The 57671-nt window shown below is 58.7% G+C and carries 32 protein-coding genes and 1 other RNA gene (1 of these 33 running past the window's edge); 22 read left to right on the top strand and 11 right to left on the bottom strand.

Annotated features, from left to right (window positions below):
• Positions 1–556 precede the first annotated feature (556 nt).
• Together ffs and F7D09_RS05895 are read right to left on the bottom strand one after the other, a co-directional pair.
• Positions 557–651, bottom strand: an RNA gene (ffs, locus tag F7D09_RS05890) — signal recognition particle sRNA small type.
• Positions 652–698: 47 nt separating this feature from the next.
• Positions 699–2264, bottom strand: coding sequence for an amino acid permease (locus tag F7D09_RS05895; protein ID WP_152234513.1), 1566 nt, complete (start codon positions 2262–2264; stop codon positions 699–701).
• A gap of 280 nt (positions 2265–2544) precedes the next feature.
• Between F7D09_RS05895 and F7D09_RS05900 the strand changes: the two genes are divergently transcribed.
• From F7D09_RS05900 to F7D09_RS05955, 12 genes are all read left to right on the top strand, one after another.
• Positions 2545–3600 carry a glycosyltransferase family 2 protein gene (locus F7D09_RS05900; protein ID WP_152234484.1) on the top strand — a complete coding sequence of 352 codons (1056 nt, stop codon included), beginning with the start codon at positions 2545–2547 and terminating at the stop codon, positions 3598–3600.
• A 71-nt stretch (positions 3601–3671) separates the two neighbouring features.
• Positions 3672–3824 carry a type II toxin-antitoxin system RelE/ParE family toxin gene (locus tag F7D09_RS05905; RefSeq protein ID WP_152234485.1) on the top strand — a complete coding sequence of 51 codons (153 nt, stop codon included), beginning with the start codon at positions 3672–3674 and terminating at the stop codon, positions 3822–3824.
• Complete coding sequence (locus F7D09_RS05910; protein ID WP_226836004.1) at positions 3796–4137, top strand: HigA family addiction module antitoxin; 342 nt, start codon at positions 3796–3798, stop codon at positions 4135–4137. The genes F7D09_RS05905 and F7D09_RS05910 overlap by 29 nt, the downstream gene beginning before the upstream one ends.
• A gap of 233 nt (positions 4138–4370) precedes the next feature.
• Complete coding sequence (locus tag F7D09_RS05915; RefSeq protein ID WP_152234486.1) at positions 4371–5630, top strand: UDP binding domain-containing protein; 1260 nt, start codon at positions 4371–4373, stop codon at positions 5628–5630.
• Between the two features lie 538 nt (positions 5631–6168).
• Positions 6169–7059 (top strand): glucose-1-phosphate thymidylyltransferase RfbA, encoded by an 891-nt coding sequence (gene rfbA, locus F7D09_RS05920; protein WP_152234487.1) that lies wholly within the window; start codon positions 6169–6171, stop codon positions 7057–7059.
• A 150-nt stretch (positions 7060–7209) separates the two neighbouring features.
• On the top strand, positions 7210–9180 hold the full coding sequence (locus F7D09_RS05925) for a rhamnan synthesis F family protein (RefSeq protein WP_152234488.1): 1971 nt from the start codon (positions 7210–7212) through the stop codon (positions 9178–9180).
• A 75-nt stretch (positions 9181–9255) separates the two neighbouring features.
• Positions 9256–10092 carry an ABC transporter permease gene (locus F7D09_RS05930; protein WP_152234489.1) on the top strand — a complete coding sequence of 279 codons (837 nt, stop codon included), beginning with the start codon at positions 9256–9258 and terminating at the stop codon, positions 10090–10092.
• Positions 10092–11357 (top strand): ABC transporter ATP-binding protein, encoded by a 1266-nt coding sequence (locus tag F7D09_RS05935; RefSeq protein ID WP_152234490.1) that lies wholly within the window; start codon positions 10092–10094, stop codon positions 11355–11357. Before F7D09_RS05930 ends, F7D09_RS05935 begins: the two co-directional genes overlap by 1 nt.
• A gap of 54 nt (positions 11358–11411) precedes the next feature.
• The gene (locus tag F7D09_RS05940; protein ID WP_152234491.1) at positions 11412–14717 is read left to right on the top strand and encodes a DUF4422 domain-containing protein; all 3306 of its coding nucleotides are present in this window, start codon (positions 11412–11414) and stop codon (positions 14715–14717) included.
• Between the two features lie 6 nt (positions 14718–14723).
• On the top strand, positions 14724–15932 hold the full coding sequence (locus F7D09_RS05945; RefSeq protein WP_152234492.1) for a hypothetical protein: 1209 nt from the start codon (positions 14724–14726) through the stop codon (positions 15930–15932).
• 48 nt (positions 15933–15980) lie between these two features.
• Positions 15981–17027 carry a glycosyltransferase gene (locus F7D09_RS05950; RefSeq protein ID WP_152234493.1) on the top strand — a complete coding sequence of 349 codons (1047 nt, stop codon included), beginning with the start codon at positions 15981–15983 and terminating at the stop codon, positions 17025–17027.
• A gap of 56 nt (positions 17028–17083) precedes the next feature.
• The gene (locus F7D09_RS05955) at positions 17084–18520 is read left to right on the top strand and encodes an oligosaccharide flippase family protein (protein ID WP_152234494.1); all 1437 of its coding nucleotides are present in this window, start codon (positions 17084–17086) and stop codon (positions 18518–18520) included.
• A gap of 7 nt (positions 18521–18527) precedes the next feature.
• Here F7D09_RS05955 and F7D09_RS05960 read toward each other — a convergent pair whose 3' ends face one another.
• The 5 genes from F7D09_RS05960 to F7D09_RS05980 form a co-directional block, all read right to left on the bottom strand.
• The gene (locus F7D09_RS05960; RefSeq protein ID WP_226836006.1) at positions 18528–20729 is read right to left on the bottom strand and encodes a DUF7657 domain-containing protein; all 2202 of its coding nucleotides are present in this window, start codon (positions 20727–20729) and stop codon (positions 18528–18530) included.
• A gap of 174 nt (positions 20730–20903) precedes the next feature.
• On the bottom strand, positions 20904–21938 hold the full coding sequence (locus F7D09_RS05965) for a C40 family peptidase (RefSeq protein ID WP_152234495.1): 1035 nt from the start codon (positions 21936–21938) through the stop codon (positions 20904–20906).
• Positions 21939–21984: 46 nt separating this feature from the next.
• Complete coding sequence (locus tag F7D09_RS05970) at positions 21985–22521, bottom strand: hypothetical protein (protein WP_152234496.1); 537 nt, start codon at positions 22519–22521, stop codon at positions 21985–21987.
• A gap of 16 nt (positions 22522–22537) precedes the next feature.
• Positions 22538–23989, bottom strand: coding sequence for a hypothetical protein (locus tag F7D09_RS05975; RefSeq protein WP_152234497.1), 1452 nt, complete (start codon positions 23987–23989; stop codon positions 22538–22540).
• Between the two features lie 435 nt (positions 23990–24424).
• Complete coding sequence (locus F7D09_RS05980; RefSeq protein ID WP_152234498.1) at positions 24425–25570, bottom strand: glycosyltransferase; 1146 nt, start codon at positions 25568–25570, stop codon at positions 24425–24427.
• Positions 25571–25876: 306 nt separating this feature from the next.
• On the opposite strand from F7D09_RS05980, the gene F7D09_RS05985 reads away from it, so the two are divergent.
• Entirely contained in the window at positions 25877–26668 is a 792-nt protein-coding gene (locus tag F7D09_RS05985) for a hypothetical protein (protein ID WP_152234499.1), read from the top strand.
• The gene (locus tag F7D09_RS05990) at positions 26665–27207 is read left to right on the top strand and encodes a type II toxin-antitoxin system VapC family toxin (RefSeq protein WP_152234500.1); all 543 of its coding nucleotides are present in this window, start codon (positions 26665–26667) and stop codon (positions 27205–27207) included. Before F7D09_RS05985 ends, F7D09_RS05990 begins: the two co-directional genes overlap by 4 nt.
• Positions 27208–27391: 184 nt before the next feature.
• On the opposite strand, the gene F7D09_RS05995 is transcribed toward F7D09_RS05990, so the two are convergent.
• Entirely contained in the window at positions 27392–28420 is a 1029-nt protein-coding gene (locus tag F7D09_RS05995; protein ID WP_152234501.1) for a glycosyltransferase family 2 protein, read from the bottom strand.
• 242 nt (positions 28421–28662) lie between these two features.
• On the opposite strand from F7D09_RS05995, the gene F7D09_RS06000 reads away from it, so the two are divergent.
• The 7 genes from F7D09_RS06000 (at position 28663) to F7D09_RS06030 (ending at position 42195) form a co-directional block, all read left to right on the top strand.
• Positions 28663–31086 (top strand): hypothetical protein, encoded by a 2424-nt coding sequence (locus F7D09_RS06000; protein ID WP_152234502.1) that lies wholly within the window; start codon positions 28663–28665, stop codon positions 31084–31086.
• Between the two features lie 526 nt (positions 31087–31612).
• Positions 31613–33544: a glycoside hydrolase family 25 protein gene (locus tag F7D09_RS06005; protein ID WP_152234503.1), complete on the top strand. Its 1932-nt coding sequence runs from the start codon at positions 31613–31615 to the stop codon at positions 33542–33544.
• A gap of 116 nt (positions 33545–33660) precedes the next feature.
• The gene (locus F7D09_RS06010; protein ID WP_152234504.1) at positions 33661–35340 is read left to right on the top strand and encodes an immunoglobulin-like domain-containing protein; all 1680 of its coding nucleotides are present in this window, start codon (positions 33661–33663) and stop codon (positions 35338–35340) included.
• Between the two features lie 124 nt (positions 35341–35464).
• Complete coding sequence (locus tag F7D09_RS06015; RefSeq protein WP_152234505.1) at positions 35465–38323, top strand: YfhO family protein; 2859 nt, start codon at positions 35465–35467, stop codon at positions 38321–38323.
• A gap of 33 nt (positions 38324–38356) precedes the next feature.
• Entirely contained in the window at positions 38357–39517 is a 1161-nt protein-coding gene (locus tag F7D09_RS06020; protein ID WP_152234506.1) for an acyltransferase family protein, read from the top strand.
• A 44-nt stretch (positions 39518–39561) separates the two neighbouring features.
• On the top strand, positions 39562–40545 hold the full coding sequence (locus F7D09_RS06025) for a glycosyltransferase family 2 protein (RefSeq protein WP_152234507.1): 984 nt from the start codon (positions 39562–39564) through the stop codon (positions 40543–40545).
• Positions 40546–40944: 399 nt separating this feature from the next.
• Positions 40945–42195 carry a ribokinase gene (locus tag F7D09_RS06030; RefSeq protein ID WP_193312355.1) on the top strand — a complete coding sequence of 417 codons (1251 nt, stop codon included), beginning with the start codon at positions 40945–40947 and terminating at the stop codon, positions 42193–42195.
• Positions 42196–42544: 349 nt separating this feature from the next.
• Here the strand turns inward: F7D09_RS06030 and F7D09_RS06035 are convergent, their stop codons facing one another.
• The 3 genes from F7D09_RS06035 to F7D09_RS06045 form a co-directional block, all read right to left on the bottom strand.
• Positions 42545–47221, bottom strand: a complete 4677-nt coding sequence (locus tag F7D09_RS06035) for an immunoglobulin-like domain-containing protein (RefSeq protein WP_193312356.1) — start codon at positions 47219–47221, stop codon at positions 42545–42547.
• Between the two features lie 718 nt (positions 47222–47939).
• Entirely contained in the window at positions 47940–48701 is a 762-nt protein-coding gene (locus F7D09_RS06040) for an HAD family hydrolase (protein WP_152234510.1), read from the bottom strand.
• 927 nt (positions 48702–49628) lie between these two features.
• On the bottom strand, positions 49629–56369 hold the full coding sequence (locus tag F7D09_RS06045; RefSeq protein WP_152234511.1) for a family 43 glycosylhydrolase: 6741 nt from the start codon (positions 56367–56369) through the stop codon (positions 49629–49631).
• Between the two features lie 355 nt (positions 56370–56724).
• Between F7D09_RS06045 and F7D09_RS06050 the strand changes: the two genes are divergently transcribed.
• Positions 56725–57671, top strand: partial view of a LacI family DNA-binding transcriptional regulator gene (locus F7D09_RS06050; protein ID WP_152234512.1) — the 5' portion only. It continues 115 nt past the right edge of the window; the window shows 947 of its 1062 coding nt (coding positions 1–947); it begins with the start codon at positions 56725–56727; its stop codon lies off the right edge, out of view.

Raw genomic sequence — 57671 nt, forward strand, 5'->3', positions numbered from 1 at the left:
CCCCGGCAAAAGGCCGGACCGGGGGACGGGTGAGACGCAGGCACATGACGCATGTGTCAACCATGCCCCAGGACATACCGTCAACCATGCCCCGACACATGCGTCATTCATGCCCCGAGACATTACAGTCAAATTATTTCAACGGACCGTACTCGTAGCACCTCCTCCGAGTACGGTCCGTCAATATTTCAAGACGAACCGTACCCATACAGCCGTTCGGAGTACGTTCCGTTAGGAATTCCCGACCGACCGTACCCGTACGCCCGGTTCAAGTACGTTCAGTCGATTATCAGATGACGGAACGTACTCATAAACCCCTCCCCCAGTACGGTCCGTCACAGATTCCTGACCGAACGTACTCGTAGGCCACTGTTCGGGTACGGTCGGTCATGAAACGTAAACCGAACGTACTCGTAAGCCCCGTCCCCGGTACGGTCGGTCGAGAAACGCAAACGGAACGTACTCGTAGACCGACGAGCGAGTACGGTCCGTCGTGATGGGGGTAATAATGGTAGGCGGCGCATCGGCACATGTCGGCGCCAACGCCGACGTGAAAAAGAAAAACCTTCACGCACCCACCAGAGGCCACTTACCCTTGCTGCATTCCTGCCCTGGGGGAGTTGGGTGACATAGCGCCGCGTGAAGGCTGTATCAGTATACACCACCCGTGGATATCTCACGGGCGCGCGTCGCGACGGCTACTCGCGCAACGCCTCGCGCAGGCCGCGCGTACGCCAGCGGTCACGCAGCAGGCAGTAGCCGCCGAAGACCGCGAGCCACACGACGCCGGCGATCGCCGAGCCGCGCGTATCGTCGGCCAGGAACAGCGTGCAGTAGACGAACACGAAGAACGCGATGGCCAGCGTGTTCGTGACCTTCCATGCGGGCATGACGAAGCCGTCGGCGATGAAGTCGGCGGAACGACGGTACTTGCGGTGCGCGATCATCGTGAGCACGTAGATGAAGATGATGACCGCGGACGAGGCGGACGCGAACAGCACGAACGCGCTCGACATGCCAGGGATCGCGTTGACGGCCGGGGAGAGCAGGATCAGCGCGGCGGAGAACAGGATCGCGCGAGCGGGGACGTGCCGGCTGGAGACCTGCCCGACCTTCTGGAACGTGGGCGATTCGGACTCGCGCGCCAGCTGGTAGAGGTGGCGTCCGGCCGAGTAGAGCAGCGAGTTGAGTGCGGACGAGGCGGCCGTGATGACCACGAAGAACACGAGCGCCGCCGCCCACTTGAGTCCGGCGTACTGGAACACCATGATGAACGGGGATGCGAACGAGCCGTCCTTGTTCGGCGTGAACGAGGTCCACGGCACGATGACCATAATCGCCACGAGCGCGCCCACGTAGAAGATGAGCACGCGCACGATGATTTCGTTGACCGCCTTCGGCAGCACCTTGCGCGGGTTCTGCGTTTCGGAGACAGTGACGCCGACGAATTCGATCATCTCGTAGGCGTAGAAGACCATCTGGAAGCTCATGAGGAACGCGAGCCAGCCGTTGGGTGCGATGGAGAAGTTGTTGGTGATGTTGTCAAATCCGGCGTGGCCGGCCGGCGAGACGGCGTCCTGGCCGGTCACCTGCACGGCGTCGTAATGGTAGCCGATGACGACCATGACCACGGCGGTCGCAATCATCGCGCAGATGAGCGTGATCTTGATCATCGAGAACCAGAATTCGGCCTCGCCGAACGCTTTGACGGCGATGAGGTTGATGGTGACGAGCGCGGCGAGGAAGCATAGTTCGATCAGCCATTTGAAACCTGACAGGTCGATGCCGAACGTGTCGAAGAACGTGATGAAGTACGTGGAGACGGCGGTGATCTCGCTCATGCCGATGAGCACGAGCACGATCCAGTACGACCATCCGGCGAAGTGCCCCCAGCCGTTGCCGAGGTAGCGCGTGATGAAGTTGATGAACGTGTGCTGGCTCGGGTCGCGGTACATGAGTTCGCCGATGGCGCGCATGAGCAGGAACATGATGACGCCGACCGCGATGTACACGAACACGATGCTCGGACCGGTCAGCGCGATCGACTTGCCGGATCCGAGGAACAGGCCGGTGCCGATGGTGCCGCCGATGGCGATGAACTGCACGTGACGGTTGTTGAGGCCGCGGGCCATCTCGTTGCTCTTGTCGAGGCTTTCGACCGACTTCAGCGTGGAGGCGGCCGTCTGGCTTGCGGACGTAGCGGACGTGGTTTCGGAGCCGGTCGTTGCAGCCGCGGCGGTCGCGGTCGTTCCGCTCGCGGACATGGCCGGGCTGGCGCTGTTCTTCTTCTCGTTCGTCATAACCGGCTATGGTACCGCGAACGCTGACGTGCATGCCCGTAACATTTCAGCGCGCACTCGCCGGCGCGCTCACGGAGCGCATTCGCGCGAATCGCGACGCCCAACGCACCCACTGCGTCACGCGGATCGCCCGACCCACGTGACACGACAACGAGAACCGTTGCAATATCAAGGGTTTCGCAACTTGCGTCACATGGCCCGGGCGGCCCGTGTGACGTGAGGGGAGCCGCTACAATGGACAGTCATGACTGCAATTTCCGCAACCGAGCCGCTTGTCTCCGTAATCGTGCCGGTGTACAACGCCGAGCAGTACCTGCGTCACTGCGTGGATTCGATTCTTGCGCAAAGCCACCGCAATCTCGAGGTAATCCTCGTGGACGACGGCGCGACCGACTCCAGTCCGGCGATCTGCGACGAGTACGCCGCAGCCGACCCGCGCGTCACGGTGATCCACCAGACGAACGGCGGCATCTCGAAGGCGCAGAACGCCGGTCTTGACGCCGCACACGGCGAGTTCATCGCCTTCTCGGACAACGACGACATCCTGGACCGCCGCAACATCGAGCTGCTGCTGCACGCGCTGCTCGCCACCGGCGCCGACATGAGCAAGGCCCGCTGGCGTCAGTTCGGCGTCTCCCAGATCGACGAGGTGGTCGCCGAAGCCGCGCAGGGCGCCGACGAGCCTGAGTCCGTGACCGTGTTCCGCAATCCGCTCGCCGCCTACCAGACGGTATTCTGCAAGAGTCTTCGCCTGCTCGGCTCAGCACTCGGGAGGCGCACGGAGACGCGGTATTTCAACGAAGCGAACTGGTGCCGCCTGTACCGGCGCGAACTGTGGGACGGCCTGCGGTTCCCCCTGGGCCGGTATGCGCAGGACATCACGATGGCCGGAAAGCTGTATTCGCGCATGACCAAAGTCGTAGATGTGAATCGAATACTGTATTTCTGGCTCCAAGAGCCGGATTCGGTCACACATTCCAAGCGAACCGCGGCCTTTTGGCATGACAACGCACTTGCCGCCGCCGAAAACTTCGCGCTGGCGATGCAGCATGGCGTCAATCCGTATCGCAGTTATTTTGAGCTTGTCAACAGCGTGCGAGAAGAAGACAAAATGTTGAGAGGAACTGCCGACGCGGAAGACCACGATCAGGACATGGACAACCTGCATCACGACGCCGCACGGATGCACGAGCTGTTGGCGACTCTTTCTCCGCAGCAAAAAATGCGCTGCGCAACGATGTCTCGAATCCGCTCGTGCGAGAACATCGTGTACGATCGCAAGATCCATGGCATGAAATAACAACGCCACATACAGCACACCAACCAATACTCTCATTTGACGATAGTATCATGACGTGATAGTATCGTCAAATGAGAGTACATGGCAACTGGCTGGAGCCGCCGCACGGCGATCTGGCTGGATACTGGAGCATACGGGTCAATCAGCAGTATCGTCTTGTATTTCGTTGGGACGACGACGCACAGGAGGCAATCGATGTCCGATTCGACGACGACCACCACTGACACGCCCATCACCGGCATGCCCATCACCACCGACCGGCAGTGGTACAGCTCCCCCGGGCAGATTCTCAAGGAGGAGTACCTCGAACCGCTCGGTATCAGCAATTACCGGCTCGCCAAGGCCATCAACGTGTCGGAGACGGCGGTGGGTGAGGTCATACGCGGCAAGCGGCGAATCAGCACGGCGATGGCGGTCCGCCTTGCCCGGGCGCTCGACACGACGCCGCAGTACTGGCTCAATCTGCAAAACGACTACGACCTACTGACGTTCGACACGGCGTCCGTAGGAGACATCAGGCCACTGGTTTCGGCTTGACCAGCTGTGCGCGCACAGCTTCCGGCACCGCCAATCCGCCGCCGGCGAACATGCGGTGAATTCTTCGGCGGAAAACAGGCGGTTTGCGGCGACCGCCCGGTTGGAACGTTAGAATATGGTCTCAGCGATTGCGCCGGACCGCCGGCACAACGCGATATCGCAAGCATTACGGTCACGACCGTCGGAATCATCCGGCCGATGCGACCTGTACGGATAGATATAAAGGAGTTGCCGTGAAGATTGCGGTTGCCGGTACTGGTTATGTGGGACTGTCGGTGGCGCTGCTGCTGTCGCAGCACAACGAGGTTCACGCGCTCGACATCGTGCCCGAGAAGGTGGAGCTGCTGAACGCGGGCAAGAGCCCGATCGTGGACAAGGAGATCACGGCGTTCCTGGACGGCAACGCGAACGGCAGCCGTCCGCTGAACTTCCAGGCGACGCTCGACGCGCAGCAGGCGTACACGGGCGCCGACTACGCGATCGTGGCCACGCCGACCAACTACGACGCGCAAAAGAACTACTTCGACACGTCGAGCGTGGAGGCGGCCATCGCCGCGATCCGCCAGTACGACCCGTCCGCATGGATCGTCATCAAGTCGACGATTCCGGTCGGCTACACGGCGCAGCTGCGCGAGAAGCTGGGCGACAAGCGCATCCTGTTCTCCCCCGAGTTCCTGCGTGAAGGCCACGCGCTGTACGACAACCTGCACCCGAGCCGCATCGTGGCCGGCGCCCCGCAGGACGACGCGGAAGCCGTGGCGGCGGCGCACACGTTCGTGCAGCTGCTGGCCAACGGCGCGGATCCGGCCGAAGCGCGGCGCGTGAACCCGGACGGCAGCACCGGCATCCCGCAGCTGGTGGTCGGCACGACCGAGGCGGAGGCAATCAAGCTGTTCGCCAACACGTATCTGGCGCTGCGCGTCGCATACTTCAACGAGCTGGACACGTACGCGGAAAGCCGCGACCTGAACACGCAGGAGATCATCAAGGGCGTGTGCCTGGACCCGCGCATCCGCGACGACTACAACAACCCGAGCTTCGGCTACGGTGGCTACTGCCTGCCTAAGGACACGAAGCAGCTGCTGGCAAACTACAGCCAGGTGCCGCAGAACCTGATCGGCGCGATCGTCGAGTCGAACCGCACGCGCAAGGACTTCATCGCCTCCGAGATCGAGGAGCGCGTGGAGGAGGCCCGCGCGAAGGGCGTCGCGAAGCCGGTGGTGGGCGTGTACCGCCTGACCATGAAGTCCGGTTCCGACAACTTCCGCCAGTCCGCCATCCAGGGCGTGATGAAGCGCATCAAGGCGCGCGGCATCGAAGTGGTCGTCTACGAGCCGACGCTGAACAAGCCGGACTTCTTCGGCAGCGAGGTCACGCACGACCTGGCCGCGTTCAAGAGCCGCTGCGACGTTATCATCGCGAACCGCTGGAACTCCGACCTCGCCGACGCCGCGGACAAGGTCTACACCCGCGACCTCTTCAAGCGCGACTGAGCGCCGGTTGCGTGCGGCTTACGGCCGCGCAGCCGCACACCGCACGCAACCCCGCGGTTTCATGGTGCGAGATGCCCGCTTTCCCCACCCGAAAGCGGGCATTTCGCACCATCAACCCGGCGATGGCGGCCTGCGGTCCCGGCAACAGTGGCGGAAAAGTGGCGGAAAAGTGGCGGATTCAAATATTACACAATTCCTGTGCGATGACCATTTGACGGAATCCGACATTGCAGTTCTTCATGAAAACAACCGCATAGAGGCAAAGAAGGCAACAGACACACTGCCCGCCACACGTTACGAAATCGTGTAGCCGCCTCTCCGGCTCGTGTAACGCTACTGTGCTCGTGAACAACTTGCTCACGAGCACAGTAACCACAACCATGACCCCAGCCCGGCGCCCGCATGCTCACGGGCTCTCCACAGCTGAAGTGTTATACTGAACATCGCTTTTGTTCGTCGCCGACGCGGCGTAAGGGACGCACTCGGCGGCGCTACGCGACGCGCGACGACACGCGACATACCGGAAGGAACGGCTGATATGAAGGGCATCATTCTCGCGGGAGGTTCGGGCACCCGACTGTACCCGCTGACCACTGTCACGTCGAAGCAGCTGCTTCCCGTGTACGACAAGCCGATGATCTACTATCCGCTGAGCGTGCTGATGATGGCCGGCATCCGCGACATCCTCATCATCTCCACGCCGCACGACCTGCCGAACTTCGAGCGTCTGCTCGGCGACGGCGAACAGTACGGTGTGCGGTTCAGCTACAAGGTGCAGCCGAGCCCGGACGGTCTGGCACAGGCGTTCATTCTGGGTGAGGAGTTCATCGACGGCGAGCCGTGCGCGCTGGTGCTCGGCGACAACATCTTCTACGGCAACGGTTTGGGTCGCACGCTGCGCAAGGCCGCGGCGGTCGAGCACGGCGCGACCGTGTTCGGCTACTACGTGGACGATCCGGAACGGTACGGCGTGGTCGAGTTCGACAAGAACAAGAAGGCCGTGTCGATCGTGGAGAAGCCAGCGCACCCGGCGTCCAACTATGCGGTGACCGGACTGTATTTCTATGACGAGCGCGTCACCGAGTTCGCCAAGCAGGTCAAGCCGTCGGCGCGCGGCGAACTGGAGATCACCGACCTCAACAAGATGTACCTGGAAGACGGCTCGCTCAACGTGATGACGCTCGGCCGCGGCTACGCCTGGCTGGATACGGGCACGATGGACAGCCTGTACGAGGCCGGCGAGTTCGTGCGCACCGTGCAGCGCGCGCAGGGCCTGCCGATCGCCGTCGCCGAGGAGATCGCCTACGAGAACGGCTGGATCACCCGCGACGAGCTGCTCGTCGCCGCCGAAAAGTACGGCAAGTCCCCCTACGGCAAGCACCTCAAGGACGTCGCGGACGACAAGATCATCGCCCGCCCGGCGGACTGAGTGTGGCGGGACTGTCGGAGATATATTCTCCTGCTACCGCTTCTTCGCATTTTTCATGCCTTCATAGAATAAATCAGACGGTTCCCACTAATTAGTCTCCGCCGCATACCGCCTGACACACCAGCACAGCACCAGTAAAGGCACACATCCATGGAGAACAACGAACCGATGAGACGTCTTGGCATCTACTGTTTCTATGACCGCAACGGCCATGCCGCATCGTTCATCGACACGTTTCTGAAAGGGCTTACGCCATATCTCGCCGATTTGGTCGTGGTGGTGAATGGCAAACTTGATCAGGAATCCCGCGAACTGTTTGAGCGTTATACAAACCACATCATCGTGCGAGATAACACCGGGCTTGATGCCGCCGCGTATCGCGAAGCGATGCTGCATATCGGGTGGAAGACGCTGGAGTCCTATGATGAGGTCATCTGTCTCAACGATACGATTCTCGGCCCTGTATATCCGTTTAGCGAGATGTTCGCGGTAATGGACGCCAAGCCCGTCGACTTTTGGGGTATCACCGCATATCCGGAAGAGACCGTCAACAACGAGCACATCCCCACGCATCTGCAGGCATACTGGCATGCATATCGGCGTTCGCTGGTTTCATCGCAGCAGTTCCAACAGTATTGGCAGGATCTGCCATCATTCAAAAGCTATGCGGCGGTCACACGCAAGCACGAAATGACCTTCACCCCGCATTTCGCCAATCTTGGTTTCACGTGGGCGTCATACATTGACTACGAGAAGTATCGTACGCGTTCCACTTATCCGCTGCTGTACATGCCCACCGATCTGGTTCGGGATGACCGTTGCCCGGTCTTCAAGCGGCGCTCTTTCTTCTTGGAGTATCAGTATTACTTCGACCAGACAGCCGGTCAGCCGGGACTGGACTTGTACGAGTATCTTCGTGACCACACGGATTACGATGTCAATCTGATTTGGGATGCGCTGCTGCAGTCATACAACCTGCTGGACATCCATCAGGCGATGCACCTCAGCTATGTACTGCCGAAGGCCACTGAAAATCCGCTACGCGAAGATGCCCAGCACGTCAAGGCCGCGTTCATCCACCACATCTACTTCCTTGACCTACTCGACACCACGCTGCGGTATATCGCCAATATCCCCGATTCCGTCGACCTGTACATCACCACCACGCAGGATAAGATCGAACCGATTCGAGAAGCCATGCAGAAGGCCGGGCTATTGGAGAATCGCCAGGTCGCCTTCATCCCTGTACAGAACCGGGGACGCGATGTCTCCGCGCTGCTGGTCGGCGCCCGAGACGTGGTGCTGAACGGCAAATACGACGTCATCGGCTTCGCCCATGACAAGAAATCAAGTCAGAATCAGGACAACGGCCATCATGGCACCGAGACAGAAGGATTCTCTTACAAGCTGTTCGAGAACACGATGGGATCGCGCGACTATGTGACCAACATTCTCGCCCTGTTCGCCAATAACCCTCGTCTCGGCATGGCTTGCCCGCCTCCGCCGTATCATGCGCTGTATTTCGCGCATACGCTCCCCAGCGACTGGGGCCCGAATTTCACCATCACCAAGGACCTGCTGGAGAAACGGCTTCGCATCCATGTGCCGTTGGACAGCACCAAGCCGTCCATGTCGGCAATGGGCTCCTGCTATTGGTTCCGCACCGAAGCGCTGCGCCCACTGTTCGAATATCATTGGCGGTATGAAAGCTTTCTGCCCGAAGGCCAGATGGGCCCTGATGGCACGATTTCCCACGCGATCGAGCGTTCTCTCGGCTATATCGCGCAATCACAGGGCTACTACCCCGCATGGGTGTTGAGCGACCATTATGCGCGTATCGAAGTAGATTCCCTGTTCTATACCACGAACACGTTGCTCACTTCGTTGGGTAACACCCGCCGCGGTGAGACGCTGCTGGCAAATGCCGGCCAACTCAGGTATGTACTCACCACGCTGGGCATGATTCGACATCTCGCCCATAAGCCGCTGCGGCTGATTGCGAAGGTTTTTGTCAGGCCGCTACCCGAGCCTGCCCGCAATGTGATCTATCGGGTAGGCTGGGCACCATTGTCGTTCGCCTATAAGGTACGTTACTGGGTACGTCGCAAGCGTCTGAAGTGATACGGAACGGGCTCCGTCCGCTCCGTATCACTCATGTGTGAGATGCGCGGCTGCTGGTAGAATAAGGATTTTGTGATGAAAACGACTCGCAAGACTGCGGATAAGCTTCGATACTCCCGTGTGATTCTCAAGGAGCTGGTGAAGACCGACTTCCAGCTTCGCTATCAGGGATCCTTCCTGGGAGTGGCTTGGTCTGTACTCAAGCCGCTCATGCTGTTCTGCGTGATGTACGTGGTGTTCGTCCGGTTCCTTAAGTTCTCCGATGGCACCCCGACCTTCCCGATGGTGCTGCTGCTGGGTATCGGCCTGTGGAACTTCTTCTCCGAGGCCACGACCATGGGTCTGAACGGCATCACCGGTCGTGGTGATGTACTGCGCAAGGTCGATTTCCCGAAGTACATCATCGTCGTCTCCGCTACGGTCGGTTCTCTGATCAGCCTCGCCATCAACATGGGTGTGGTGCTGGTGTTCTGCATATTCACCCACGTCCAGTTCACCTGGAATGTGCTGTGGCTGCCATTGAACTTCTTGCAGCTGTATATTCTGGCGTTGGGCATGGCACTGTTGCTCGCCACGATGAATGTGTTCTTCCGTGACATCCAGCATATCTGGGAAGTCGTCATGCAGGCGCTCTTCTATGCGACGCCTATCATCTACCCGTTGTCCCTGGTCGTTACGCAGCTCGGCCCGAAGGGCGTCATCATCCAGAAGCTGATGCTGCTCAACCCGACGGCTCAGATCATTCAGGATATCCGTCACAACCTGATCGCCCCGGATACCACACCAACCGTCTGGACGATGTGGAACGGGTCTCCATTGCAATTCATTCCCCTACTGCTGACGCTGCTCATACTGTGGTTGGGCGCGTACGTGTTCCACAAGCATAGTGCCAAGTTTGCGGAGGTGCTCTGATGGCCGAACAGCTTCCTATGAATTCAGCCAACGCCGGTTCCGATGTCGTGCTGAAGGTCGACCATGTCGCCAAGTCCTTCCGTCTGCCGACGGAGCAGGCGTCCGGGCTGAAACAGGCCATCATCAATTGGACCAAGGGCATCAAGGGATACAAGACCCAGCAGGTGCTGCGCGACATCAATTTCGAGGTCCACCGTGGCGACTTCTTCGGCATCGTGGGGCGCAATGGTTCCGGCAAGTCCACGCTGCTGAAGCTCATCTCTAAAATCTACGTTCCGGATTCAGGTTCGATTACCGTCAACGGCAAACTTGTCCCGTTCATCGAGCTCGGCGTAGGTTTCAATCCCGAGTTGACCGGACGCGAAAACGTGTATCTGAACGGAGCGCTCCTCGGCTTCACCCATGAAGAAATCGACGCGATGTACGACGATATCGTCGAGTTTGCGGAGCTGGAAGATTTCATGGACCAGAAACTCAAGAACTATTCCTCGGGCATGCAGGTCCGTCTCGCATTCTCGGTGGCGATCAAGGCGCAGGGCGATGTTCTGGTGCTCGATGAGGTGTTGGCCGTCGGCGATGAGGCGTTCCAGCGCAAGTGCGACAACTTCTTCACCCAGATCAAGAAGGACCCGACCAAGACTGTCATTCTGGTCACCCACGATATGGGAGCGGTCAAGAAGTACTGCAACAAGGCCATCCTCATCAAGGACGGCGAGATTATCGTGAGCGGCGATAAGGAAGAGGTCGCCAACCAATACACGCTGGAAAACACGAAAGTCAATCTAGTTCAATCTGGTGAGAGGCAGGGACTTAGCGAGCAGGTTCCTTATATCAAAATCATCCCGCACTCTCCCATGATCGTAACCCCTGAAGATTCATTTGAATTTACAGTAGAATTTGAAACAACTAAGGTAGACGACTACTACCTTTCTGTTTCCTTAACGGATACACGCCATGGCGTTATCGTCTATGAAACTTCCGATCGCGCCTACCCTATGGAGAGCAAATCCGGGAAGCAAAGCCTCACGCTAAGACTTCCTCTAAACCTGTTCAACAACTGTGATTTTCGAGTGCGTGCTGCTGTCCACGTACCCGATCCGGATAATCCAGAGCGCACCATCATGATCGCATTCACGAACGATGAAAATGCATATGTGTTCTATACACGTGATCCGCAATATGGTGATGGTCCTCTGATCAACGATGTTTCTTTCCCGATTGTTACCGTGACGAGCAGCAATGCGGAAAACATTGATGCCGACTAGCAATCGACGTAAACGATAATCAGCGCAAAACCACTGGAAGGATTGTTTTCTATAATGTCCACCAACATCAAGCTGTTTGTATCGTGTCACAAGCCGGGAATTCACATCCCGGACAACCCATTGCTCCAGCCGATCCATGTCGGTGCCGCCATCTCAAATGTCACGCTCCCGGGAATGCTGCGCGATGACGGCTCCGACAACATCTCGGCGAAGAACCGATCCTATTGCGAGCTGACCGCACAGTATTGGGCTTGGAAGAACGTCGACGCGGATTATTATGGCTTCCTGCACTATCGCCGGTACTTCAACTTCTCCGGTAAGGAGCTGCCCATTCATCATGAGCCGTTCATTTTCGGCGACGTGGTGGAAGAGCGCAATGACGATGCCACGTTGAAGCTGCTTGGCAATGATGAGGCGACCATGCGGCGGGTCATCGAGTCGCACGACTTCATCGCGCCGACCATGGCGTATGCGCCTGATGTCAAGACCGTGTACGAGCACTATCAGTACTCGGCCGGCCATCATATCGAAGACCTCGATACGGTGCTGGACATCATCAAGCTCAAGTATCCGGAAATCTGGCCAAGCGCGGAACGTTACATCAATCAAAAGGGCATCTACGCCTGCAACATGTTCGTGATGAACCGCGAACTGTTCCACGAGTATTCGGCGTTTCTGTTTGACGTACTCGCCGAGCATGAAAAGCTTACCGACATCTCGCATTACACTGCGGTGGCGCGACGAGTCTCCGGGTACCTTGGCGAGCGCCTGTGCGGCATGTACCTGACGTACCTGTATGACAAGGGCCTGAACGGCATCGATTTGCAGCGCGTGTACTTCAAGAACCCAAACGAGCCCGGCACCACTGTCTCCGACGACACCGTCGAAACCACGAAATCCCGCAAGAAGGAATTCATCCACATCGAAAACGTCACGCGCGGCCGTGGCAAAATCTACGCCACGCTGTCCGCGGATCAGAACGTCAACGCAGCCAAGTTCACTGCAACGTCGAAGACCGAGCAGGACTGGCCGCTGCCGGTCAAGGTGATGGATACGAGCGCATTCGGCCCCTTGATGGTGCTACCGTTGACCGGCGTCAGCCAGACGGTCACCGTTCAGGCGCTGGACAAATCCGGCACTGTGCAGAACACGCTGGTCAAGGAAATCACGCACAAGGAAGCCAAACGCCTTTCGCAGATGCATACGCTGCTGCGCAATGAGACCGCGACGCGCATCCGCAACTACGACAAGCAACCGTTACTGGGAGACACTCGCGTCAAGGTCATCGATGTCATGGCCGATGCCGACGGCTCCGACATCGTACAGGGACAGATCGTCGTTCCCGGCGTGAAGGCGAATGAGGAGCGCACGTTCATTGAAGTGAAGGTGCTCGATTCGGATGGCCATCCGCTGACCGCCGGAGAATGGACCTGCTTCAGCGACGAGACCGAAGAGATGGAGAATCTTCCCGGTTTCAAGGTGCGTCGCATCAGCTATTCCGTGCATATCCCGCATTCCACGTCATTCATGATCTGGGTGCGGTTCCCGGATTGCGCGACATTGCCGGACGCGTTCGAGCATTTCGACACCGTAGAGGTGGCGGAACACCGTCAGGGATGGCAGTCTATTCGCGAGACCGCGAACGCGACGCATGACTATGATGAGTGGTTCCGTGCCAATCATCGCGCGACGACCGTCGAGCTGAAACTTCAGCAGCAGGTCAAGTTCGACGAACAACCGAAGTACTCGATTATCGTGCCGCTGTATAAGACGCCGATTCCGTTCCTGCGAGACATGGTGAAGTCAGTCCAGCTGCAGACGTACCGCAACTGGGAGCTGTTGCTGGTCAACGCCTCTCCTGACGAAGTGGAACTGGCTGCAGCAGTGGATGGCTACTGCAAGGCGGATTCGCGTATCAAGCACCTCCATGTGACGGAGAACAAAGGCATCACGTTGAACACGAACGTGGGCATTCAGGCCGCAACCGGCGACTTCCTGTGCTTCCTCGACCATGATGACGTGCTGGAGCCGGACGCACTGTACTGCTACACGAAGGCCGTCAACGAGCATCCCGACACGGACATGCTGTACTGCGACGAAGACAAGCTTGTGGACGGCAAGTACCGTGAGCCGTTCTTCAAGACCGAGTGGAACCCCGACCTGCTACTCGGCATGAACTACGTGTGTCACTTCCTGACCGTGCGTAAGTCCATCATGGATACGCTCGACCTGCCTGGCAGCGAGTACGACGGATCGCAGGATTACCATATGACGTTCCGCATCGGCGAGAAGGCCCGGTACGTACATCACGAGCCGCGTGTACTCTACCACTGGCGAGTGCATGAGCATTCGACGGCGAAGCGCGCCGATCAGAAGGATTACGCGCTGGAGACGAGCCGTCTGGCGATTGAGACACATCTGGAACGCATCGGCGTGAAAGGCAGAGTGGTGGATTCGCCGCTGTCGCCGCGGCGCTTCGTGGTGGAATACGATCTCGGCGACCATCCGCTGGTCTCGATCATCATCCCGAACAAAGATGCGCTGCCCGTGCTGCATCAGTGCCTCTCGGCTATCCGCAAGTACACGACGTATGACAACTATGAGATTGTCATCGTGGAAAACAACAGCGAAAAGCCCGAGACGTTCGCGTACTATGACGCGGTTCAGAAACTTGATCCGCGTATCCATGTGGCGACGCTGACCGGCATGGATTCGTTCAACTTCTCGCGCATCATCAACTTCGGCGCCGCACACTCGCAAGGCGAGTATCTGCTGATGCTCAACAACGATACGAAGGTGATTACGCCGAACTGGATCGAGGAACTGCTTGGACCGTGCACACGAGAGGACGTCGGCTGCACCGGTGCGAAACTGCTGTTCCCGGACGGCACGATCCAACACGTGGGCATCGGCTTCGGCCCGTCAGGCCCAGGCCACATGTACCACGCCTATCCGGCGAATCTGGGCGGAAACTTCGAGGCGACGCTGCTCGCTCGAGACATGGGCGCAGTGACGGCCGCCTGCCTGATGGTTTCGCGCAAGGTGTTCGAGGCCGTCGGCGGCATGGACGAGGAGCTCGCCGTCAACTATAACGACGTGGACTTCTGCCTGAGCGTGCTGAAGTCCGGCAAACGCGTGGTCATGTGCCCCACCGCCCAGCTGTACCACTTCGAGTCCATGTCACGCGGAGCCGAAGTCAGCGGCGCCAAGGCATTGCGTTTCCAAAGCGAACGCGGCCTCTTCATGCGTAAGTGGCCCGAGGTCTTCCGCGCCGAGACCGCGCCTTTCACCAACCCGAATCTGGCGTTCGGCGACATGTTCGAAGAAATCAATCACGGTCAGCGTGAAAGTATTTGGTGATGAACAATGACTTCAGCGGAACAGACAGATGTTTTTTTAAGAGACCTTAATCAAAGTGCGCCTGTAACGCTAGTTTATGATGAGCTCAACCGTCTGAATATCCGTGGTCATCAGGTTCAAAGGGTAAACCAGAAAATATGGATAAAAAAGTGTAGACATAAGCAGTCCTCAAACAAGCGCAATTATCGAATAACCGTACGACACGTAATTGTCGATTTTGTGTTTGTGGTGTCATTATTTGGACTGCTTTTGTCGCTTGCTTTGATGCAACCACCTTGTAGCTACATTCTTTTTGTTCTTTCACTGATTGGGTATTCTGCGACCTTGATATCCTTGAGCTGCGCTCCTCATGACAGTTTCGAATACCTTCTTCTGGAACGCATATCAGCATTTATTGCGCGATGGTCTCCCGCCACGTTTGCCACGCTCCTATATGTAATAGTAATTGTTCTGTTATACACAATCCACCAAGTAACCGCATCTAATAAAAATGCAACACTAGGATTGATAATCCTGTGGTTATTATCGCAGATTCTATTGCTTGTAGCCCAATGGTTTACTTATGATGCATGGCTGATTCCGCCTGTCATTCCTTTTTCAAAATATGTGAAACCTAAAACTACATTCTCTTCAATACTCTTTATTACATCAATCACAATTGGCACATATATTGCAAGCCGCGATGATGCACTTTCAAAAGAGATTGCATTCATCGCAGGAATCGTGCTTGCTCAAGTTTTCGCAAATCTTTACAGCAATCACGATAAATCAACAGACATGATCAGAAATCTTATTCAGACAATTGACGATGGGATATCGTATCTCACAAATTCTGATTCTTCGATTTCCGCAATGATGTGTTTTGTCCGCCTCGATAATATACTCGGCACAGATGTAATGGAAAGAAAAGTGGCACGCAATATTTTCGCGCCACCACTCCTGCAATTATGCCTTCTCGATTATATAGGCAAACTGATGTTTAACGATAATCCAACATATAGCGTTTCACGAAACGAAGCTACATACCAGTTCTTTAGTGAATACAAGAGCACGCTTATTATTTCAGCTAAAGGCAAGACGCAACAAAAGCAACTGAGAGACGCAGAAAAAATGATTAAGCAAAAAATAGAGCGCAAAGATATTTCCTTGCTGAAAAAGGAATTATTAAACTATCTTTTCTCACTGCGAGCACATCTGCAGCTCGAGCAGCATTAATAATCAATTAATACATCAATGATGCATTCTCGATAAAAGGAAACCACCATGCAGCACCCATTCGTATCATTTCTTATTCCGGTATACAACGCGGAGAACGATCTGCCGGCGACGCTGGACAGCATCGTGAGTCAGGATGATGGCTCGATTGAGATCATTTGCGTCAACGACGGGTCGAAAGACAGTAGCGCCGCAATACTCGAGGAATATGCCAAGCGGTATCCGTTCATCCATGTCTTTGCGCAGGAGAACCAAGGCATTACCTGCGCTCGCAACGCTGCTCTCGCTCATGCGCAAGGCGAGTGGCTGTGCTTCGTCGACAATGATGACATTGTTGCCGAAGACGCAGTAAAGGTCTTCCATAAAACCGCTGCGCCTGATCTGGATATCGTGTACTACGATTACGAAAAGTTCACCACTCCGATGCCGGACCAGTCCGCCAATCACATCGGCGCATCCACAGTTTTCCAAGGTCCTGACATCAGCAAGCTGCAGAGTGACTGCATCAATCGATTTCGGAGCAACACCCCGTTAGTCTCTCATAAGAGCATGCCAACGCCTTGGGCGAAGATATACCGTCATGCTTTCCTCGCAGCACACGGCCTTCATTTCAATCCTGAAGTGAAACACGAAGAGGATATCGTCTTTAATTTCGAGTTGCTTTCTTATTGTCAGAAGGCCAAGAAAGTTGATTACATCTCGTACTACTATCGCTGGTCAGTCAATTCGGAAAGCCATCGATACCGTCCTCACATCTTTGAGAACATTCACCATACGTTGAAAGCATATCAGGATATCGTCAATACACGATACTCAGACCGTGCTGACATCGCTGAACTGTACCGGTATCGCGTGCTGTGGGAATTGCTGTACTGCGTCGTCCTTGGGCCTATCCATCCGTTGAACCCGCAGTCGTATGGCGAACGCCGAAAAGAATTCCATGACCTGCTCAATGATCCGCTGTTCAAGAATGTGTTCCGTCATGCCAAGACCACCAAGTTCGAATTCAAGCAATCGGTTTTGGCCACGCTGATCAAATGGCATTGCTTCTGGCTGCTGAACCAGATGGGCCGGGTCATGACCAAAGCCCGATAAGCCACCGGTAGCATTATACTTGCCTCGTCACGTCACGAATCAAGAAAGTACATGGTATGCGCCGAGGATTGATCTACTCCTTATCCAGTAATGTCATCTTCTTCATCAGTGGATACGTACTTCACTTCTTCCTCGGCAATACCATGCCTGCGGCTAGTTACGGTGTTGTCGGCACCATTATCACCGTGCTGGACTTCGAGTACATGTTCCTAAGTAATGGGGCGCGGCAATCGTTGGCCAAGGAAATCTCGATGAAGCGGTTCAGCGCATTGAGCGTCATCGGCAAAACCATTGCGTTTCAGCTAATCGTGATTGCGTTCTTCTTCTGTGTGAATTTCTTTGGCGCCCCGGCATTCGGATATGTACTCAATGACGCTTCACTTGACTTCTATTTCAAAGTAGCCGCTTTTCTTATCCCGGCAAACGGATTCTTCGTTATTCTTCTCGGCATCAATGATGGCTTACAGCAGTTCGGCATCAGCGCACTGCTCGGCGTTATCTACCCTCTGGCCAAGCTATCAGCCATTCCGCTGGTACTAATCCCGTTCAAGGACAATCCGGTTGTAGGTGTAGAGCTTGGCTTCCTGTTCGCTCTGCTGGCATCCATCATTATCGGACTGATATTGCTCACTGCTTCTAGGAACCGACTGAAGCAAACTGACGGACCTGCCATCGCATTCCCAACCGTCGCCAAAAACACGCTGAGCTTCTCCCTGTTCTTCATCGTCGTCTCGTTGGTGCTTAGCGTCGATACTTTGGTAGTGAAGTCCGTTGTTCGGCCCGCGCAGATGTCCGGATACTATACTGGAGCCGTCAACTTCGGCAAGATTTCCTATTATTTGTTGTCCGCTTTCGTAACGGTGATTCTTCCCGTCATCTCAAACCTAGTAGGTGCGGGGAAGAAAGAACAGGCGATTGTCAAAGCACGTGAAATCATTGTCATCTCACTGTCGTTCATCCTACCTATTGCTGTAATCGTATCCTCCTCAAGCAATTTGCTGCTGACCGCGTTCTATGGAAGCGACTATCGTGCTTCAGCCGGTGCCCTGACCTGTCTATCATTGTCTAACTTCTTCATGGGCATGACCGTCTTGCTGAATATGATTCTGAATTCTCATAACAGTTCACGATTCTCAGACGTATTGTCCATCGCTTCCTTGCTGACTATCATCCCTCTGTTCATCTTTACAGCGAAGCACGGTGGAATCACTGCAATTGCTGCTACGAGCATGACCTGTACTGCTCTTTTGATGCTCGTGTCGTTCATCCGAGTGCGTCAGATCATTGCCAGCGTGATGAGTCCATCAGCATGGAAGGCCATTGGCGGAGCGGTCATCCTTGGCGTAATCACCTACGGAATTGATCTGATTGTTCCGCATATGAATCTTCTGTTGGTAGGCGCTTTGTATATCCTGCTTTACGCTGTGTACATCGGAGCGCTTTCCCTTGCAAAGGTAATCACGCCCACGCTGATAAAGTCACTGGCACAATAGCACCTCATCACCTTCCACCGGCAACCAGCCTGTATGGCGTCCTCCCATTGATCGTTCGACCGATGCGCACGAATGAATACCCATCCGGGAAGTGCATCGAGTCAAGCGGCTCAGTGGCGAGGACGTTTTTGACTCCTAGATCATCCAGCTGACGTGGCGTGGGGTGGAAAATGAAATCATCAGGTGAAACAAGCTCAAATGGTCCCATTCGACGAGCGGAAGGCATCTCCACAGCTGAGTCATCAATCGACATGCCTACATATGCGAAACGGTTATAGGCGGTTTTCCATTGTCCAGTCGGATCGATGCGTTTCCAGCTGACCATATCAGGCACGACCTGCAATGAATTGAATGTCTTCACACCATTGGCCACCATCAGATTCGCAATCCATGGGCTCCGCTCGCCCGACGCCGCCCACATGCCGTCATACTTTGACTGCAGTGCCTGCACTTGTTCAATCACCGGCTGCTTCGTTATCGGATCGGTTGAATACTGTACGGGATTGACCGACATACCGCTGATGAACAATACCACACCCGCAATTAAACCAGCTGAGAGCCGAATCGCCTTGTGCTCTGCAAGGAACGAGCATACAAACAATATCGACATCACACAGCATCCGCCGATAGTCAACGCTCCGATGTATGCAGGGTAGGCTTGACGAGTTGCAACAGCGGATATCCCCGCATAAATCACAGCAATGACAATGATCTGCCACATGCGCGGATTCCACGCGCGATATGCAGCGGCGCGCATCAGCAACAGGATATTGCAAATCGCGAACGCGACCATGATGCGATTGGGAGTAACCGGCGTGAGCAGCATGATCTTGGAAAGCCACAACGGAAAACCAATGCACGCGAAGCAGCCCAGCATTGTCACGACCGCAATCAGCGCCACACTGAATACATCAATCTTCTTGCGTTTCACCATATTGGCAAGAGACAACGCAATTCCCATTGGGAAGAGATCAATGAACAATGCCGCTTCTGTCGCGTTGTGAACCGCACTGTTCGCGACGAATTCCCTAAACGGAAGCATCAGCGTACCGATGGCGGAAAAGAAGAACACCGGCCTGTATCCGCCTCCAGTCGACTGCCGAGATCCGGGATACTCTGTGTGCAACGTTGCCATAATCGTTTCCATGGAAGGAATCAGGGATACCGTCATAATGACGGCAAATGCTACGACCAGAGCTGCAGCAATCGCAATGTCAGCCTTCGTGATGTGGATGGCTCCCCAGTGCTTGGCGACGACACCAACAATCAATGCAAGAAGGACATAAGCCAGAGGAATCTGCCAAGCCGGGTATAGCGACAGTATGAACATGCCGGCACAAGCCAGAATTGCCGCGGCATACAACGCCCTCGCCTTTATCCTGGTATCGGCAAGATAACGGTCAAAGCAACATACCGAAGTGAATACGGCAATCAACATCTCCGGGAGCGAGTTCACCGCAAACCACCACTGAATCAGTGGCGCAAACGCTATCATCGAAGCGCCCAAGCAGCAGAGTCCATGATGCTGCGCGCCTGTCTCCTTTTCATTATTGGTCAGCATCAGCAGAACCTGATAGGACGCAAGAAACAGCGCAACAAGTCTGGCACTCCAGTAGAAGGCAAGTCCTCGAGCACTGCCCAAAAGAAGATATCCCCAATGGAATGGCCGGAACAACTCGGCAAGGACCCAAACCGGCGCATCCTTGATGATGAACATGTCGGTCGACTTATTGCCGAACAACGGGTTGAAGTATCCGTAATGGTTATACCCCTGAGAAAACGCGAAAGGCGTGCCGACAATATACTCGTCTGTTCTAATCGGCCGAGGAGTCCCCCATACCACCCCTTGTGACATGTCACCGCCAAGCCAGTAGTTCCACATGCCCATCGAAGATCCGCTGATGTTAAGCGCTACCGAGAGCGCTACAATTCCTGCGCCAATAATGAAGCGATACTTATGGAGCGCCATGCCCGTACGCCGGATTCCAAAGGCAATCGCGCAGACAGGCACGGCGAGAACCAAAGTGAATACAATGAAGCGAATGCCATGTATATACCATGGGGTGAGACTACCGTACTGAGTCAGCCGGAAGAAATGCCTGATCACAGCTGGGCATAAGAACGTCGCTACTCCGCCGGCCAACAGACTGATTGCCGCCGCAACGCAGGTTCGCCCAACATCAGTGAATTTGATTGCTCTGCTGTCCATGCTCTTTGCTTCCTCCTCATTCCTATATCTGCTGCTACCCAATCATATGCGGGTGGTGGCATATAGGGGAGTAACGGCAATCAAGACAACAAGACAGGCTTATGTAGCAGTAGAGGTCTGCTCCGGCAAACCGGAGCAGACCTCTACTGTCCTCCCATCACAGCTATCGACACATCACAGGAACGGGCGAGCGACCTTGGTCGGGATACGTCCGTCATCGAAGATGTTGGCAATACGGACCCTTGGAGGATAGGCTTCGATCACCTGATTGTTGCCCAAGTAGATTGCTACATGGCCAACATAGAAGATCAGGTCGCCACGCTTACGCTGGTTCAACGCCACGGCACGGTAGAAGCGGGAGTCGGCCTGCATGTTGTTTGCGTCATGGCTATGGTACGGATCATACCAGTGCTTGTATGGGTTGTAATCGCCCAGATTCATACCTGTCGCGTACAACGATTGCATTACCAGTCCGGCACAGTCAACGCCTTTGCTTGGCGACAGCGCGTAATCCCAGACATAGCGCGAGCCCAGGTACTCATGTGCCCGCCGAATCATTTGTTCAATGGCTTGGTTGCGGTCGGCGTTCACCTGAAGACGCGAAGGCGTCGCATAGTTCCACGGTGATGGATAGTTGAACTTGACTGAACGGTTGCTCACCTGGAAGTACTGAGGCGGGTTCTGCCAGCCGTACTTGTCGGTTGCGCCGGTCTTGGAATCAAACCAGAACCGGTATCCCTTGTACATGTGCGTACCAGACAGACGAGCACCGGTTCGCTCATCGTACAGCTTGTAGATCTGGTTCCCCAGTTTCGCCCAACCGCCGTGGCGGTAGCCTGTCTTAGGTTCAAGATAGAACCACGAGCCGCCGATCTTATGCTCACCGTACAGCTTACGACCGTCCGGAGCATAGTACACATATTTGCCGTTGCTGAGCTTGCGCCATCCGGTGTACATCACACCAGTGTCCTCGGTGAAATAATACGAATTCCCCTGAATGGTCTGATCGCCTTTCAGCGGTACGCCCTGATCAAGGTAGAAAGAGTCGCCACCGACCTTCTGCCAACCGGTGACGCCGACGCTCGAGCCGCTGCCGACCTCGACTCCACCAGCAGCATAGGCAGGCGTCATGATGGACGCGGCAGTGATGACAGCGGCCACGGCAGCGACGACTCTGACGGCCTTGTGCCACATGCGTTGCTTCAACATATTGTGTTCCTTACTGTTCAAAGTTCTGTTGTCGGTTGATTGCTGGCTATTGAGCGGAATTAGCGGCGGGCTCGCTGCCGACTGCTTCGACAGTAAGCTGCAGGCCGGAGTTGTCGTTGTAAATCCACGTCACGTCCATGCCTTTCCAGCGTTCGGTTTTCAGCCCGTCGTCCATCTTGGCGTTCAGGATTCGGCTTCTTAGATCATCAGGCATGCCGAAGTTCTTCAGTACGCATTCAACGGCCTTTTTGTCTGAGTCCTTGCCGGACAGCAGGGTCAGCGATTTCCCGCCGTCCTCGGTGACCATGATCTCCTTGTTGATGGCGGTCTCGCTGAATGCTTCCTTCGTGTCGCAGGCAGTGTCCACCTTGGTGATCTTCGCTGGTGCGGCCTTGATGTCGGCAGCTTCTTGGGCTGCCTGTTCGGCGCGTTTGGAAGCGGGAATGACCCAGAGAGACACGACGGCGACGGCCACCACCAGTACCACGACAATGGCGGATACCACGAGGCAAAGCCAAACCGTCTTTTTGCGACGCTTCGACTTCTCACCACTCTGCAGCGAGTGCTCCGCGTTGTCGGCCATATCGGAGGAATCCTTCTCAGAGCGCATTCCAGCCGATTCCTTCCTGGCGCCATCCGAAAGTCACGCGGCCAACGGCTCTCCATTCACTGTACGTAGAGAACAGACGATCACCGGTATACGGGTTATACAGACGATACACATCTCTCAAACCATCTTCATGCACATGGAATGCCACACCTTCATACCGCCATCCGACCTTCATTGCCGCATTTCGCTCAGCCGCCGACTTGGTGAAGAAATGAGCGCCATTCTTTGGATAGTACAACCGGTATACGTTCGTGCCCTTTTTCGCCGCATAGAACGGAATTCCCTCACTCTGCCACTGGCCTCCCCTAATAAGTGTCAGATACTCATTCCTGCTAGCAGTGAAATGATGGAACCTCGTCTTCTTGTTGATGACACGATAGACCGGCGTCTTATCGCCATTGTCGAACACGGCATATGAAACCTGCAGTCGTGCAGCAGATTTCGTCGAATCGGTTCCCTGCGCAGTTAACACGACGAAGACCGTAATGGGCTGTGCTGTAGTGTTATTGAAATACAGCCAATTTCCTTCTGCACCACTACCAGACGTGCAGAAACTTGTCCCGCACAAAGAAGCCGTCCGCAGGCCAAGGAACTGGTCACCTTGCACAGATCCGTTAGACGATTTGTTCAGCCATGATGAAAAATCACCGGATGACGAGAATCGCAGACCGTTGCGCTGATCGCCGATATAACCGGCATATACATAGCTCCCGCCATTCTGGGTATCGAAAGGACCATGCGCGGCCATGATAAACGATGGACGGGTACCGCTCAGAGCAGCGTTATTTCGGATAGAGAACTTACCAGTCGTGTTTCGCGGAACCGTAAACTGGTATGTTGTAGCGCTCTGAACACTTGTGTCTTGAGCATTGGTGATGATACCACCTGACGCGTCAGCGGTATATGAACCTTTATATCCGTCAGAAATCTTTACCAAACCGTTATCTTTAAGCTTGCTGACCGCACAGCCGTTTGACTTGCATAAAGTAGCGAGTCTCTTTTGCGCGTCGGATTCGTATCGCTGGTAAGCGCTGGCAAAAGACGGAACAACAGACCACGAAGCCTCGCTGGCAGCAATGTTGGATGCTGATTGCGAAGAATCTTCAGGTTTTTCTTCGCTTCCGGTATCATCGCCATCGGAATTGGCCTCTGCATTATTGCTCACGACATCATCACCACTGTTGGATTGATCCACAGACAAACTGGATCCATCGCCGCCGTCGTTACCAGCTGCCGCATCGCCCTCGGCAGGAGCGGGGTCATCAACCGCATTATTACCATTATCGGCCCCGACGCCATCCTTATTAATAGCATCTGAGGTATTGCCCGGTGTGGCCTGCGAAGAATCCTGACCCGTAGATGAATCATCGGCGGCTGCATACTCAAGTTGAATCATGCCCATCGACAGCATCAATGTCGATGCAGCGAAAACAGCAGCCATACGGTGAAATACACGCGCGGAAACCATCTTGGCCCTTTCTTTCTGCTTCTCTTCTGCCTGCTCATGGCAAGGATACAAGTACAGTCACGACATTCTAACCAACATTTCGACTGAATGACACATCAGCAAAATTCGATTTCTTACATCAGTGTGTCAGCTGAGCTATAACCATTTTGGACTCCTCGTTCCAATGCGGACGCAGTCACCAGGTATGACCAAGATACTAGATATTATTGAACGTACTGTCGATTTAATCGTCAATACGGCGGACTTAGTGTCAGGAAATTCCATTGCCGCCATGACATGCATTGTCGATATGATTGTCATCGCATGGCAGACTTGGGGCCTCATCCGCTCAAAACAAGAACTATGCCAGATCTTAAGGCAGCACCCGCGTCATGCGCGGTCCTCGACAATTTGGCATTCCTCACAAAATCATCGGTAATGCCGCACATGCCCACGCACCCACTGCGCCAGCGGTTTGGCGACCTCCTGCGGGGTGAACGAGACCGCGGTCGCGGAGGCGGCCTGCTGGGCGCGGCGCAGCTCGGCCGGGTCTGCGAGCAGTCGTTCGATCGCGTCGGCCAGGTCGGCCGCGTCACCGGGCTGCACGTAGGTCACACCGTCGCCGAGGACGCGGCGCTGGGGTGCGGTGTCGCTGGTGATGACGGCACAGCCGGCGGCCATCGACTGGTAAACCTTGTTCGGCACCACGTGCAGGCCTTTCGGCGTAGTGGAAAAAATGCCGAGCGAAATCGCGTGGCCTGCCACAAGCGCCGGCAGCTGCTCCGGCTCCACCCATTCGCGGAAGTCCACGTTGGTCACGCCATCGAGAATCCGCCGTACTTCGGCATAATCCTGACCTTTGCCGATCAACGTCACACGCGGCGTCACGCCACGTTCGGCAAGCAGACGGACCGCCTCGGCGATCACCGGAACGCCTTGCAGCGGCGTGTACAGACCGTAGAAGACGACGTCATGCGAGCGAACATCACCGTTGCCGTCGCGCTCGGCTTCACGCTCGCGCTCGCCGGCCGCATACCATTCGTCGGGAGCGCCGACGGGGAGCACCATGCTCGCATGGCCGGCCGGCATCATAGCCTCATGCTCCTTGGTGTCCAGCACCACCAGATCGGCTGCGTTGATGGCCTTACGGTCCAGGCCGTTGAGCAGACGGACCTTCAGGCCCTGCGCGCCGCGGTCCTTGGCGGTGTCGCCGGCGAAGATCAGATGGTCCAGAATGATCGGCACATGCTTGAAGACACGTCGTGCGAGCAGCACGTCGAAATGACCCATGTAGCCGACCAGCACCGCGTCCGGTTTGCCGTTGCGGCGCATCCATGCACGCGCATCCTTGCGCAGCGCACGCCACAGGCCGAGCAGGTCCCACGCGAAGCCGAACAGCTTCCATGGTTTTTTGAGGATCTCCACGCGCTGCGCGGTCGACAGTTCCAGCGGATGGTTGATTTCTTCGACCGTGCAGCCGTTGCGGCGCAGACCGTCGATGAGAATGCCGACGCGGGGATGCTTGCGCACGTTGTAGGTGCCGAACGCGAGCACACGAGGACGCCTGTCAGTCATCTCAGCCTTCCGATTCAGTCGATACGCGAACTACGTAATTCCTATGAGAGCCTATCTATGATAGCGGAAAGCGTCTACATGGGACAGTGGCAAGAAAGGCGACTCGTCATCGAAGGGCACTGCCGATTAGCCAAAAGCTTCCGTTGTTTTGGAGCCTTCGCCAATTTATGTGGACGAGGAGTGTAGTTCACTTTTTGTGATACACGGTGTTTCTCGTACACTGGTATGCAGCAATAGCACGAGAATGACTTGCGACGGTATGCACCACCGCAATGCCATCTGTTTCGGACAGGAAGGAGGTGTGTCATGAGTGATGAGGGTTTTAGTTTCAAGCTGGATTGCGCACCGGATGTCGTAACCCCGAAGGCATTGGGGCAGGCTGTGTCCGCATTCAACAAAATGCTAGCTGTGGCGAATGCGTCCGATTGGCGCATCTCCCGTATGGAATTGCATAGCATTGATCTTGCGGCGGAACCTGCGGTGGTGGACGAGGCCGCGGAACGGTCATTCGCCACTCTGGGCGTAATCGTGCGTCTTGCCGCAAATGATACCGTAAGCCGGGAGGAGATATCCCGATTCTCCGGAGTATTGTCGCCCCTGAATGATCTGGTCAAAGAGACCAAAGCGGACGTCACGGTTGCTTCGCGTGGAGTAGAGGGAACATTCACGCCAGCAACGCTTACGAGTCTCACTCGGCTATTGATTCGCGGCGCTCGTCGTTCGTTCGGTCATGTGCGCGGCAATGTGGATAAGATTATCCTGCAGTCCAAGCATCGTACTCTTGGACTTATCGACCGAGTCACCCAAAGTCGCATCGATGTCAGGTTCGGACCGGAACTGGACTCGATTGTGAAACAGATTCAGATGGGCATGGAGATTGATGTGCGCGGTTTTATCCGGGCCAATGACGGTGAACTGCTGTCGATGGATGCGGAGGAACTGATAATCATCAGTACGGAACATCATCCTTTGGTTACAGCCGAAGACTTGGAAGGGACGATTGGCTTGGATTGCACCGCTGGGCTTGGATCCGTTGATTTCGTATCCGCGCTGCGGGATAACGCTATCGGCAACACCGCGGATGGAGGTAAACGGTGAACGACAACGAAGTTCCGCAGAACTATCCCAAGCGAGCCGTGGTGGACACGAACGTAATCGTCAATGTGGCGCTCGGCCCGGAGGATACGACCGACCCGTCGTATCTGCTTCGATCCAAACGCCTGCTCAATGACGGCATCGCCGGCAAATTGGAACTACTGCTGCCTTCGATAGTGATGATTGAGCTATCCAGTAATCTCATCGTGCGTTCTGGTAAGTCCGGACAATCCCGCAGTCAGGAACATCGCCACAAGAAGCAACTATTGGCTTGGTGCCGTGACAGCGAACTACTTATGGTCGATCTGACGGCGGATGCCGCCAGTTGGTTCAGTGAAACGCCTGCATTACAGGATCTCCGGCCAGGTGATGCTGCGGTCCTCGCCAGCGCGAAATACGCGCATGCGAGCCATGTCTACACATGGGATAAGGGACTTATTAATACGGTGCGCAAGGCACGAGAGCAGGGGCAGACTGACATTATCGCATGCAACCCGCCTGAACTGCCTCCGGAGCAAGGCGAGCTGGAACTCACCGAGTGAATGGTGCATCATGACAGCTCTGGCATGTCACAGGTACTCGATTAAGACTCAGTAAAATCCGATTTTTCAACTGTGGACTTGTAGGAAACGTTGATTTTTCAACGTTTCCTACAAAATAAGCTTGGTTTAGATTATCCGATTTACATCAGTGTTATCCGACTATCATCGGATAGCTGCTTTTCCCTCACCGCTCCTCGTGGATCACCGGGCCGCCGGTCGGGCGTCCGTTGTAGCCGCCCCACTCGTCCTGTTCGGCCCAGACGCGCTGCATGGGGGCCGCGTATTCGATCTCCTTGGTGCGTTCCAGCTGGTCTTCGACGAGCTTGCGCTGGATGCGCTGCACTTCGGAGATGATCTGCAGCGCTACGCAGATAGCGGCGATCATGAGCAGCGCCACGCCGGCGAGCAGGGACTGCAGGTGGCCGGCCGAATGACCTTGGAAGTAGAACACGAGGAACCGCACGAACGGGATCAGGCCGAGCACGCCGAACACGATCGCGCCCCACTTGAAGATCACGTTCGACTTGAACATGAGGAAGCTGCGGATGATCGCGCCGCCCGACTTCGCCATGTGCTCGAAGATGTTGTGGAACAGGCGCGACTCGCGCGTCTTCGGGTTCGTGGTGATCGCATACGAGGTGATGGCGATGCGCTTGTTGCCCGCCTGGATGATCGTCTCCATGCAGTAGCTGAATTCGGTGACGATGTTGAGCTTGATGAGCGACGACTTCGAGTACGCGCGGAAGCCGCTGGCCGCGTCCGGGATGTGCGTGCCGGCCGCCTTGTTCACCACCCAGGAGCCGAAGTGCTGCATGCGCTTCTTGAACCAGCTGAATTCCTTGATCTTCGCGGTCTGGCGGTCGCCGACCACGATATCGGCCTCGTGGCGCACGATCGGCTGGACGAGTTCGGCGATGGCCTCGCTCGGGTACTGGTTGTCGCCATCCGTGTTCACCACGATGTCGGCGCCGTGCTTGAGCGCATAGTCCACGCCGTCGCGGAACGCGCGCGCCAGACCCATCGGCTTCGCATGGTGCACCACATGCTGCACGCCGAGGCTGCGCGCCACGTCCACCGTGCCGTCCGAGCAGCCGTCGTCGATGATGAGCAGCTGGATGTCGTCAATGCCGGGAATCTCCTTCGGCATGTTCTCCAGCACCAGCGGCAGGGTCTTCTCCTCGTTAAGGCACGGGATTTGAATGAACAGACGCATGACGGCACAGGCCTTTTCTCTTAAAGCCGCTTTACAACGGACGTTCCGTAAGGGTTTCCAACAGCGCCATTGTAATCCGCGGGGGTGATATGGCTGCCGGCTTGCGCGTGACGTGCACGTCACGCACACCGCGACGTGCACGTCACGCACGTTCGCCGCACGCCGCGCCGACCGCGCGCCACGCTCCCGCCCAGCCTCTAGACTGGAGGCAGTTCACCTGTCCTCCCGAGAAAGGCCTCGTCATGGCGCAGCAATCACAGCAGCCGTCCCAGTCGGACCAGCCAGCCAAGCCGTTCATGAACTATTCGATCGTGGCGACATACTTCGCCCGCAACAACCCCAATCTGGCGGCCGACGCCATGGCCGAGTTCGACGATCTTATCGGCTACGACGGCAGCTACCTGCCGCAGGACGAGATGGACCGGCTCGACGGCTTTTCGATGGAATGGTTCATCTTCGACTACCGCTTCCCCAACGGGCAGACGGCCATCGAGCAGTACCTGTCGCTGGCCGGCTCGAAGCTGAGCAAGAAGCGTGCAAAGGACCTGCGCGAGGCGGTCGCGACCCAGTTCGTGAGTGGATTCTGGCTGGTTTCGGCCAGTGCGGCCGACCATACCGTCGTCCTCGAGGACGCGCGCACCGGCGAACGGTACGACGTGCTGGATTACACGCTCAGCCAGTCGCTTGACGGCAGTGACGGCGGCGTGCTGAACGCCCGTCTGGCGAAGATCCGCGGCACTTGGTACTTCCCCGGCGAGATCGTGAGTTTCCGCCCGATCAAGCCGACCGAACGGATGAAGACGATGCTGCGCGGGGAGTCTGCCAACGGAGAGCGCCTGACGTTCGCCGAGTGCGTGGCCATGGAGATGGGGTTCAGGAGGGACGTCGCCGACCAGTACGGATCACCGGACGGCGGTCCGGTCGGCGGCGGTGCCGCGAGCCAGCCGTATCTGCCCCCGTCGTCGGAAGACCTGCGCAACATGACCCCGCAGGAGCGGCAGGCGGAGGTCGACCTGCTGCACAGCACCTACGACGAGCTGCATGACCGGCTGGGACTGCGGTATGACTGGGATGAGCTGTGCGAGGCGATCCGCAAGGAAGGCGGCGACGAGTCGAAGGCCGCCGCGCAGGCCGCCGGATTCACCGAGCCGGAGGATGCCAACGTGGCGACGGACATGCTGCGCGTGCTCACGGCGCTGCTGCCCGCGGAGGATTCGCCGACGATGACCATGGACGCCCTCAACGAGGTGCTCGCCGTGGTCGCGCCGTGCTGGAACATGCTGCCGCACGACAGTCTCGGCGGCAAGGCACCGTACGAGATCGATGCCAGCGACGCCTATGACGGCCTGTTCGACGAGGAGCGTTTCTTTGACGACGAGACGGCCGCCAGGCATGGTCAGGCGGCGGACGGCGGCGAACGTTCCGGTGCGGAACGGTCTGGCGACAGCAACAACTGGCTCAAGACGCCGCTGCAATGGTGGAACGCCGACGTCGCGCGCGCAATCGCCGAGCGGAGCGCCGAACCGCAGTCCGACGTGGACCTGCCGCTGCCGTGCGGGGATTCCCGCAACGGCTTCCTGGTTGACGTCGACATGATCCTCGACCACTTTTTGGACGGCATCGGCGATGACGAGCTGGCGGCCGCGTACGAGGATTTCCACGAGATGACCGGCGCACTCGAGCCGGAAAGCCGCGTGGACGTCGAGACGGACGCCTACGAAACCGCCGCGGACGAGTGGGTGGCGTTCGACTGGCGGCCGCACACCGGCGAGGCAGCCAAACGCGCGGTCGCCGGGCCGGATGACGTCATCGGAGCCGGCACAGCGCTCGAAGAGTTCGCGTTCGAACGCAACGACCACGGCGACACCCACCTGACGCCGTTGGAATACTTCGTCGCGCACCCGCCGGCAGGCTTCGCCGCCGACGAGCTCGCCCGGCTGCGCGACATCGCGCGCACGCAGATCACGTCACTGTACTGGGTGCGCGGTGTGGACGAGGACCGCCGGCAGGTGACGCTGGAGGACGTGCTGACCGGCACGCGATACCCCGTGCGCGACGAACGATTGGCTGTATTCCTCGCGCCGACCGGCTCGAACGTGGGGCTGATCGGCGTGCGCATCGCGCAGGTCGACGGCGTGTGGATGATGCCGACCGAACCTGTGCTGAGCCTGCCGATAGCGTCGGACGACAGTTGGCGGCGCATCCATCGTGACCGGTTCCAGGATGTGGAAGCGGCCGGTCCTTGGACGTTCGAGAACCTGTGCTGCAGCCAGTTCGACGACATCACCGAGGAGCGGACGCTCAAGCAGTATCATCGGATGCCGTTCCTGAAGGCCGACGCCGCGACCTCTGCGGCGGAGCGGGAGCGGCTTGACGCGATGGTGATGGCGCTGCTGCCGATCCGGCAGGAGTACGACGCCCTCTGCCTGATCGCCGACCTCCTGACCACATGGGAGGACCTTGCCGTGGCGATCTGGCGAGCGCCGTTGCGCGAACATCCGGAGGACCTGTTCGAGGATCTGTATGACACTGTTGGCGACATCCATGTCTTGGATTGCGACAGTGCGTGCGACAAGCTGCACGAGATCTTCATGCGCGCGTGGAACGCCCTGCCTCATCGCGCCTACGGCAACCAGACGCCCGCCGAAGCCGGCATGACGGCGTGAGCCGTGGCGGCACGGCGTGATTCACAGGAGCCGCGAGATGCGGATGCTTGTTGCGGCCGTTTCCCCCTGAGAAAACGGCCGCAACAGCAGTGTTACCAGGACTTTCTCCCTGCGCACTCGGCTATGTGCAGTTTTAGCTGAATCATATATGGTCTCATTTATCGGTCCAGCAATGCCATTTACCTGCTCATTCAGGTCATTTAACGGGTCATGCGGGTCATTTAACGGGCCACTCAGGTCTTTTAACGGGCCAGCGCTCCCATGTATAGTCTCATTTATCGGTCCATCAATGCTATTTATAGTCTCATCACCCTCATTTACCTGTTCATATTGTCTCTTTTTGCAGACCAGCAATTGTAGGAGGTTGCGCCGGGAGCGTAGGGGTTGGCCCGGCGTTCGGGTAAAGTTGTGGCTGTATGTGCTGGGGTTGTGCGGCTTGATTTCGGACGTTGGCGGAGGCCATGCGTTCGGCGAGATCAGGCCGTTTCGGGTTCGGCGAGCGGAGCCGGTGTAAGGAGTTTGACGCATGGGCGCAGGGAAGAGAGTCGTATCGGCTGCGGCGATTGCGGCAGCCGCGGTGCTGCTGGGGTCCGTCGGCATCGCGCCGGCGTCCGCGCTGAGCGACGTCGTGCTGGATTCGGCAACGTCATCGGCAACGTCATCATGGAACCAGACGATCGCCGACGAGTCGGACGGCAACGCGACGATGCCGGACAATCCGGCCGTCGACCTGCCGCAGACCGTGAACGAGACGATTCCCGACGACGCGACAGTCGTCGCCGAAAACCTGGCCGTCACGCCAGAAGGCGAGCTGAAGAACCTCGAAACCGGGCAGGCCGTCACCGATCCCGAACTCGTCGGCACCGCGGACACGCAGCCCGATCCGCTCGCCAAGACGAACGGACAGTCGTTCATCCCCGTCGAGGTCGGCGAAGTCCGGCAGGCGGTGACGCAGGAGCAGACCGCGAACGTGCAGCCGCAGAACAGCGCCGCGGGCGAAGCCGACGCGGCGGACGGCAGTGCGGCAAGCGGGACCGCAAGCGTGGCGCCGGCGGCGTTCGGCACCAGCCAGTACGGAGCCTACTGGGGCACGTACAACGGCTCGAAGGCGTTCTTCGACAACACGAAGAAACTGTTCGTGCAGCAGGCGAAAGGCGTGGTCGACGTCTCCGAATGGCAGGAGGACATCGACTGGGCGAAGGCGAAGGCGGACGGCGTTGAAGGCGCGATCATCCGGCTCGGGTTCGGCTCTGGCAACCGCATCGACGAGGAAGCGCTCTACAACATCAAGGAATGCAAGCGGCTCGGCATCCCGTTCGGCGTGTACTGGTACTCGTACGCGGACACGACGAAGTTCGCCGCCGAAGAAGGCACGGATGTGGTCGCCAAACTCAAGCAGGCCGGCGTGAAACCGGGCGACCTGAGCTATCCGGTGTACTACGACCTCGAACAGTGGACGTGGACCGGCCACACGCCACCGACCACGCCCGCCGCGTACGAGCCGATCGTGAACGCGTGGTACAAGAAGCTACAGGCCGCCGGCTACACCAACCTCGCCATCTACTCGTACACAGCGTTCCTCAACAGCCAGCTCAACTCGACCGCGCTGCGCTCCAAGGCCAGCTGGGTCGCCCAGTACGCGGGCCAAAACCGTTTCACCGGCTACGCCACCAACTTCCGCGGCTGGCAGTACACCTCCCGCGGGCAGATCAACGGCATTCAAGGGTACGTGGACATGAATGCGTTCGGGGTGGCGAAAGCCGATGCAGTCTTCCCGAAGGGCGCTGGGTATTTCGGGATGAATTCTCTGAAAGGCGGAGCGGCGGATTTTTCCTTTGGATACGGGAAAGCCAGCGACCAAGTTCTGGTGGGCGACTGGAACGGAGACGGCAAAGACACACTGACCTTGCGACGTCAGAATCTCTACTACGTCAAAAACTCTCTGTCCGGAGGCGCCGCAGATGTCACACTCGCTTACGGCAAGCCTGATGATGTAGTGCTGGTTGGCGACTGGAACGGAGACGGCAAAGACACACTCGCGGTTCGCCGAGGTAACATCTACTACTTCAAGAATTCCATCACCGGAGGCGCCGCAGACCGCGTCATCGCATACGGACGGCCCGACGACATCGTCCTTGTCGGCGACTGGAACGGAGACGGCAAAGACACACTCGCCGTACGACGCGGCAATATGTACTATGTAAAGAATTCCATCACTAGCGGCATTGCTGATAAAGTCGTAGGGTACGGGAAGCCAGACGACAGCGTATTGGTCGGTGATTGGAACGGAGACCGTCGTGATACTTTCGCGGTACGACGCAGCAACACGTATTACATCAAAAACACCATCTCGGATGGAGCCGCGGATATGACCTTCTCCTATGGGAAACCGAATGATACCGTACTGGTCGGCGATTGGGACGGAGACGGTAACGACACCTTTATGGTTCGGCGCTAATGAAGTAAGTGATTTCTGAGTCTATTCATCGGCTTGTAAATATCTTCTGCTCAAATTCGGCTAGCATAGGGTATAAGGCATAAACAAGTGCCTGTGCTATCAAAGGAGAAGCAGAGATGAAGATCAAAAGGAAGGTTATTGCTCTACTGACCGCAATAGCCGCTGCATGCACCTTTGGCATCGTTCCGACCACTGCCACGGCCGCCGTCGGGACGAATGCCAACGCCACTGACAACGTCAAGCAGTCGTTGCAATATCTGAAGCAACTGAATGCCCTTCGCGCAAAGCAGCGCAAGTCGCTGTCATCAGCCCAAATCGCCAAGGCCATGACCGAAGACATGGGTTCGTACATCTCCCCAAGCATGATTGCTTCCAACACGGCAACCGGCAAGCCCGTCCCGGCGCTGAAGGTCAACTCAGACATGATGAAGTGGGCTCAGACCCGAGCCAACGAACTCGCAGCGCACGCCGCCAACAATCCGTATAACCCAATCAATCACAATAACGTGGATAACGGCCGCCCATCCTGGTGCGATTCGTACAATCTCACGAAATCCAAGCTGTATCAGGGCGGAACATACTTCTTCGGTCCGGAGGCGCTCGCCATTGGTTACCCGGAATCGAACAGCGCCCACAACCCAATCAATCAGTGGTACAGCGAACTGACCGCTACCTCGAACCTTGCAGTCAACCGGCAGGGATATGGGCATTATCTCACCGAAGTGAGCCCTCTGGCCGATATCGCAGGTTTCGGCGTCGCCAAGGTAGCCAAGGGACAGTGGAAGGGCGCAACCATTGCCGTGCTGGAAATAGCGAACAGCTCCGGCAGCAAAGGCACCACGCAAACCGTGGAACAGGCGCTGAACAACATCGACAAAGACGTCACCAAGCCCGTGCTCTACGGCGTCGGCAATGTTTGGATCAGAGTCGGCGGAAAATTCGACCCCCGAGCTGGAGTCACCGCAACGGACAATCGCGACGGAGACTTGACATCTAAAATCAAAATCTCCGGGACCGTCAACACTTCTGTAGCCGGCACATACCGAGTGACGTACACAGTCTCCGACAAGGCCGGAAACACAGCGACGGCTATTCGAACGGTTACCATAAAAAACGGTAAAGCCCCCAAGGATGTGCTTGCCGTCCGTCGCGGTAATCTGTACTACTTCAAATACTCCATCTCTGGTGGAGCCGCTAATCGGACAATCGCCTATGGAAAGCCATCCGACACCGTGTTAGTGGGCGACTGGAACGGAGACGGCAAAGACACACTGGTGGTTCGCCGGGGTAACATCTACTATTTCAAAGACTCCATTGATGGAGGAGCGGCGGACCGAGTAATCGCTTATGGCAAGCCCGATGACACCGTGCTGGTGGGTGACTGGAACGGTGACGGCAAAGACACGCTCGCCGTGCGACGCGGCAACATGTACTACTTCAAAGACTCTATCACCGGAGGAGCAGCAGACCGCGTCATCGCATACGGACGGCCCAACGACACCGTACTAGTCGGAGACTGGAACGGGGACGGCAAAGACACGCTAGGCGTCCGCCGCTCTAATATCTACTATCTGAAGGACTCTGTTTACGGCGGAGCCGCTGATACCGTAGTCGGATATGGACGGCCTAACGACATCGTACTGGTTGGCGACTGGGACGGCGACGGTCGCGATACACTCACCGTACGACGCGGCAATGTTTACTACTTCAAGAACGTCATCTCCGGCGGATCTGCGGATGCCGTTATCGGCTACGGCAAGCCGAATGATGTCATTCTAGTAGGTGCTTGGAAGTAAGTAGCTCAACGTCAAACGGCACGAGCCAATCAACGCCAGAAAATCAGAAACGGTGCTCACCATGAATGACGAGCACCGTTTCTGCTGTATATGACTGTTCACCGGGCACTGATATCATTTCATCGTGATTTCCAGTAATGAAACGACATCTGAGAGTAAAACCCCCCAAGGCTCAACATCCGTAGTGTCAGACACAGAGCAGATTGCGGCAACCCAATTTAAAGAAGCTGCAAAGCCGCTGATCCAGCGTATATGGCGTGCTATTACACAGCCTCACGTACTCGTATCCGTCTGTATACTTCTGATGTTCCTTGTTGCGTATCAGCTGCTGCTCCAAGGGTGGAAGCTGTCTTTCACCAGTATGCAATATGCCTTTGCTCCATTCAATTCGTCTGGCGTGAACATCACCGGCCCCCTTCTCTCAGATCCAGCAGATGGTATTCTGCCTGTTCTTTTCACTACGATTCGCACATTCAATTTCACGGCTTGGTTACCCAATATGGGCATCGGAACGTTCCAAGGAATGGACAATTATCTCCTCCCTTTGAACTACCTGTACATGCTGCCGTGGAACATGGTTCAAACCTTTGTATCCATAATAAAAGTCGCTGTCGCATTCGCCGGCATGTATCTCTTTATCAAGCGGCTGGGCTATACATGGCGTGGAGCATTCATCTCCGGCGCCTCTTTTGCGTTGTGCTCCGTAATGGTCGTATGGAATGGATGGCAACACACCTCAGTCACGATGATGGCCCCATGGCTTTTTTTGCTTCTTGACATGGGACTTACAAAACTTAAAGTCGGGTATTATGCTGGCATCGGTATTGTCGTATATCTCATGATGGCAGCAGGAATGCCGACATATGCGGCCTATTTCCTATACCTTGCCGGCGCTTATACACTGTTCTACGGCATACGGACATATTGGAATGCAAAAAGCCGGCTAACTGCATATTTTATCGGAGCGGGTCTGGCTGTAGTCGTTGGCGTGCTCATCTCCATTCCATATACTGGCGTGTTGCTGACCAGCGTTGGAGATAACGGATATTCAGCATCACGAGCTTCATCTGGGTCTGCAGTACTGGAGTTCCCCCGACTTTGGACTCTGCTGTTTCCCTACTTGCCGAATTCATCAGTCATACATATGAATGAGGGAACTCTTTACACTGGCATCTTATCTGTCATCACGCTTCCGCTTACCTTCATTCGGCGTCATGAAAAACCACGTTCTTGGTTCTTCTTCTGGAGTGCCATCGTGATGCTACTGCTGATTTTCACCGGCACGTTCAATCTGATTTTTACCCATTTGCCGATGATAAATACCTCAGCAAAGTTCCGTGTCATCGTTCTGCTGAATTTCTCCTTGGCAGCTTTGGTCGGCATGAATATTGATGATTTGCTCACCAAACACAAGGACTATAAGTCCGTTAGAGTGCAAACATGGGCAGCCGCTATTGTTCCTGCCGTCGCATTCGCAATAGCTCTGTGGCGAAAAAGCGGCGTATTCAACAGAGCATCCGATGACGCTATACATCAGGTAGTCGCAGCTTCCACTTCCGTTGCGCTATATGTCATTGTCGTCATAATGCTCACTGTGTCGCTAAATAAGCTGATCGCTTTCATTTGCACGTTTGCGATGATGGCTACAACAGCTGTGGACATGGGCACATTCGCGTACCAGTACTTTCCGATGATTGAAGCTGACGCGCCAACAGTTCCAACGGCGACCGCTTCTATCAGATATTTACAGCAGAATACAAAGCAACAGGAAAAAATCCTGTCCACCGGTGCTTGGACATTCTTCTCGTCGACCAATATGATGTATGGGCTTCGTGACATCCTTGGCCATTCGTTCCTTTACACGAATCACGATGTCGCCGAATACTACAAAGCATTCGATGACGAAATCTTCGACAACTCTCCCACTCATCCGCTGGTAGACAAAATCGATAACTATAACCTGCTGAAGTACATGGGCGTGAAGTACATTCTCAGCGTAAGCGGCACGACCCTCAGCCCCCAAGACTTCGAGGGAAATGTCACTCCACTGGATGGCGCTGGCAACGGCAACGCTGTATCGCAGACATTCACTGCCGAGGCAAATGACCTCTCCTCTATTTCAGTACCACTAGGGCTCAACGGTCAACGCAAGACGGGAACCGTCAAGGCCACCGTTATCGACACGCAATCCGGCAAACAAGTACGGCAAGCCACATTGAAATTGTCTAAATTGACCGACAATGCCTCTGCTTCCTTTGTATTCAAACCCATCACCGATTCGCAGGGAAAACGATACTCCGTAGTGTTCTCCGCGAACGTACCGAAAGGTAAGAATGTGGCAGTGTACTTCTGGAATTCAGACAAGTATGTTGGAGACGCGACAATCGGAAATACCGCACAAGCCAACGACGTGGCTGCATCATTCGGTTATGGCAGGCCCTGGTCTGATGGTATGACTACGCGAGAGCTACCGGAATATTCGAAGCAGATTCAGCTAACAGATACCGTAAAGGTATTCAAGACAAATGCTGAAGTGATTGATGCGATGAAGAAGAAGTACGAACCAAATACCATCTTCTTCAGCAGCGAATCCGACAGCCCGGATTCAGAAGACACATCGAAGCAGACACCTTTGTCATCTGATGAATCGGTTACGGATATCGTCAACTATGCAAACGGCAACATCGACTTCAATGTCAACGTCGATCATGACCGTTACGTGCTAGTCAATGAATACAACGATGGAAATTGGAAAGCATATATCGACGGGAAAGAGACGACGATTTACCGCGGCAACTCTCTGTTCCGCGCCATCAATGTTCCAGCCGGGCAGCACAGCGTTCAACTTCGGTATGAGCCCGCCTCACTGAAGGTGTTCTTCATCATCATGGGCGTAGGTGTACTTCTGCTGATAGTTCCCGTCTGCTTCCGGAAGCGACTGAATCAGAAGGCAGACCGATTGAAGCCTGCTGTTGTTGCGTGAGACTGCATGTCTCAGAGATAGGTGTGATGCACGATGTCGCATGAACAGGCTCTCTCCGCTCCTCCTGTAGCCACTATTGAACAGGTTGGAGTGCGTAAACGCCGATACCGTTACGACGTACTGCGGGTCATTGCCGCGATTTGCATTATCGTCTTCCATTTCGAAGCCGAATTTGTAAGCCGCGGCATTGGCGGTAGCTCACCGTCACATACAGGTTTCGCCCTGAATATGTTCGGGCTGCATCTCAGCATGGGTAGCTTGTCCATTTGCGTGTTCTTCATGCTGTCCGGCATGTTGTCAGCCAAGGACATCGACAATCCGTCGTTCAAAACGTGGCCATACTACCGGAAACGTTTCCTACGGCTGTTCATCCCTTTCTACATCGCTTATTTCGTTGTATACACGGTAAACATCCTGCGCGGCAGTGTCGCGTTTCAAGTTCCGGCACCATACTTCTTGCTGACAGTATTTGGCCTTGACGGATACCTCTCCAGTTCGTTCGCGCCGCTATCCATTCCCTCTTTCTACTTAATCGGAGAATGGTTCTTCGGAGCGCTTGTCGTAGTGACCGTTCTGTGGCCTTTAATCCGGTGGATGCTGGCCAAATGGTCCTATGTCAGCCTCGTTGTATTGTTTGTCTTGGAAATTCTGATACCGGTCATCGCATCCCATGTTGGAATGATTCCTGATGTACTGCGGTATCCTACAGGCTGCATTGCAACATTCACTCTGGGTGCCGTTATATCGAAGTATCGCATCAAACATGCAACTGATAGAACAGCTCTGCGCAAAATGTGGACTCTAGGACTTGTCATGACAGTAGTCGCAATGTGCTCCACAATGGTTCCAGGACAATACATGGGTGCACTTCGCAACCAGATGCTGGCAGCCGGTATCATCATAATCGTTGATTTCACTGGTTTCAGGAATAAACCCTCACATCAGGAAAACAACACTGGAACCCATCGGCTGATTGTCCTCCTGTCTGACCTTTCGATGTACGCATTCCTGTTCCAGCATGTCATTATCGTTGATGTGTTGAATTCCGTATCAGGAATCGCTGACTCGAACCACGGATTCAGCACAATCGATTACTACTGTCTTATGTGTTTCATTATCATTCTGGTATTTGCAATTGCTTTCGTCGTTTCCGAGTTCGAAAATGCAATTCGGCAAAAACTCAGAAACCGATAATTGTTTTATCAATATCGTAAGAGAACAACATTATGATGGCTGGTATGTCAACAGACAGAACCTCTATCGCCGTGTTGCTCCCCTGTTACAACGAGGAGATGACCATCGGCAAGGTGGTGCGTGACTTCCACGCCGCCTTGCCGGATGCCGACATTTACGTGTACGACAACAATTCCACCGACCACACGGCCGAAATCGCCGCGAACGCCGGGGCCATCGTCCGGCCGGAGCCGCGGCAGGGCAAAGGCAATGTCATCCGCGCGTTGTTCGAGGACATCGACGCCGACGTGTATGTGATGGCGGACGGCGACGACACCTACCCAGCCGACGCCGCACCGGCCATGGTCACGAAGGTCCTCGACGGCTACGACATGGTCATCGGCGACCGGCTGAGCTCCACATACTTCACCGAAAACAAGCGCCCGTTCCACAACGTCGGCAACCGCGTGGTCCGCAGCGCCATCAACGGACTGTTCCACGCCGACGTCACCGACATCATGACCGGCTACCGCGCGTTCTCGTTCACGTTCGTCAAAACGTACCCGGTGCTCGCGCGTGGCTTCGAAGTGGAGACCGAGATGACCATCCACAGCCTCAACAACAACCTGAGGCTCTACGAGATGCCGATCCAGTACCGGGACCGCCCGGAGGGCTCCGTAAGCAAGCTGGACACGGTGGGCGACGGCATCAAAGTGCTGTCCACCATCTTCCGCATGATCCGCGAGTACAAGCCGCTGCCGTTCTTCGGCGGATTGGGCATGATCATCGGTCTGATAGGCTTCGGGCTCACGGCTTCGGTCACGGTAGACTTCATGCGCACGGGCATGGTGGAGCGGTTCCCCACGCTCATCGGCGCGGTGATGCTCGTCATCGCGGGGCTACTGTTCATCGTCACCGGCATCGTGCTCGACGTGATCGCGAAGAACAACCGCAAGACGTTTCTGCTTGAGGCAAACCGGTTCGCGATTATGCATCGAGTGATCCGGGATTGCAGTGGCGCGGAAGCGGGTAGCAACACCAGCAAATAAGGGAATTGTGTGATGGGACGTACCCATAGGGAGCCTACCCGGGTACGTTCCGTCAGCGGGATGACGACGCCATGGAAGTGCACCTGCCGGCGGATGGGATAGGCGTCTTATCGCGAACGAATCGGCTTGATTTGGGAACTATTCCGGAGTAGGCGGGCATGGGGGTGAGTAGAGCCAGTTTTGGCGGGTGGGCGGCTGTTGGAAAATGGCGGTTTTGAGGGCGTTGTGGGATTCTGATTGGCGTTGATACTTGGAGGTATGCCCGCCTACTCCGGAATAGGCTCCAAATCAAGCCGATTTTGGGCGTTATCGGCTGGTAAGACGGCCAGCCCGCCATCCTTGCGGAAAAGCATTACGCTGGTAAGTGGATATCACTACGGCCAAGGAAGGAATGCAACGATGGAACGGATTGACGCTCATGAGCGGCACGAGCGGGCGATGCGGTGCGCGGAGCGGATTCGGGCGTATGGCGGCGAGCGCCACGGCCACGCGGATGTGGTGATCATCGGGTCGGCGAACGCCGACTATACCGTCGTGACGCCGCGACTGCCTGAGCCCGGCGAAACCGTGATCGGCGGCGACATCGCCGTGCTGCCGGGTGGCAAATCCGCCAATCAGGCGGCCTCCTGCTCTCGTACCGGCGTCGCCGCGACGATGATTGGCTGCGTCGGCACGGATGGCAACGCGCAGTTCCTGCGCGACCAGCTGGCCGGCGCGGGCGCCGACGTCAGCCAGCTCATCACCGTGGACGGGCCGAGCGGTGCGACACTGATCACCGTCGACGCGCATGGCGAGAACACCATCGTCGTCGCGCCCGGCGCGAACGCCGCGCTCTCCCCCGCCATGCTCGATGCGAAGCAGCCGGTCATCGAGCAGGCGAGGTATGTGGGCCTGTGCCTGGAAACACCCATCGACACGGTGCTTGCGGCGGCGCGGATTGCACATGCGGGGCAAGGCCGAGCGGCGGCGTCGGCAGAGCGCCAGACGGCCCAAGCGGGCGGCGATGCAATCCGGCCGGAATCGACGCATCAGGATACGCCGGCCGGTCCGACGCAGGCGTCAGCGCAGACCGTCGTCAACCTGTCGCCGTTCGACAGCAAGCATCTTGCGCAGCTGGCAGAAGCGACCGACATCCTGCTGGTGAACGAGCTGGAGTGTGCGCGGCTGGTCGCGGCGGCCGAAAGCACTCGAACTCCCGAGGACGCCGCGCAAGCGAAGCATGCGGCAGCAGGAATCACTGCCACACACGACGCTGCGGCACCGGATACCGTCAGCTCCGCAAAGGACGCCAGCTCGGTTGCCGAATCCGCGGCAGGTGCCGCGACAGAGCCGCTCACGTCAGAGTCTGACTGGGATTCCATTGCCACAAGGCTGTCTGCCACGGGATTCCGGCGGGCGGTCGTGACGCTCGGCGGTGACGGATGCGTGGTCATCGATGACAGGCGCGTGACGTACGTGCCGGCAGTCGTCTGCCATGTGGTCGATACGACCGGCTGCGGCGACGCGTTCATGGGTGCGACGCTTGCCTCGCTCGCCGCGGGTTGTTCGCTGGCCGATGCGGCCTGCCTTGCCACGGCGGTAGCGGGGAGCGCGGCGGAGCGGGCCGGGGCACAGGCGTCGTATCGGCCGCTTGATGAGATTGCGCTGTGATGTGAGGTGAGGGCGGTATGGCCCGCTGGCGGCAGGCTTGATGTGACTGGCGGGTGGCGCTCCCCCAGTCACGGCCTACGGCCGCGACAGCCCCCTCCACCGAGGGGGCCAAGGGTTGCAGACCAGCCACCGACACCATCCTGCCTTAGGACGGGCTTCGATCGGCTCAACACTGGCTCGCTGCCGCCGCTTCGCGCCCGTGACAACAAAAAATCCGGCTGGAATCCTGCGCATCTCATATAGGATGTTCGGGATTCCAGCCGGATTGGCTATTCAGAGCTGCCAGAGCCGCCGGGGTGAACGGCCAAGCGAACCGCTCACCCCGTCAGCCAGCGAGACAACCGTCAGCTCAGCCGCGGCGGCGCAGCACGGTCACGCCAGCGCCGACAGCCAGCAGCAGCACCGTGGCCACGGCGACCGCGGTCACCGAGGCGCCGGTCTTGGACAGACCGGCGTTGCCGGCGTTGCCCTTGTCGCCCTTCGGGGCGGTCGGGGCCGGCTTGCCGTTGTTCTGGCCATTGTTGTCGCCGGGCTTGGTCGGCTCGGTCGGGGTGACCTTGACGAGCCTGGCCTCGGTGGCCTTCAGCGCGTTGATCGCGTCGACGACCTGCCCGTTGGTGACGTTCTCGGCACCAGCGAGCTTCTTCGCGGACTCGAGCGCGGCCTCGAACGCATCCCAACCGGACTTATAGTCGGCCTTGTTGAGCTTCTCGGCGTCGGCGATCGCCTCGTTAAGCTTGTCGAGGACGTCCTTGCTGGCCGGGGACTCGGCCTGGGTCTTGACTGTCACCTTGCGGGTGGCGGCCGCGACGTTCTTGGCGGCGTCGGCGACGGTGTAGGTCAGCGTGTACTCGCCGGCCTTCTTCGTGTCGACCTTGCCTTCGACCTTGATGTCCTTGGTCACGTCACCGTCAACGGCGTCCGTGGCGGTCACGCCGGCCAGCGGGTCGAAGTCGGCGCCGTAGTTCACGGTCACGTCCTCGACGCCGGCGAACACCGGAGCGGTGGTGTCGGGAGCGGGCGAGACGGTCAGCTTGAACGACTTGCTGAAGTCGGTGTCGTTGAGCTTGACGGTCACCGTGACCTCGCCGGCCTCGGCGAACGGCTTGGACAGGTCGACGCTCTTGCCGTCAGCGTCCACGGCGGTCACCGTGTACTCGGTGGCGGCCGCGTCGGACGTGGAGCCGTCGGCGAACACCTTGGAGACCTTCAGGCCCGTGGCGTCGTACGTCTGGCCGACCGTGTAGTCGAGCTTGCTCGGCTCGGCCACTTCGATGCCCGTGAGCGGCGCGGCCTTGACGTTCACCTTACGGGTGGCCTTCGCGGTGTTGCCCGCCTTGTCGGCGACCGTGTAGGTGAGCGTGTAGTCGCCAGCGGTCTTCGTGTCGACCGTGCCTTCGACCTTGATGTCGGCGGTCACGTCGCCATCAACATCGTCCGTTGCGGTCACGCCGGCCAGCGGATCGAAGTCGGCACCGTACTCGACGGTCACGTCCTCGACACCCTTGAACACCGGGGCGGTGGTGTCGGGCTTCGCCTTGACGGTCACCTTGCGGGTGGCGGTCGCTACGTTGCCGGCCTTGTCGGCGACGGTGTAGGTCAGCGTGTACTCGCCGGCCTTGGAGGTGTCGACGGAACCGGAGACCTTGATGTTGGCGGTCACGTCACCGTCCACATCATCGGTAGCCGTAACGCCGGCCAGCGGGTCGAAGTCGGCTCCGTAGTCAAGCGTCACGTCCTCCACGCCCTTGAACACGGGGGCGGTGGTGTCGGGCTTGGCCACGGCCTTCACGGTGAGCGTGAAGTCGGCGGAGGCGGTGCCGCCCTTCGCGTCGGTGAGCGTCACGGTGACCTTGTGGTCGCCCGCGGCGATGCCGGCCGCGAAGTCGAGGCGGTTGGTGTCGTTGTTCCACGTGATCTTGCCGTCGGCGGTGTCGCCGGAGAGCGCGACCTTCAGCGGATCGGCGCCGGTCAGCTCGAACGGCTCGGAGGAGCCGGTCTCGCCTTCGTCGATGGTCTGGGCGGTCGGGCCGCTGATGGCGGCCGGGGAGACGGTGGTCACCTCGACGACCGGGACCATGTCGTCCTTGGCGTTGTTGAGCTTGTCGGTGGTGGCGCCTTCGGTGGAGACGAAGCGGATTTCGCCGGTGCCGGTGTTGTCGATTGCGAGCGGCAGCGTCGTCTCGCCGGCGGTCTTGGCGGCCTTGACCAGCGCGGTGATGTCCACGGTGATCTTGCGTCCGTCGATGCCGGTGCCCTTGACGTTATCCTCGGTGCCTTCCGGAACCACCGTGCTGCCGAGCGTGAACTCGGCGGACGTGGCGGAATCGGCCGCGTCCGTGGACAGTGCCGGCTGGGTCTTCCAGGTCACGGTCGCCGGATCGACGGCCGCGGTGGCCTTGGTGACCTTGAGCTGCGCCTTGTCGGTGGCGTTCGCGCCGCTGCGGTGGCCGATGTAGGTCAGGGAGAGGCTGGCGGTGTCGTTGTCGCCGAGGGTGATCTTGCTCAGGTCGACGTTCACGTAGCCGCGCTTGGTGTCGCCGTTGGCTCCGCTGACGCGCAGCGTGCGTCCGGTGCCGTAGTTGACGCCCTGGTCGCCGCTCCACGAGCCGACCCACGTGTCGCCGGTCACGGTTCCGGCGACGGGCGCGGTGGCGGAGCTGGACGACAGCACGGTGATGGTCACTGTCTTGGCGACCGGATTGTAGTCGCCGGCCTGCGCGCCCTCGTCGGCGGCGGTGAACTTCACCGCGTAGGTCTTGCCGGCCTGCGCTTCGGTGGGCTTCCACGTGAACTCGCCGGTCTTGGCGTCGTACTTGGCGCCTTCGGGCAGCGTGGTCTCGTCCAAGGCGACGACGACGGAGTCGCCTTCGTCCGCGTCAGTGGCGGCGACCTTGAAGTCGAGCACATTGTTGCTCTTCGCGGTCAGCACGTCGGATTCCGGCGCGGTGAACGTGGGCAGGCTGTTGGTCTTGACCGGCTGCGTCTTGCCGTCGGCGTCGGTGTACGTGTAGGTCAGGTTCTTGACGTTGCTGACGGTCAGCTTGTTCTGGTTCGTGTACTGGACCTGCTTGCCGCCGATGTAGATGTCGTTCAGCTTCGCGGTCTCGATGTTGGTGATGTTGGACACGGCACTGGCGTTGGAGAACCAGACGTTGTCGACGGTCACGTTCTTGATGAGCGGGTCCTTGCCGTTGATCGAGAAGTTGGTGCCGACTCGGGACGTGTCGAAGGACGAGTTCTTGATGGTGAAGTCCTCGTACTTCGGGTACGTGCCGGTGTTGTTCTGCACGGTGATGCCGCGGCCGCCGCCCTGGAAGGCGATCGGGTTGAAGTTGTTGAACGTGTAGTTCTTCAGCGTGTGGCCCATCACGTTGTGGCCGAGGCGGATGCCGTTGCCGCCGGCCGCCGACCAGTTGACCGTGTTGTTGACGGTCACGTTCTCGGTGTCGTCGGTATCCCACGCGAGGTTGTCGAGGTCATGCTTCTGCGAGTAGTACTCGTAGGCGGCGGCCGCGTCGATCCACTCCTGGGTGCGCGGGTTGTCGCCGTTCATGCCGAAGCCCTTGATGTTGTCGGCGTGCGTCGGCTGGAACTGGTTGCCCGGGTTGTAGTGGCCGGAGGCGAACGCATCGTCGTTGCCGAGCGTCATCACGCCGTTGATGGTCAGGTTCTTGCCGGACGCAAGGTCGGTGCCGTCGACCCACGGCTGCGGGTACGGGGTCAGGCCCTTGATGTTGTTGAACGTCACGTTTTCGGCGGTGTGCGTCTCGTAGTTCCACTGCTTGGCGTCGCGCATGTACGTGTCGTTGAACGTGATGTTCTGCGACTTGACGACCATGACGCCGCCCTGATGCTGGGAGCGGTAGGCGTCGTGGTTGTCGCCGCCGTTGCGCTGGTCATAGTTGGCGACGCCGTTGTTGTCGAACACGCCGCGGCCGGAGATGGTGATGTCCTTGGAGGACCAGATGCCGATGGCCGGCTCCATGGCCTCGCGGTTGGGCTGCACGTGGTTCTTCAGCAGCGCGCCCTCGTCCACGTAGACCTTGAGCGGCTTGGTGGTCCACTTGGCGATGTCGAGACCGCCGTAGATGTACGTGCCGTTCGGGAAGTACAGGGTGTTGAGCTTGTCGTTGCTCTTGATCTCCTCGAGGGCGGCCTGCAGGACGTACGTGTAGTCGTCCGCGGCGAGCGCGCGCTCGTTCGGGTAGGTGACGTTGCTGGTGTTGGCGGGCACGATCTTGCCCGCGTCGACCTGCGCGTCCTGCGGGATCTCGGTCTTGCCGACCGTCTTGCCGGCCCATGCGCTCTTCGTGGCCTTGGGCAGGTTGGCGGCCTGGATCTCGGCGTTGGAGTGGGTCTCGAACCACTTCTTGCCGAACTCCTGGATGTTCAACACACCGGTGGCCTCGTTGATGCCAGAGCCGTCGGCCGCGCTGGTCTTGTCGGGTACGGTGCCTTCGCGTTCGCTCTCAGGCGGGTCGTTGATGACCGCGAGGTACGGCTGGCCGGCCTTGTTGGTCGCGTCGCCGTTGATCATGACGATGGCCTCGTACAGGCTCTTCTCCATCTTGAAGGTGAGCGTGTTGGTGGCCTTGTCGACCGTGTACGCGGTGGCCGGGTAGTAGCGCTGCGGGTAGATGTTGACGGTGTTGATGTCGACGCCGCTGACCTTCACCTTGATGACCGGCGTGCGGCTGGTCGACTGGAAGCGGGCAATGTCGAAATTGTGGCCGTTGGCCGTGTACTGGACGGCTTCGACGGCGGTGTCGTTCGCGGTGACGGCGAACTTGTCAGACGCCGCGTCGGGCGACGTGGTGGTGCCCCCGCCGACGCCGGTGGGTGCATAAGTGGTGACTTTTCCGCTGTCGGTGAACTCGTTGTCAGCGGCGGATGCCGTGCTGGTGGTGAGCGGCATCATGGTCAATGCCATGGCGGCTCCCGCTGCGGCGGCGACAAGGGTGGTGGCGAGCTTGCCGAGACGCTGCCTCATCGTCACGGCGGTCGCGTGTTCTGCGTACCCCATTGTTCTCCTTAACCTGGTTTCCATGTGCTCCGGTTGCGCGCGTGCGCGCCCACATCGCTGCGGGCTGTGCGTCGGGTCGGCGGCGGCGACATCACTGCCTTGCCGTTGGTCTCCCTGTCGTGGTCAGCGTACCTTGCTGGCTTGGGAGCCGTCGACGCCCGTTTGCGTAACCGGTTACAACGGTAGTGTAGCTGAAAATGTAACCGATTACAAGTCTGGCGGGCGAGGGGCGGGAATGGGCGCAGGGCGGGAGCGGGAACGGGTGCAGTGCGGGAGCGGGAACGAGGCGGGAACGAGGCGGGAACGAGGCGGGAACGAGGCGGGAACGAGGCGGGAACGGGTGCGAGGCAAAGCCGACGAGAACCCGACTCCCTCGGCTCCCCCAGTCCACGGTTCCCCCAGTCCAACCCCACGGATGGGAGAAAAGCAGGAGTCCGCACCCCCAACTACCCAATTCCTCCCATCCTGAACCCCACAGATGGGAGAAAAACGGGAGTCCGATAAACCAACTCCCGAATTCCTCCCATCCCACACCCCCACAGATGGGAGAAAAGCAGGAGTCCGATAAACCAACTCCCGAATTCCTCCCATCCCACACCCCACAGATGGGAGAAAAGCAGGAGTACAAGAACCCAACTCCCGGCTTTCTCCCACCTCAACCTGCCGGAATGGGAGAAAACCGGGAGTCCGGCCGGCCGCAATCAACCCCGCTGCGCCATCACGGCAGCAAATCGACCGGACGAAGGCCCCGATAGTCCGTGATCGACCGGTCGAACAAACCGGCATCGGCAATATCATTGCGCGCATAGCCGGTGACCCTGACGACGTACGCGCCGCTGGCATGGGCGGCGGTCAGGCCCGGCAGGGAATCCTCGAAAACCACGCATCGGCGCATCGCGGCACGCACCACGTCGGAGCCGGCAGCCAAGCCAGCATCACTATCGCCGATTACGCCGGCGAGGCGGGCCGCGGTCAGATACGCCCGCGGATCGGGCTTATGCGGCACATCGTCATCGCCGCTGATCGACGCGACGAATGCCCCGGCAGGCGCGTGAGCAAGCACATTGTCGACCAGCGGGCGCGGCGAACCGGTGGCCAGAACCGACGGCACCGACGCCGCAGCCAACTCCGCCAGCAGGTCGCGGACCCCTTCGGCCCACGGCAAGTGGGCACGTTCCATGCGCATCACATCGTCGGTCATGATCCGAGACATGCGCTCGTCCGTCATGTCGACGCCACGCTCGCGCAGCAGCGCGCACACGACCGGCAGGGCCGCCCCCTGCATCTGCTCGGCGAGCGCGTCGTCCCACACGCCGCCGCATGATTCGAGCAGCGAGCGCTCCGCACGCACCCAGTACGGGTCGGAGTCGATCAACGTGCCGTCCAGATCCCACAGCACGGCGGCGGGAAGCTTGCCGGCCACCTGCCCGGCAGGCGCGTCGCTTGATGTCGTCGCGCAAGAAAGGTTTCCGCTATCCATGGTTCCACTGTAGGCCACCAGGCCAACCGGCCGTTGAAGGCTGCCGCGGAACCGCGGAAATCCGCGCCTGCCGGCAGAATTTTCACACCGTGAGACATGGGCCGAGGCGGATAGCCGGATAAGACAAATTCATACAGATGTTCACATCTCGGACAATCCTTCTCGCAATAGTAGAACAAATTTGCGATTGATGACTTGCTCGCATACCATGGTTTTCACATATACAACAGCTCCAGGGGACAGAGCGGGAACATGGGGGACATCATGATCATCAGGGGTATCGAACCGTATCTTCGGACGGGCGTCGAAGAAAACGGCATCATGCACACAGTCACTGACGGGAATGCGGCCTTACGACGCGGGACTCGCAGGCGGTGCAGCACGCGAGCGCCAATGGCGAGGGTCCTGATACCGGAGAAGCGCTGCAGCACGGACATGCACGCAGTCATACGGAGTACATGTGCGACACGGCACTGCATGCACGCGATGCAACACAGCATGCGTGCGACACGGCACTGGGCGCTTGCGGCGCGACACTGTTCATGTGCGGCGCGACACTGGGCGCGCACCGGGCCACAACGCATCGGAAGGGCCGCTGCGGGATGCGCTGAAGCCGTGATGCCGCATGAAGTCATGGCCGGGATATGCGGGTCCCGGCATGCGCGGGCGGATATGCATGGGCCGCCGACCTCGTATGCGAGGCGGCGGTCCATATGTCCCTTCATGAGGGCGGATGGTCCTGATGGGACGAGGCAAGTCCCATCAGGACCGGGTAGGGCGCGAACCCGTGCGGCCGGCGGAAGCGACGGCGGGAAACCATCGTCGCCGCCTTCGCCGTGGCATCGGGCTCGGCTGTGGCCAAACCGATCAGTCGCGCCGGGCGTACTGCGTCCGGCTGCGAATCGGCTTGGCCGTCAGGCCCTGATCTCAGTCGCGGTTGCGGCGCAGCATGACCGCAATCGCACCGGCGGCGAGCAGCAGCATGCCGGCCACGGCGAACGCCGTCACCGAGACGCCGGTCTTGGACAGGCCGGACTGGCCGTTGCCGGACTGCGAGGCGTTGCCTGCCTGACCGTTGCCGCTTCCCGGCTGGCTACCGCTGTTCTGGCCGGGCTGATCGCTGCCAGGCTGGCCATTGCCGCCGTTGCCGGGCTTGTTCGGCTGCGGCTGCTCGACCGGAACCAGCTTGCCCTGCGCGGTCTTCAACGCGGCGAGCGCGTCGTCCACTGTCGACTGCCACGAGTCCTTGTCCGCGGAGACCGTCTTCGCATCGGCAAGCGCGGACTGGAATGCATCCCAACCGGACTTGTAGTCCGCCTTGTCGAGCTTCTCGGCTTCGGCGATCGCCCTGTTCAGCGCGGTCTTGTCGGCTTCGGCGACGCTCACGGTGAAGGTGTCGCTGAAGTCGGTGCCGTTGAGCGTCACCGTCAGCGTCACGTCGCCGACCTCCGGGAACGGCTTGGTCAGGTCGACCGGGGCGCCGGAAGGCGCGACGGCCAGGACCCCGTACTCGGTGGGCTTGGCTTCGGTCACGCTCGCGTCGGACATGACCTTGCTCACCGCGAATCCGGCCGGGTCGTAAGTGTCGCCGGCGATGTACGCGGTCTTCTTCGGCTTGGTGACCTTGATGCCCACGACCGTCGGAGCCGGCTTTTCGCGGACCGTCACCGTTCGGGTGGCCTTCGCTTCATTACCGGCGTTGTCCGCGACCGTGTAGGTCAGCGTGTACGTGCCGGCCTGTTCGGTGTCCACGCTGCCGGAGACCTTGAAGGACTTCGTCACGTCGCCGTCCCGGTCGTCGGTGGCGGTCACGCCGGCCAGCGGGTCGAATGCGGAACCGTAGTCGATGGTCACATCATCCACTCCGGAGAACACCGGTGCGGTCGTGTCGGGCTTCTGCGTCACCGTCAGGTCGAACGTGCCGGTGAACTCGGTGCCGGTCAGGGAGACCGTGACCGTCACCTTGCCGATGGAGGACTCGGCGAACGGCTTGGTCAAATCGACCGTCTTGCCCTCGGCATCCGCGGCGGAGACCGTGTATTCGCCGGTTTCGGCGGCGGCCTTGGAACCGTCGGAGAAGACCTTGGTCACGGCGAGTCCGGTGCCGTCATAGGTCTCGCCGACCTCGTATACGGTCTTGACTGGCGTGGCGACCTCGATACCGGTCACGGTCGGCGCGGCTGGCTTGGTCAGGCCCTGCTGAGCCTTGGTGAGGGCTGCGGCGGCCGAATCAACGTCCTTCTGGGCGATGCCGTGGTCGAGGAAGGTCTGCTTGGCGGTCTTGGCTGCGGCGAGCGCATCCTCGAACGCCTTCCAGGATTCCTCGGTGTAGCCGTCGTTCGCGACCTTGCCGGCCGCGTCGATCGCCGCATCAAGGGCCGTGGTGTCAGCCATGGCGACCGCGCCCACGCCTTCGTCGGTCGGCTTGATGGTCTGCATGAGACCGTCGGCGCCGAAGTGGATTTCGCCGATCGCGGTCTCGCGGTGGTAGCCGAGAGACGGCGAGTGGAAGATGCCGAGCGGCGTGTAGTGACGGTGATAGGCCATGAACCAGCGGTCGTTGCCGTTCGTGTCGATCACGTGCACGTCGGACTGGTGGGCGGTGCCCTGCAGCTGCTTGGAGGCGTCCTGCTGCAGCAGCGTGCCCTTGAACGCGATGTCGCCGTCGAGCGAGTCGGAGACGCCGTAGTTCACGTGGTAGTTCGGCGAGCCGGCGTCGTCGCAGGTCCAAGTCCAATGGTACTTGCCATCACGGTAGGTGACGACGACGGACTCACGGAAGTCGGTCAGACCCTTGATCGTGCGCACGGTGCCGGACTTGACGCTGACCATATCGTCGTTGAGCTCGGCGATGGCCGGCGTACCGTTGCCGTACGTGATGTACGACTTGCCAGTGGTCGGGTCGGTGAAGATGGACGGGTCAATCGCCTGGTTGACGGTCACACCTTCCATCGTGCGGGTGACGACCGGCTGGTCGGCGGCCTTATACGGGCCGGCAGGATTGTCGGCCACCGCGACGCCGATGGCGGACTGGCCGTTCGGATACTTCGCGCAGTAGTAGAAGTAGTACTTGCCGTTCTTCTTCTCGATGGTCGGCGCCCACGCGGAGCCCACGGACCACGGCGAGACCGTGGTCTGGTCGGTCCAGTAGGACTGCTTCTGGCCCGCGTGGTCCTTGTTGACGTCGAGGATCACGCCCTCGTCTTTCCAAGTCTGCAGATCGGTGGAGCTGAAGGCGTGGAAGTAGTTGCCGCTCCAGCCGGAGAAGCCGTCGGTGGTCGGGAAGATCCAGAACCTGCCGTCGAAGTAGTCGATGTCAGGGTCGGCGTACTGGCCGGGCAGGACCGGGTTGCTACCGACGGTAGCGGCCTTGATGGTCCACTCGTCGGATGCGGTGCCGTCGCTGGTGGCGTAGGTGACGGTCAGCTTGCGGTCGCGGGTCAGGTCGAGCTTGTCGCCGCTCTTGAACGGCTGGCCGTCGACGGTGAACGTGGCGTCGCTGTAGGCCGCCTTGAGCGTGACGGGCAGCGCCTTCGCGTCGCCGCGACGGTTCACCACGGACGTGATGGTCTTGGTGTCCTTATCGACGGTGGTGCGGGTGGCGGAATGGTCGTCGGTGCCCTGCAGCGAATCCGGATCAGTCGGCACAGTGCCCACGGTGGCGGCGGTGATGGCCGCGGCGTTGTTGGCCTTCGCGATCTCCTCGTCGCTCAGGACGCGGTTGTAGATCTTCATGTTGTCGAGCATACCCGTGAAGTATTCGCCGGATCCCCAGTTGGCCTTGCCGACCTGCAGGATGCCGCCGGACTCGCCGAGGATGCTCGGCAGGTCAAGGCCCTTGACGTCCTTGCTCTCCTGGGCGAGCACGCCGTCGACGTACACGCGCGTGAACTCGTCGGAGACGGTCACGGTTACGTTGTACCAGCCGCTTGCCGGCGCGGTGCCGGAGGCGTTGCCGCGGGTGTCGCGGTTGCCTTCGGTGTTGTAGCGTTCGACGCTCACGGATCCGGGCTTGGCCATGACACCAAGGTAATGCTCGGACTTGTTGTACTGCGGGGCGTTCGTGTTCGGCGCCGCGTAGAAAGCCCAGCCGGGGTTGCCGGAATCGGGCTTCGCGTCGAACGAGACGGTCAGGTCGTTCACGCCGGCCAGCAGCGGCGTGCCATCCGCCTTGGTGACGTTGAGCCAGAAGCCGTTGCCGATCTTCGCGGCGGTCGTCTTGTTCTCGTCGTTCGTGGCGGTCGCGGCGGAGCCTTCGATTTCCGCGGTCGCGGCGGAGGATGCGGCGTCGACGTAGCCGGTGGCGCCGTCCTTGAGGTCATCGAACGTGAAGTTCGCGAGCACGTCGGAGGTCTGGCCGCCGCTGATGGGCAGGGTCACGTCGAGCGTCGGAGCCTGGTCGGCCTTCGCGCCGTAGATGCCTTCGGCCGCGCCCTTCGTGTTCACGAAGTACAGCTCGTCGTTGGCGAACTTTCCGCCCACCGCGAGCAGCAGCGTGGACTTGCCGGCCTTGACCGCATCCTGCACGGCCTTGGTCACGTCGACGGTCACGGTCGTGCCGGCCACGGAGCCGGGCACGTCGTTGCGGACCTCGGCGTTGCCGTTGTCGAATGCAGCGGACTCGGTGGTGCCCTCTTCGGTCGCGGTGAAGTCGGGGCGCGTGTTCCACGTCATGCCGGCGAGCGAACCGTCGAAGTCGGTACCGTCAAGACGCTTGGTCGCCTCGACCGGGGAGACGGCGATCTGCTCGTCCGCACGGTTGGCGGTGTCGTAACGGCGGCCGATCAGCGTCAGCTTGAGCTGGGCGGCGGAGGGAGACGTGCCCTTGAACTTGGCGAGGTCGAACTGCACGAACCCGAGCTTCACATCGGTGCCGTCACCGGTGTTGGTGCTCGTGTTGCGTTCGCCGAGCAGGCCCTTGCCGGTCGTGTTGCGCACGGCGAAGTAGCCGGCCGTGTTCTTGCCGCCGGGGTTGGCGCTGTAGTCCTGCGTCTTGTTGCCCTTCCACGAGGCCACATAGGCGTCGGCGGAAGAAGTGACGGACTTGATTTCGGACTTGGCGGAGACCACGCGGATGCGCACGGACTTGGTCACGGCGTCATAGTCGCCGGCCTGCGCGCCCTCATCGGCCGCAGTGAACGTGACGGAGTAGTTCTTGCCGGACTGCTCCTCGGTCGGCGTCCACGTGAACTTGCCGGTCGAAGCGTCGAACCTGGCGCCATCGAGACCGCTCAGGTCGGAGACGGACAGCTTCACGTTGTCGCCGTTCGCGACATCCGGGTCATCGACCTTCACGTCGAAGCTCAGCTCCTTGCCGGCGGTCGCGGTGAGCGTGCCGGCGGTCGGCGCGGTGAATGTCGGCAGGCTGTTCTGCTTGACCGGCTGCGTCTTGCCGTCGGCGTCCGTGTACGTGTAAGCGAGCGCCTTGACCGAGTCGGACTTGGTGAAGTTCGCCTGGTTGGTGTACTGCACCTGCTTGCCGCCGACGTACAGGTCGTTGACGGTCGCGTCGGTGACGTTGTTCATCGAGAAGCCGGCGTTCGCGTTGGAGAACCACGTGTTGTCGATGGTCACCTTGGCGATGGGCGTGCGGGTGATGGTGTAGTCGTTGCCGGAGCCGTCCGGGTTGGGCCGGTAGCCGTTGTCCTTCTGGTTGGCGGCGGTGACGGTCTGGGTGTTGCCTTGGCCGCCCTGCACGGAGAAGTTGGTGCCGACGCGCGAGGTGTCGAACGAGGAGTTCAGCACCTGGATGTTCTCGTAGCGCGGGTAGATGTCGGTGTTGTTCTGCACGGTGATGGCGTTGCCGCCGCCCTGGAAGCCCAGCGAGTTGAAGTTGTTGAACGTGTAGTTCTTCATCTGGTAGCCGTGGGCCTCGTGGCCGAGGCGGATGCCGTTGCCGCCGGCGAACGACCAGCCGAGCGTGTTGTTGAGCGTGATGTCATGGCTGTCGGCGGTGTCCCAGGCGTCGTTGTCGATGCCGTGGGAGTCCACGAACGCCTCGTAGCCGCCCACCGCGTTGTCATAGCCTTGGATGTTGGGGTTGGAGCCGTTGAATCCGAACATCTTGTTGTACAGGTCCGGCTTGTCGGCCTGGAACCAGCGGCCCGGGTTGTAGTGGCCGGAGGCGAACGTGTCGTCGTTGCCGAACGTGACGGCGCCGTTGACGGTCAGGTTCTGGCCGGACGCGAAGTCCATGCCGTCACCCCAGCTCATCTCGTACGGGGTCAGGCCCTTGATGTTGTTGAACGTGGAATCCTTGGCGGTGTGCGTCTCCCAGTTCCACTGCTTGGCGCCACGCATGTACGTGTCGTTGAACGTGATGTCGCTGGACTGCACGACCATGACGCCGGCCTGATGCTGGCTGTTGTAGGCGTCGTTCTTGTCGCCGGACGTGTTGCCGTTCTTGTCGGAGTAATTCTTCGCACCGTTGCCGTCGTAGATGCCGCGGCCGTCGAACACGATGCTCTTCGAGTTCCATACGCCGATGGCCGGCTCCTGGGCCTCGCGGTACGGCTGCACGTGGTTCTTCAGCAGCGCGCCCTCTTCGGTGTAGATGGTGAGGTGGCCGCCCTTGAGCTTGCTGCCGTCGACGCCGTTGACGTCCATGCCGCCGTACGTGTACGTGCCATTGGGGAAGTACAGGGTGTTGAGGGTGGATGCGTTGTTTTCGATGAAGTCGAATGCGGCCTGCAGCGCGTAGGTGGAGTCGTCGGCGCTCATGGCGCGCTGGTCGGGGTAGCCGACCTGGGTGACCGTTTCGGAGCCGCTGACGACGGTGCTCGCCTTGGCGGGGTCGGTGACGACGTTGCCGTCCTTGTCTTTGCCGTAGATGATGCGGCCTTCGGAGGTGACGCCCTTGGCGGTCTGGCCGCCGACCTGCGTGCCCTTGCCGTCGTTGTACAGCGACGTGTGGTGGGATGCGATCGGCTCCTGCTTCTGCACCTTCGTCTTGCCGTCAGGCAGGGTGGCGCCGGCCTCGGAGGTCAGGTACTTCTTGGCGAACGTCTGGAAGTTGAGCACGCCGGTGGACTCGTTGTAGCCCCACGCCTTCTCGTCCGCGGAGGAGCCTTCGGCCTTGCTGGGCACCTCGTTGCGCTCGGATTCGGGGATGTCGTTGATGAGCGCGAGGTACGGCTGGCCCTTGGCGTTGACCTTGTCGCCGCTGTTGACCATGACCATGGCGGAGATGAGGGACTTCTCCATCTGGAAGGTCAGTTCGGTCTGGTCGTCGCTGACCTGGTACTTGCCTTCGTAGTAGCGTTCCGGATAGATGTTGACCTTGCTGATCTTCTCGCCGTTGATCATCTTGACCTTGACGACCGGCGTACGCGAGCTGGACGCGAAACGCGCGATGTCGAAGTTGTGGCCTTTGGCCGTATACTGCACGGCTTCGACCGGGGTGCCGTTGACGGTCACCTGGTATTTGTCGGAGGCGACGTCGGGGGTCTTGGTCGCGTTGCCGAGCACGTCGGCGCCGGCGCCGGTGGCGGCGTAGGTTTGGACCGTGCCATCATCGGTGAACGTCGGTTCGGCCGCGACTGCGGTCTGGCCGGCGAGCGGCACCATGGTCAACGCCATGGTGAGGCCCGCGACTGCGGCGACGGCGGAGCGCAGTCCCTTGCGCATCAACGCCGCCGCAGTGCGGTATCGTCTGTTTCCGAACTCCATTATTCTCCTTTATCGAAGCAGGAGGCCCATCTCGCATGGACGTGCGCCCCGCACCCCGATGGCATCGTTACCATAGCGACACCATCTTTATACCACTGCGATTTTGAGTATACACAATGGTGTAATCGCTTACAAGTCGACGCGACGCCCTTATGTTTGCTATATCATTCACACCCGTATCGTCTCTGCATGACATCATCCGGCAGCGGCAAATCACACGCAAGTCCGCATCATCCCATGCCGCCAACCGCACCCACGACACCCCGTCGTAAGCGCATACATTCCACATGTCGCAAGCGATACGATAGTGTTGGCACATTGCAAAGCCGCCAACCCATCAACCCACGAGGAATCCATGGACAACAACGCAGCCGGCAGAACCGCCGACAAGACCAAAGCGAACATCTACGACGTTGCCGCACTGGCCGGCGTCTCATACGCGACGGTCTCGCGCTACCTCAACGGACATCCCAACGTCTCCAAGTCCACGGCGGCGCGCATCGACGCGGCCGTCGCCAAAACCAACTACATTCCCAGCGCCAGCGCGCAGTCGCTCGCCCGGCAGCGCTCCCACATCGTCGCCCTCATCATCCACGGCGAATCCGAAGCGGTGACGCGCGACCCCAACATCATGACCATCATGGCCACCGCGAACAAGCGCATCGCGCAGGAAGGCTGGCAGATGGTCACCGTCATGGCCGACGGCGACACCGGTGTCAACAACATCACGCGCATGATCGCCTCCGGGTTCGCGGACGGCTACATCCTGTTCACGCTGGAGAAAGGCGACCCGATCCTCGCCGCGTTCGACAAACGGCAGATCCCCGCGGTGATCTCCGGCACCGGATTCAAAGACAACGTGCCCTGCCCGTCCGTCGACGTGGACAACACGAGCGCCATGTCCGACCTGATCCGGCACGTGCTGCATCCCGACCCCGACCACCGCCGCATCCACCCGGCATACATCAGCGGACCGCTGAACATGCCGGGGGCGCCGGAGCGGCTCACCGCGTTCATCAACACCGTCACCGAAGAGCTGCATCCGAACTACAACCTGCCGATCAGCTACAACGACGACTGGTTGCGCGAGACCGGTGCGGCCGCGGTGCGCCGCTGGCATGACAGCGGCGTGCTGGACGGGGTCGATGCGATCGTATGCGCGAACGATACGCTGGCCGCGGGCGCGGTCGAGGAGCTGCACCGGCTGGGACGGCACGTGCCGGAAGACATCGCCGTATCCGGGTTCGACAACAGCTCGGCGGCGACGTCGACCATGCCGCAGATCACGACCGTGGACCAGCA

It is taken from the genome of Bifidobacterium leontopitheci, assembly GCF_009193355.1.
In the GTDB taxonomy this organism is placed as follows: domain Bacteria; phylum Actinomycetota; class Actinomycetes; order Actinomycetales; family Bifidobacteriaceae; genus Bifidobacterium; species Bifidobacterium leontopitheci.

Excerpts from the sequence above, each read along its gene's own strand:
- F7D09_RS05895 (WP_152234513.1), bottom strand. The coding sequence starts at position 2,264 with ATGTCCGCGAGCGGAACGACCGCGACCGCCGCGGCTGCAACGACCGGC.
- F7D09_RS05900 (WP_152234484.1), top strand. The coding sequence starts at position 2,545 with ATGACTGCAATTTCCGCAACCGAGCCGCTTGTCTCCGTAATCGTGCCG.
- F7D09_RS05905 (WP_152234485.1), top strand. The coding sequence starts at position 3,672 with ATGAGAGTACATGGCAACTGGCTGGAGCCGCCGCACGGCGATCTGGCT.
- F7D09_RS05910 (WP_226836004.1), top strand. The coding sequence starts at position 3,796 with ATGTCCGATTCGACGACGACCACCACTGACACGCCCATCACCGGCATG.
- rfbA (WP_152234487.1), top strand. The coding sequence starts at position 6,169 with ATGAAGGGCATCATTCTCGCGGGAGGTTCGGGCACCCGACTGTACCCG.
- F7D09_RS05925 (WP_152234488.1), top strand. The coding sequence starts at position 7,210 with ATGGAGAACAACGAACCGATGAGACGTCTTGGCATCTACTGTTTCTAT.
- F7D09_RS05930 (WP_152234489.1), top strand. The coding sequence starts at position 9,256 with ATGAAAACGACTCGCAAGACTGCGGATAAGCTTCGATACTCCCGTGTG.
- F7D09_RS05935 (WP_152234490.1), top strand. The coding sequence starts at position 10,092 with ATGGCCGAACAGCTTCCTATGAATTCAGCCAACGCCGGTTCCGATGTC.
- F7D09_RS05940 (WP_152234491.1), top strand. The coding sequence starts at position 11,412 with ATGTCCACCAACATCAAGCTGTTTGTATCGTGTCACAAGCCGGGAATT.
- F7D09_RS05945 (WP_152234492.1), top strand. The coding sequence starts at position 14,724 with ATGACTTCAGCGGAACAGACAGATGTTTTTTTAAGAGACCTTAATCAA.
- F7D09_RS05950 (WP_152234493.1), top strand. The coding sequence starts at position 15,981 with ATGCAGCACCCATTCGTATCATTTCTTATTCCGGTATACAACGCGGAG.
- F7D09_RS05955 (WP_152234494.1), top strand. The coding sequence starts at position 17,084 with ATGCGCCGAGGATTGATCTACTCCTTATCCAGTAATGTCATCTTCTTC.
- F7D09_RS05960 (WP_226836006.1), bottom strand. The coding sequence starts at position 20,729 with ATGGACAGCAGAGCAATCAAATTCACTGATGTTGGGCGAACCTGCGTT.
- F7D09_RS05965 (WP_152234495.1), bottom strand. The coding sequence starts at position 21,938 with ATGTTGAAGCAACGCATGTGGCACAAGGCCGTCAGAGTCGTCGCTGCC.
- F7D09_RS05970 (WP_152234496.1), bottom strand. The coding sequence starts at position 22,521 with ATGGCCGACAACGCGGAGCACTCGCTGCAGAGTGGTGAGAAGTCGAAG.
- F7D09_RS05975 (WP_152234497.1), bottom strand. The coding sequence starts at position 23,989 with ATGGCTGCTGTTTTCGCTGCATCGACATTGATGCTGTCGATGGGCATG.
- F7D09_RS05980 (WP_152234498.1), bottom strand. The coding sequence starts at position 25,570 with ATGACTGACAGGCGTCCTCGTGTGCTCGCGTTCGGCACCTACAACGTG.
- F7D09_RS05985 (WP_152234499.1), top strand. The coding sequence starts at position 25,877 with ATGAGTGATGAGGGTTTTAGTTTCAAGCTGGATTGCGCACCGGATGTC.
- F7D09_RS05995 (WP_152234501.1), bottom strand. The coding sequence starts at position 28,420 with ATGCGTCTGTTCATTCAAATCCCGTGCCTTAACGAGGAGAAGACCCTG.
- F7D09_RS06000 (WP_152234502.1), top strand. The coding sequence starts at position 28,663 with ATGGCGCAGCAATCACAGCAGCCGTCCCAGTCGGACCAGCCAGCCAAG.
- F7D09_RS06005 (WP_152234503.1), top strand. The coding sequence starts at position 31,613 with ATGGGCGCAGGGAAGAGAGTCGTATCGGCTGCGGCGATTGCGGCAGCC.
- F7D09_RS06010 (WP_152234504.1), top strand. The coding sequence starts at position 33,661 with ATGAAGATCAAAAGGAAGGTTATTGCTCTACTGACCGCAATAGCCGCT.
- F7D09_RS06020 (WP_152234506.1), top strand. The coding sequence starts at position 38,357 with ATGTCGCATGAACAGGCTCTCTCCGCTCCTCCTGTAGCCACTATTGAA.
- F7D09_RS06025 (WP_152234507.1), top strand. The coding sequence starts at position 39,562 with ATGTCAACAGACAGAACCTCTATCGCCGTGTTGCTCCCCTGTTACAAC.
- F7D09_RS06030 (WP_193312355.1), top strand. The coding sequence starts at position 40,945 with ATGGAACGGATTGACGCTCATGAGCGGCACGAGCGGGCGATGCGGTGC.
- F7D09_RS06035 (WP_193312356.1), bottom strand. The coding sequence starts at position 47,221 with ATGGGGTACGCAGAACACGCGACCGCCGTGACGATGAGGCAGCGTCTC.
- F7D09_RS06040 (WP_152234510.1), bottom strand. The coding sequence starts at position 48,701 with ATGGATAGCGGAAACCTTTCTTGCGCGACGACATCAAGCGACGCGCCT.
- F7D09_RS06045 (WP_152234511.1), bottom strand. The coding sequence starts at position 56,369 with ATGGAGTTCGGAAACAGACGATACCGCACTGCGGCGGCGTTGATGCGC.